The organism is Streptomyces sp. NPDC033270, assembly GCF_055576575.1.
Genome location: NZ_JBVIRA010000007.1, coordinates 125,866 through 182,299, shown reverse-complemented (window position 1 = coordinate 182,299; position 56,434 = coordinate 125,866). Strand labels below are relative to the sequence as shown.

The window sequence follows — 56,434 nt, the reverse complement described above, 5'->3', positions numbered from 1 at the left end:
GGCCGAAGAGCGGCCCGACCGTGCACACCGCGGCCGGCAGGGCCAGCGCCAGAACACGCGGGCCCCAGCGTCCGACCAGGTGCAGGCGGGGCCGCGCCGTCACGGCGGCCCGGCTGAGCAGCGCCATGGAGGCGAACACGAAGAAGTGGGCCAGTGCGCTGGTGAGGGTGTGGCCCGGGTGCACGGCCGCGCAGGCCGGCTCCACCGAGGGCGCGCAGCGCATCGGCAGCAGGACATCGGCGACGGAGGACATCCCGAATCCGAGGAGCGCCAGCCAGCCGCACCGCGCCCAGCCGTCGTGCGCAGCGCCGTACGCCAGCAGCGCGCCCACGACGACGAGTACGGCGCAGACGCTCTCGATGCCGGCGAAGAGCGGGCGGAAGGGCTGGTCGGCGGCGTACAGCTCGCTGACGTAGGAGTGGCGCGGGTCCAGCCCGGTCGCCAGCGCGAACTCCAGGAGCCAGCCGTTGTAGAGCACGGCGGACACGGCGAACGGCAGGGCGCTCAGGCGCGCCGTTCGCCGGGCCGGACGGGCCGGACGCGTGTCCTGTGCGGCTTCCGACGCGGTCACCGTTCGCAGTGGAGTCACCGCACCAGGTAATCACGGCAGCCGGCGGGTGGTCGGGAGCCCCGTCCGGAGTGGTGCGCGCGACCGCGCCCGGGGGTCGGAGGTTTGTTGCCGGGGGCGCCACAGAGAACCCACAAGATTGCCGCCTACCTTCCTGGTGCGGCTACCTTGCACGGCGTGCCGTCGGTGGAGGGGGCGGTGGACCAGAACGGCGTCGACCCAGAACGGCGTCAGCAGTGAACTGCACACGATGCGGTGGCCCGGTGATCCAGGGGCCGGACGGCCGATGGTGCTGCAACAACTGTGGAGCGAGCGGCTGAGCCAGCCACCCGATGAACGGCTCAGCCACCCGATGAACGGTCAGCCACCCGGTGAACGGCTCAGCCACCCGATGAAGCGGCTCAGCCGCCCGATGAGACGAGAGCGGAGCCTGGAATGTGCGCGGCCAAGCGCCTCGACCGAGTCCTGGTCGTCGACGACGACGCGATGATCCTGCGGTCCCTCGGGCGCGGCCTGCGGCTGAACGGTTTCGCCGTCGCGCTCGCCGAGGACGGACCGACCGCTCTCGCGGAGCTGACGGAGCGGCCCCCGGACGTGGTGGTCCTGGACGTGTCCCTGCCGGGGATCAGCGGCACCGACGTCTGCCGCACACTGCGGGCCGACGGGGACGAGGTGCCGGTGCTGATGCTCTCCGCCTTGGACGAGCTCGAGGACCGGGTCGCGGGCCTGCAGGCCGGGGCTGACGACTACCTCGTCAAGCCGTTCGCGCTCAAGGAGTTGGTGCTCCGGCTGCAGGCCCTGTTGCGCCGCCGCCCGCCCGTCGGCAGGGACGCGGTGCGGGTCGGTGACCTCATCCTCGACACGGCCGCGCGCGAGGTGACGTACGGGGGTGCAAAGGTGCGGCTCACCCGGCGGGAGTTCGAGCTGCTGGAGGTCCTGGCCCGCAACGCGGGCGTGGTGCTCACCCGCGACCAGCTTCTGGACCGGGTGTGGGGCTACGACTTCGACGTACGCACCGACGCCGTCGACACCTTCGTCAGCTATCTGCGCCGCAAGACGGAGGCCGGGGGCCGGCCGCGCCTGGTGCACACGGTCCGCGGGGTCGGCTTCGTACTGCGGGCGTCCGGATCGGCACCGGAGGCCGCGCGATGAGGCTCTCCACCCGGATTGCCCTGGCCATGGGCATCGCCATGCCCCTGCTGGTCCTGGGCTCGGGGGCGCTGCTGCTGCGCCTGGTCACCCATGACGTGCACGCCGAGCAGGACGCCCATCTGCGGGAGCGGGCCGCGGTGCTGCTGCCGATGGCCAGGGGGCTGCTGCGGACCGAGGCGGGCGGACGGCTGCGGCAGGCGGCGAACCAGGAGCGGCGACTGCTCGACGCGGGCCTCGACGTGGGGGTGCGGCTCCTCGCGGCCGCGGACGGATCGGCCGCGGATGGGTCGACAGCGGACGGATCGGCCGCGGACGGGCCGACGGCGTCCGGGAGCGGAGGAGGAAAGCGCGGCGGTACCGAAGGCGGCGGCGAAGGCGGCGGCACGAAGAGCACCGGCACGGACGCCACCACACGCGGACAGGACGCCACCACGCACGGGCCGGGGACGAGCCCACGCGGGCAGGGCACCACCACCCACGGGCCGGGGACGACCCCACGCGGACCGGACGCGGCCAACCACAGCCACAGGCAGGGCACAACCCCGCTCGTGCGGCCGTCGTACCGGGTGGTGGCCGAGGCCGGTCCCCGGCCGGACGCCGGCGCACCGCTGCCGGCCGCCGCGCCCGACCCGGTGACCGTACGGGCCCGCGGGCACGCCTGGCGCGCCCTGTCGGTGGAGGTGCGCGGCGCGAGCGCGCGGTCCGCCCCACACGGCGTGCTGTGGGTGTTCTCCCGCGGGTCGGCCGGGACCACCGAGGTCGACGCCGTGCAGCAGCGCATCCTGGTGGTGGCGTTGATCACCGCGCCGCTGACCGGGCTGCTCTCCTGGGCCATCGCCGAACGCGCCACCCGGCCGCTGCGCCGCCTCCAGCACCGGGCCGGTGGCCTGGACCTTGGCACCAGCGCGGCCCGCCTGGAGCACGCCCCGTCGCGGATCACCGAGGTGGACGACCTGGCCCGCACCCTGCGGACCGTCCTGGCCCGGTACGACGAGCAGGCGGCGCGGACCCAGGAGGCCCTGGCCACCGCGCGGGCCTTCTCCGCGACCGCCTCACACGAACTGCGCACCCCGCTGATGGGCATGCAGACCAATCTCGACGTCCTCACCGACCACCCGGATCTCGACCCGGCCGACCGGGCGGAGGTCCTGGACGACCTGCACGCCGGGCAGCGGCGGCTGATGAGCACACTGATCGCGCTCCGGGCACTCGCCCAGGGCGACCTGGTGGGGGCCGACGCCTTCGGTCCCGTGGACCTCTCTGAGCTGGTCGCCGTGGCGGTGCACGAGGTGCGGCGGCACCATCCCGGCGCCCGGCTGACGCTGCGCGCCGCCCCCGGGCTGAGGCTGAGCGCCTGGGAGCCGGGGTTGCGGATGGCGGTCGAGAACCTGCTGCGCAACGCGGTGGTCCACGGGAGCCGGCCGGGCGTGGCGGCACGGGTCGAGGTGGTGCTGCGGCCGGGCGGCACGCCGGTGGAACCGGTCGCCGTGCTCACCGTGGACGACGAGGGTCCGGGCATCGCGCCGGCGGAGCGCCGGCAGGTCTTCCAGCGGTTCCACCGGCGTACGGGCAGCCCCGGCTCGGGGCTGGGGCTGACCCTGGTGGCCCAGCAGGTCGCCCTGCACCGCGGCACCGTGGAGGTCATGGACCGGCGCGCGGGGGCCGGCGCCCGGTTCGAGGTGCGGCTGCCGCGGCCCGTCGACGTGGAGGCCGACACCCGCACCCTGCAACTGCCACCGCGCCGCACCTGGTTGAGCGAGATCCCGGCGGAGGGGTTCGCACCGGAGCCCACGTCAGGGTCCGTACGGGGATCCGCACCGGGGCCGGTAGGGCATTCGGCACTGGGGCCCGTAGGGGATTCCGCACCGGGACCCGTAGGAGGTTCCGCACCGGGGACCGTACGGGAATCCGCACCGGGGCCGTAGGGAATTCGGCGCCGGGCCCGTAGGGCATTCCGCACCGGACTCCGCGCTGCCGCCCAGGGGCTGAGCCGGTCACCACCCCTCTTGGGGCCGGGGCTCCTTGACCACCCGCGTCGTCATCCGGGTCGCGCCCGCGGAGCACGTCACCGCGCGGAACCGCCCGCCGACCTCGGCGACCCAGAACGCGTCGGCGAGCGTGAGCGCCTGGACGGTCCGGCCGCGCCGCCACCCGCGGAAGGACACCTCGACGACGTCGGCACCGGGCGGCAGCTGCCCCCACGCCAGGGACCAGCGCGTCGCCGCCCGGCCACTGTGCCGGCCGCCCCTGAGCGGGGAGAAGCACAGCTGGCTCACGACGGACACGTCGATCAGTCCGGCCGCGTTGTGCACCTCCAGCGCCGGGCGGCCCTCGGCGCCGCGCGCGAGGCGCAGCCGCCAGCCGCTCAGGGGCAACCGCAGGGCACGGGGCCCGAGGGCGGTGAGGGTGGCGGAGCCCCTAGGGGAGGGTTCGTCAGTCATGAGGAAACCACCGCGGTCCACTGTGTCTCCCGGGGTTCGACGGCTCGATGCGTACGCTGCCGCTGTCGCCGCTGCAGCCGCTGGCGCGGCGCGGGCGCTGACGCTCAACTGCCCCGGAGCGTAGGGACGCTCCTTGTGGATTCCTTGTGTCCGCCGAACGCCGAACGCCCTCCGGGCCCCTGGCGACGCACACCGCCCCGGGTCACAAGATCCCCACAAAGAAGGCCCCTACGGTCTGCGGCACGGCCGGCCGCTCCGCCTCCCCGCGACGTGAGGACGGATGCGGCCGGGGCCGACCACTCGTACAGACCCATTCGTTCCTGGAAGGGAGCACCACCATGCAGCGTCCCAAGAGCGCCGTGGCAGGAGTTCTGGCCGCATTCGCTCTCACCGGTTCCCTGCTGGCCACGGCCGGGCCGGCGAACGCGGCGGACGACGGCCCGGCCCCCGCGGCGACGGCCTCGCAGCCCGGCGGCAAAGGCGAGAGCAAGGGCGAGGGCAAGGGCATGTGTGCGCGGGTGCCCCGGCTGGAAAAGCGCATCACCAGGGCGCTCGACCGGCTCAACGGCGACGCGGACACCAGGGGTTCGATCGCGCGGATGGAGGTGCGGGTGAAGCGGGCCCACGCCAGGAACCACGACGAGGTGGCCACGTTCCTCCAGGACCGGCTCACCCACCGCAAGGAGCTGAAGCCGACCCTCACCCGCGAGCTCCGCGACCTCAAGGCCGTTGCGGCCTGGTGCGCGAAGAAGGGCGACGCCAAGGGCGGCAGCGGCTCGTGAGGCGGTCCTCCCGGCGGATCGCGCTGCTGCTGACGGCGGCGGTGGCGGTAGCGGCCCTGGCGGCCACCGGCTGTGCGCGGGACTCCGGCCGGGCGTCCTCGGGGGACTCCGCGGGAACGGCGGAGACGGCGGAGACGGCGGAGACGGCGGAGACGGCGGAGATGACCAAGAAGGTCCGGGACGCCGAGAAGGCGGCGGACGACGCCGACGCCGACGCGGCCGGGGACGTACGGTGAGGAGCCGGTGAACGCCGTCGGGGCGGCACCCCCTGGGAGGAGGGTGCCGCCCCGACGTATGTGCGGACGTGTGATCCGGGAGGGATCAGCGTTCCGATCCGGAGGATCAGAAGTCCATGTCACCGCCCGGCATGCCGCCCGGAGCGGCCGCGGCGGCCTTCTCCGGCTTGTCGGCGATGACGGCCTCGGTGGTGAGGAACAGCGCCGCGATGGAGGCGGCGTTCTGCAGCGCGGAGCGGGTGACCTTGGCCGGGTCGATGATGCCCTCGGCGACCAGGTCGACGTACTCGCCGGTCGCGGCGTTCAGGCCGTGACCCGGGGTCAGGTTGCGCACCTTCTCCACGACGACGCCACCCTCGAGGCCGGCGTTGACGGAGATCTGCTTCAGCGGGGCCTCCAGGGCCAGCTTCACAGCGGCGGCACCGGTGGCCTCGTCGCCTTCGAGCTCCAGCTTCTCGAAGACCTGGGAGGCCTGCAGCAGGGCGACGCCACCGCCGGCGACGATGCCCTCCTCGACGGCCGCCTTCGCGTTGCGAACGGCGTCCTCGATGCGGTGCTTGCGCTCCTTGAGCTCGACCTCGGTCGCGGCACCGGCCTTGATGACCGCAACACCGCCGGCGAGCTTCGCCAGGCGCTCCTGCAGCTTCTCGCGGTCGTAGTCGCTGTCCGAGTTCTCGATCTCGGCGCGGATCTGGTTGACGCGGCCCTGGACCTGGTCGCTGTCGCCGGCACCGTCGACGATGGTGGTCTCGTCCTTGGTGATGACGACCTTGCGGGCGCGGCCGAGCAGGTCGAGACCGGCGTTCTCCAGCTTGAGGCCGACCTCCTCGGAGATGACGGTGCCACCGGTGAGGATGGCGATGTCGCCGAGCATGGCCTTGCGGCGGTCACCGAAGCCCGGAGCCTTGACGGCGACGGACTTGAAGGTGCCACGGATCTTGTTGACGACCAGGGTCGACAGGGCCTCGCCCTCGACGTCCTCGGCGATGATCAGCAGCGGCTTGCCGGACTGCATGACCTTCTCCAGGAGCGGCAGCAGGTCCTTCACGTTGCCGATCTTGGAGTTGACGATCAGGATGTACGGGTCGTCGAGCGACGCCTCCATACGCTCCATGTCGGTGGCGAAGTACGCCGAGATGTAGCCCTTGTCGAAGCGCATACCCTCGGTGAGCTCCAGCTCCAGACCGAAGGTCTGGGACTCCTCGACGGTGATGACGCCTTCCTTGCCGACCTTGTCCATGGCCTCGGCGATCAGCTCGCCGATCTGGGTGTCGGCGGCGGAGATGGAGGCGGTGGAGGCGATCTGCTCCTTGGTCTCCACGTCCTTGGCCTGCTCCAGCAGGGCGGCGGAGACGGCCTCGACGGCCTTCTCGATGCCGCGCTTGAGGGCCATCGGGTTGGCGCCGGCGGCGACGTTGCGCAGGCCCTCGCGGACCAGTGCCTGGGCCAGGACGGTCGCGGTCGTCGTGCCGTCACCGGCGACGTCGTCCGTCTTCTTCGCGACCTCCTTGACCAGCTCGGCGCCGATCTTCTCGTACGGGTCCTCGAGCTCGATCTCCTTGGCGATGGAGACACCATCGTTGGTGATCGTGGGGGCGCCCCACTTCTTCTCGAGGACGACGTTGCGGCCCTTGGGGCCGAGGGTGACCTTGACGGCGTCGGCGAGCTGGTTCATCCCGCGCTCGAGACCGCGCCGTGCCTCCTCGTCGAACGCGATGATCTTGGCCATGTGAAGTGGTCCTCCCGGACGGGGTGGATTTCTCCGGATCGGCACCCGTGCCCGCGACGGACGGTCCGTGCGCCGTGTGGTTCCTTGCCCCACCCGGCGTCCGGACCTCACCGGCCCGATCCAAGTTCTGTCACTCTCACTCGGAGAGTGCTAACGCCAATGATTAGCACTCGGGCAGGGCGAGTGCAAGCCACCTGGAGGGGGTCACCCAGGGGCGGCGGGTGGGCGAGGGGCGAGCGAGGGGTGGGCGAGGGGTGGGCGACGGGCGGGTGCCGGCCGGTCGTCGGGGTGCCGCCGGGGTGCCCCGCGGCAGCGAGCGGCACAGGGCGGGCGCGGGCGAGACGGGGGGCGGGCGCGGGCGACGGGGGCTCAGGTCCCGCCGCGGGGAGGGCAGGCAGAAGGCCCGTACCCCGTGACGGGGTACGGGCCTTCTCTACGCTGCAGTCGGCCCGCGCCTCAGGCGCTCACCCTGACCATGTCCGCCTGCGGCCCCTTCTGGCCCTGCGAGATCTCGAACTCGACCCGCTGGCCCTCCTCAAGGGTGCGGTAGCCGTCCATCTGAATCGCGCTGTAGTGGACGAATACATCCGCACCACCGTCGACCGCGATGAAGCCGTACCCCTTCTCCGCGTTGAACCACTTGACGGTGCCCTGAGCCATGCCTAACTCCCCTATTACTGGCCCTTGCGCAGGACCGCACTCCGCGGACCCGGGTCAGACCTCACCCCGCGAAATGGCCCGTGGGGTGTGCGCCGGAACGCGTCGACCGCCGCTGAATGTATCTGCACCGATGCCCAGCGCAACAGGTCAATCGGACGAGAATTCTGGCGCCGGAGAATCGGCAATATGCGATGAAATCCCGTTTCTCCGGGGCAAGTCGGGCCGGGCATAGACGCACGTAAGCGACAAATGCCGCACACACTTTGCACACAACTCTCCGCGGTTTCCTATGCGTTCGGCATGTGCGCGGAGTTATCCGGAACGGGGATCACCGCAATGGTATCCCCTTTCACTAAACGGAATTGCCCCGTCCGATTTCAACGGACGGGGCAATTCCGGTCAAGCAGGTGAAGAGATGGCGCAAATTAGCGCTCACCCCTCGACCGATCGGGGCGAGAGACGACGGCCACCGGGCGCGTGCGGCCTCAGCAGCCGCCGGCGACCGCCGGGATGATGGAGACGCCCGCACCGTCCGGCGTCGGCGTCTCCAGGCCCTGCTCGAAGCGCACATCGTCGTCGTTGACGTAGACGTTCACGAAGCGACGCAGCTTGCCGGCGTCGTCCAGTACACGGGCCGCGATGCCCTCGTGGTTCTTCTCCAGGTCGGCGATCACCTCGGAGAGGGTCGCGCCCTCGGCGGTGACCTCGGCCTCACCACCGGTGTACGTACGGAGGATGGTGGGGATGCGGACCTTGACGCTCATGGGTTCTGCCTTCCGGACAGGGTTGGGGAGTGCGGGTTCGTAGAGCTCGGGACTCAGCCTGCCAGGCCGGCCTCTCGGAACGCGTCCAGGCTCGGGCGGATCGTGGCCGTGGGCCCGGACGTCGGCGCGACGGCGTCAAGCGTCTTGAGGCCGTCACCCGTGTTGAGCACGACGGTGGTCAGGGACGGGTCGAGCACACCGTCCTCGATCAGCTTCCTGGTGACGCCGACGGTCACCCCGCCCGCGGTCTCCGCGAAGATCCCCTCCGTCCGCGCCAGCAGCTTGATCGCGTCCACGACCTGCTCGTCGTCGACGTGCTCCACCGCACCGCCCGTATGGCGCGCGATGTCGAGCACATACGGCCCGTCGGCCGGATTGCCGATCGCCAGCGACTTGGCGATGGTGTTCGGCTTCTGCGGGCGCACGACGTCGTGCCCGGCCTTGAAGGCCGTCGACACCGGCGAGCAGCCCTCCGCCTGGGCACCGAAGATCCGGTACGGCCGGTCCTCGACCAGCCCGAGGGCGATCAGCTCCTTGAGCCCCTTGTCGATCTTCGTCAGCTGCGAGCCGGACGCGACGGGGATGACGATCTGGTCCGGGAGCCGCCAGCCCAGCTGCTCGCAGATCTCGTACGCCAGCGTCTTGGAGCCCTCGCCGTAATAGGGGCGGAGGTTGACGTTGACAAAGCCCCAGCCCTCGCCCAGCGGGTCGCCGATGAGCTCCGAGCAGAAGCGGTTGACGTCGTCGTAGTTGCCCTCGATGCCGACCAGGTCACCGCCGTAGACCGCGGCCATGACGACCTTGCCGGCCTCCAGGTCGTGCGGGATGAACACACAGGACTTGAAGCCCGCGCGGCGCGCCGCGGCGCCGACCGCGCCGGCGAGGTTGCCCGTGGAGGAGCAGGACAGCGTCGTGAAGCCGAAGGCGCGGGCGGCCTCGACGGCGATCGCGACGACCCGGTCCTTGAAGGAGTGCGTCGGGTTGCCGGAGTCGTCCTTGACGTAGAGCGCGCCGGTGACACCCAGCTCGGCGGCGAGCCGGTCGGCCTTGACGAGCTTGGTGCAGCCGGGGTTCAGATTCGGCTTGTCCGCCACATCGGTGGGGACGGGCAGCAGCGGAGCGTAGCGCCAGATGTTGTCCGGACCGGCCTCGATCTGCTTGCGCAGCGCCTCGGGGTCGCCGCTCGGCAGGTCGTAGGCGACTTCGAGCGGCCCGAAACAGGTCGCGCAGGCGAAGAGCGGGCTCAGGTCGAAGCGCTCACCGCACTCGCGGCAGGACAGGGCGACGGCGGGCCCCAGAGCGACGGTGGGGGCGATTTCGGTGACTTCGGTGCTGTACACAGCCATGGAGGCGAGGCCCTTTCTCCTCATCTTCCTCATGGCGCATCTCGCCATGAGACGGATTTGGCACCTTCCCTAGCCGGGAGCCTCGCGCGCGATGATCGCGGCGGAGACCGGCTGGAGGGTTGCCGGGGCTTCAACGGGCCGTATCCCTCTGCCCCTCTGGATGAGCGGTATGGCGCTGGGACGAAACCCAGGCGTTTGTGGCGCGGCGACCCCGACATGCGACGGTCATCCGCGTTGTTCAAGACTGTAACCGAAGGCACTGACCGTTGAGATAGTCGTCCGAACCGCGAGATGGATCACAGAATGGCCCACACTAGGGATCGCCTACCGGTCGCGGCACCGGCGGCCACCGAGGAGTCGTAGACGTGCTGGAAGAGGTGGAGCGCTGGCTGAGCAGCCGCTCCTGGTCCGCCGCGGACCGTCCGCTGGAGCAGTTGCTGGAGGCCAAGCGCCAGACGGGCCGTACGGTCAGCGTCGTGCTGCCCGCGCTCGACGAGGAGGCCACGGTCGGCGCGATCGTGGCCGCGATCCGCGCCGAGCTGATGTGCGACGCCGTCCCCCTGGTCGACGAGCTGGTGGTGCTGGACTCCGGATCCACCGACCGCACCGCCGAGGTCGCCGCCGCGGCCGGCGCCCGGGTCGTCCACCGCGACACCGTCCTGCCCCGGCTGCCCGCGCTGCCCGGCAAGGGCGAGGTCCTGTGGCGCTCCCTCCTGGTCACCACCGGCGACATCATCTGCTTCGTCGACGCCGACCTGCGGGAGTTCTCCGCCACCTTCGTCTCCGGGATCGTCGGCCCCCTGCTGACCGACCCCGACATCCACTTCGTCAAGGCGATGTACGACCGCCCCCTGGAGGCCGGGGGGCACCCGGGCGAGCAGGGCGGACGGGTCACCGAGCTGGTCGCCCGCCCGCTGCTGAACCTCCACTGGCCGCAGCTGGCCGGCTTCGTCCAGCCCCTGGGCGGCGAGTACGCGGCCCGGCGCTCCCTCCTGGAGCGCCTGCCCTTCCCGGTCGGCTACGGCGTCGAGCTCGGCCTGCTCGTCGACGCCCTGCACACCGTCGGCCTCGACGCCCTCGCCCAGGTGGACGTCGGCGTGCGCAAGCACCGCCACCAGGGCGGCCAGGCCCTCGGCCGGATGGCGGCCGCCATCTACCGCACCGCCCAGCTCCGCCTCGCCCGAGGCCACCTGGTGCGCCCCCGGCTCACCCAATTCGACCGCGGCGAGGAGGGCTTCGTGGCGCGCACCACGGACGTGGACACCGAGGAGCGGCCGCCCATGGCCGAAATCCCCGAGTACGCGGCGCGGCGGGCGGCCTGACCCGTGTCCGTACGTTTGCGCGGTTCTGCGGCGGGTTAATGTCGCGACATGGTCTCCGAGCGCAGTGCGGTCCGGGCAGGTGCCGAGGTTCTCGTCGCGTCCAATCGCGGGCCGGTGTCATACGCCGTGGGCGACGACGGGGCGCTGAGCGCCAAGCGGGGCGGGGGCGGGCTGGTGTCCGGGCTGTCGGCCATCGGCCCCGGCACCGACGCGGTGTGGGTGTGCGCGGCGCTCGGTGACGGGGACCGGGAGGCCGTACGCCGGACCGGGGGCGCCCTGGCCCCCGAGGACACCGGCGGACAGCGCGTCCGCATGCTGGACATCCCGTCCCAGGTGCACGCCGACGCCTACAACGGCATCGCGAACTCGGTGCTGTGGTTCGTCCACCACATGCTCTACCAGACGCCGCTGGAGCCGGCCTTCGACGCCGGGTTCCGGCAGCAGTGGGGCGCGTACGAGACGTACAACCGCGCCTTCGCCCGGGCCCTGGCCGACGAGGCCGCCGAGGGGGCGGCGGTGCTGGTGCAGGACTACCACCTGGCGCTGGTGCCGGGCATGCTGCGCGCACTGCGGCCCGACGTACGCATCGCGCACTTCTCCCACACGCCGTGGGCTCCGCCGGACTACTTCCGGATGCTGCCGGACGAGGTGGCGCGGCAGCTGCTGGAGGGCATGCTGGGCGCCGACCAGCTGGGGTTCCTCACCCACCGCTGGGCGGACGCGTTCACCGCGTGCTGCGCCGAGGTCACCGGCGGCACCGGCGGCACCCGGATCGGTGCGTACGGGCTCGGGGCGGACGCCGACTTCCTGCTGGAGCGGTCGCGGCGGGCGGATGTCGAGGAGCGGCTGGCCACCCTGCGCGAGCAGATCGGCACCGGTCCCGACGGGGCGGCGCGCAAGACCATCGTCCGGGTGGACCGCACCGAGCTGTCGAAGAACATCGTCCGCGGCCTGCTGGCCTACCGGCAACTGCTGGCGGAGGAGCCGTCGTGGCGCGAGCGCGTGGTGCATGTCGCCTTCGCCTACCCCTCGCGCCAGGATCTGGCCGTCTACCGGGAGTACACGGCGGCGGTCGGCCGGCTCTCCGAGGAGATCAACTCCGAGTACGGGACAGCTACTTGGCGTCCCGTCGTGCTGCATGTGAAGGACGACTTCGCGCGGTCGCTGGCCGCCTACCGGCTGGCGGACGTGGCACTGGTGAACCCGATCCGGGACGGGATGAACCTCGTCGCCAAGGAGATCCCGGTGGTCTCGGAGCAGGGCTGCGCACTGGTGCTGTCACGGGAGGCCGGGGCGCACGAGGAGCTGGGCGGCCACGCCCTGACCGTCAACCCGTACGACGTCAGCGGTACGGCGCGGGCGCTGCACGAGGCGCTGTCGATGGACGCCGGGGAACGCCGCGAGCGGACGGCGCGGCTGGCGGCGGCCGCCACCGCGCTGCCGCCGGCGCAGTGGTTCCTCAAACAGCTGCGCGCACTGGTCGGCTGAGCCGGGCGCCGGGGCGTGCGCTTGGCTGGGCGCCGGGGTGCGCGTGGCCGGGCGGCCGGGGGCGTGCGCCTGGCCGGGCGTCGGGCGTGACGGCGCCGACGGGCTCCCCTGCCGGGCGCCGGGGCACCTGCCGGGATGGTGACCGGCGTCACCCCTCTCCGCCTTGAGGCTCACATCAATGTGAACGTTCGAGGCTGCGTACCAGGAAGCACCGCACCAGTACGCACCCGACGCGAGGCGAGAACGATGAACCAGTTGAACCAGTTGAACCGGTCGACGAACCAGTCGATGAACCAGTCGATGAACCACCAGCTCCTGGATGACCGGGCCACGGACGACCGGCCCGTGGAGGGCGGAGTCGCGGGCCACCGGCCTGCGGACGGCCACCCCGCAGCCGACCGGCCCGTGGAGAACCGGCTCTACGACTACAGCCCGATCGTCGACCGGGCACCGATCCGGTGGCCGGGCGGCGCCCGGGTCGCCTTCTACGTGGGTCTGAACATCGAGCACTACCGGATCGACCGCCCGTCGACGAGCACCTTCCCCGACACCGCGGAGCTGACCCCGGATCCGCTGAACTACGGCTGGCGCGACTACGGGCCCCGGGTCGGCTTCTGGCGGCTGATCGAGAGCCTCGACCGCCATCGGGTACGCGCCAGCGTGCTGCTCAACTCCGATGCCGGTGAACGCTATCCGCAGATCATCGAAGCGGGGCGGGCCCGCGACTGGGTGTGGCTCGCCCACGGCAAGAACAACTCCACCTTCCAGGCCGACATGACGCCCGACGAGGAACGCGCCTACCTGACGGAGGTGATCGCCAGCATCGAGAGGACCACCGGCCGGCGGCCGCGCGGCTGGATGGGACCGGCGCTCACCGAGACCTTCCGGACCCCGGAACTGCTCGCCGAGCTCGGGCTGAACTACGTACTGGACTGGACCAACGACGACCAGCCGTACCGGCTGAACGTGCCGGGGATGCTGAGCGTCCCGTACTCCGTCGAACTCAACGACATCGGCCTGTTCGTCAGCAAGGGCCTGACGGGGCCGGACTTCGTGCAGATCGTCAAGGACCAGCTCGACCAGCTCCACGAGGACGCGGCGGACAGCGGCCGGGTGATGTCACTGGCCCTGCACCCGTTCGTCATCGGCCAGGCATTCCGCCACAAGTACCTGGACCAGGCCCTCGCCCACATCGTCAACCACCCCGGAGTGTGGCTGACCACCAGCGACGAGATCGCCGCACACTACGGACGGACGGCAGTGGGGGCGTCGTAGACGGGGGCGCCGTCAGGCCGAACGCCCCACCCATGCCGAAGGATCACCCAATGATCCCCCAGTCCGAAGGATCACCCAGGCCGCATGCTCAGACCGCGGCAAGGCGGTCCGCGAGGGCGTCGAGCAGTTCCACCACCCCGGCCGGTCCGTCGACCACCAGGTCGGCGCGGTCGGCGAGTTCGGTCACCTCGGTGCTGCCGCTGCAGACCAGGACGCCCGCCAGGCCCTCGGAGCGGAGCTTGTCGACGGCGGCGAAGGCCGCGAGGTCGCCGAGGTCGTCGCCGGCGTAGAGGACGGTCGACGCGCCGGTTTCGCGGACCCATTCAGCGAGGGCGACGCCCTTGTCCATGCCCGGGGGGCGCAGCTCCAGGACGAGGCGGCCCGGTTCGACGATCAGGCCGTGGCGTTCGGCGAGCGCGGCGAGCGGGGCCCGCAGCCGGTCGAAGGCGCCCTGGGGGTCGTCGGCGCGGCGGGTGTGGACGGCGATGGCCTGCCCGCCCTTGCGCTCGATGGCGGTCTCGACCCAGGTGCCGTGCCAGACGCCGGAGGCGTCCAGTACGCCGGGGAGTTCGGCCTGTATGGCGGCGACGCCGGGGTGCGGGGCGGGAGCGTGGACGGTGCCGGTGGCGGCTTCCCAGCGCTCGACGCCGTAGTGGCCCAGGACGGTGAGGTGGTCCAGTCCGGGGACGGAATCGAAGCCGCCGAGGCGCACCGCGACCGCGGCCGGGCGGCCGGTGATCACCGCGGCCGCGCGCAGCCGGGGCACGAGGCGGCCGAGGGCGGCGACGGCGCCGTGATGAGCGCGGGCCTTCTCCGGGTCGGGGACGATGTCGGCGAGGGTGCCGTCGAAGTCCAGGGCGATGACGGCGCGTTCGGGGTGGGCCAGCAGCGCGGCGAGGCCGTCGCGGCCGGCAGGCGTGTGCGGTGTCGGCACGGAGCCGGGCGCACGCTCGGGTTCGGGTGTCGGCTGGGAGTGCGGCGCGGCGTTCGGGGAGCTGCCCATGCGCCGACCCTACCGGCGTGGGACCGGCGCACGGCGGGTGTACGGGCGCATCACGCCGGCGGGTTGGGGCCGGACGGGCGTCGACGGGTTGGAGCCGGGCGGGCGTCGAACCGCCCTACCTCCGAACCGCCCTGCCGCCGAACCGCGCCGCCGCCCGAGTCACCGCGCTCGCCATGGCCGCGCCTCGCGCCGCCTGGCCGACGCCCCGCATCGCCTGGCCGCGCCCCGCGTCGTCAGCGGCGGGCGCGGCGGGCTTCGCGTACGCGGCGCAGACGGTTGATGGTGACAGGGTCGTGGGCCAGCGCGCGGGGGTCGTCCAGCAGGGCGTTGAGGAGTTGGTAGTAGCGGGTCGGGGATATTCCGAGCCGCTCACGGATGGCTCGTTCCTTGGGCCCGGGGCCCGGCCAGGAGCGGCGCTCCACGGCGAGCACGGCCTCGTCCCGGGCAGAGAGCCCCGGTGCGCCTTCGCCGCCCACGGGTTGCCCGGCATCCGCACGGTCCGCGGCGTCCGAAGCGCCCGCGGAGTCCGAGCCGGCGGAGTCCACCGCACCCGCGGAGTCCGAAACGCCCGCGGAGTCCGAAGCGCCGGCCGCGCCGCCGGTGTCCGCGCCGTCTGCTCCGCTCGCCCCGCCCATGTCCTCCGTACCGCTGTGTTCCGTACCGCTGCGCTCCGTACCGCTGGTCGTCGTATTGCTGTCCCCCGCACCGCTCGTCGTCACGTTTCCACGATAAGCGGATGGGCGGATGGTCGGACAAGGACCCGAGCCCCCGGCCTCCTGCTTCCGGCCTTCGCGACGCTTGTTTGACGCTTGTCTGCCTCGGCGGCCTCCACTTATTACGGCAACGATTACGGAGAGTAATCAGTTCCCTCGGAGTGTAACCGTGGTGCACCTCGGCGCTCTACGTCTGGGAGTGCCCGACGCCCGGGTGCTCGACGACCAGATGCATGTGCGCCTCGGAGTTCTGTGCCTGTGCCTTGTGTCTGCCCCGGCACCCCGGGGCCGCATGCGCCCCCGCCACCATCCTCGGTCAGCGTTCACTGCAGGGGCATTCCCCTTGGGCACTCCAGTTGGCCCGCCCATACGTGGCCCGCCCATGAGCGACCGCCGCCCGCCACGAACCGCCGCCCACGAACGGCCACCCACTCACGGCCACCCGCTCACGAACGGCCACCCACTCACGGGCACCCCCGCCGGCCGGCAGGGCCCCGCCCCGCCCCGCTCCCGCGTCAGCCCGCCGCGCTGTCCGCCGCGTCTGCGGCGTTCTGGATGTCGGTGAGGACGCCGGCGGGGTTGCCCTTCGGGCCGACTGCGGCGCCCATCTTCGCCTTGACGGTCTTGGAGACCAGCGGCCAGGAGGTCTTGTCCGCCGGGTAGAACTCGGCGGTGGCCAGCTGCTTGAGGAAGCTGTGCAGCTTGGCGTACTTGTCGTCGGCGAGCATCGCCTGGGAGGCGGAGGTGGTGACCGGCAGCAGGCCGTACTCGCCGGAGAACTTCACGACGTTGCTGTCGCTGTAGACGAAGTCGAGGAACTTGCCGGCCTCCGCGCGGTGGCCGTTCTGCTTGAAGGCCATCATCCAGTCGGCGACGCCCATGGTGGCCTTGGCCTTGCCGTCGACGCCGGGCAGTTCGACGGTGCCGTAGTCGATGCCCTTGGCCTCGGCCTGCTTCATCAGGGCGGGGTGGCCGTTGAGCATGCCGACCTCGCCGTCGGCGAAGCCCTGGAAGGCGTCCGCGCGGTTGAGCTGGGCGGGGTCGGTGCCGGTCAGGCCCTTGCCGACGAGGTCGTCCTTCAGCCAGTTGAAGGTCTTGATGTTCTCCGGCGAGTCGATGCGGTACTTGCCGATGCTGTCGGTGTAGCCGCCGCCCCCGCTGAGCATCCACATCAGCGTCTCGGCCTGGGTCTCCTCGGGGCCGAGCGGCAGCGCGTAGGGCATCTTCACGCCGCGCGCCTTCAGCAGCTGGGCGTCGCGGGCTATGTCGCTCCAGGACTGCGGCGGGTTGGCGATACCGGCCTTGGCGAAGAGCTTCTTGTTGTAGAAGAGCCGCCGGGTGCTGGCGCCGAAGGGCAGGCCGTACTGGACGCGCCGGTATTCGCCGGCCTCCGCGAGGGAGGGGGTGAAGTCGGCCTCGGTGGAGACGGAGAGCAGCTGGTCGGCGCGGTAGAGCTTGTCGGCGGCGGCGTAGTCGGCGTAGGCGCCGATCTGGGCGAGGTCCGGCGCGTGGCCGTCCTTGACCAGGTCCTCGACCTTCTTGTCGACGTCGGTCCAGCTGTAGACCTCGACGTCGACCTTGATGCCGGGATTCTTCTTCTCGAAGGCGCGGGTGAGCTCGTCCCAGTAGTGCTCGGAGCTGTTGTCCGCGCTGTCGCCGTAGTCCGCCGCGATCAGCTTGAGGGTGACGTCGCCGTCGCCCGAGCCGCTGCCGCAGCCGGTGAGAGTCAGCGCCATGGTGGTGGCGACCGTCGCCGCCGCCAAGCTCAAGTACCGCCGCTGCACCGCTGTTACCGCCCTTGTCCGTGCCCGAATGTGAGTGCTTGCCGGGTGTGGCAACGCCATCCGGGGGATCGCCCCGTACCGGCGTGAACAGCGAAATTCTCCCGCGTTCCCCTCAAGGTCTACACCACCGGTGGTCCGGCTCCGGTATCGGGTTCCCACAGTCTTTTCACCTGCCGGACTCCTGCGGTTCCCTTCGCGATCCCCCGGTGAGTGGACTAGACCTTTCAGGGCGGATCGCGCGAAACTGTTCCCGTGAGACACGTCATCGCCCTTGATGTGGGCGGCACCGGGATGAAGGCCGCCCTCGTGGGGGTGGGCACCGCACCGTCGAAGGAGGCGCCGCCCGCCCTGCTGTACGAGGCGCGGCGCCCCACCGGCCGCGAGCACGGCCCCGACGCGGTCGTCGAGGCCATCCTCGGCTTCGCCGCCGAGCTGCGCGACATCGGCGCGGCACGCTTCGGCACCACCGCCGCGGCCGCCGGCGTCGCCGTCCCCGGCATCGTCGACGAGCACTCCGGCACCGCCGTCTACGCCGCGAACCTCGGCTGGCGGGACGTACCGCTGCGGGCACGGCTGTCCGAGCAGCTCGGCGAGGTGCCGGTGGCCCTGGGCCACGATGTGCGCACCGGCGGGCTGGCCGAGGGCCGGATCGGCGCCGGTCGGGGCGCCGACCGCTTCCTGTTCGTCCCGCTGGGCACCGGTATCGCGGGCGCCATCGGCATCGACGGCCGGATCGAGGCCGGCGCGCACGGCAGCGCGGGCGAGATCGGCCACATCGTCGTACGGCCCGGGGGGCGGGTCTGCGGCTGCGGGCAGCGCGGCTGCCTGGAGACGCTGGCCTCGGCGGCCGCGGTGGGCCGGGACTGGGCGGCGGTCTGCGGTGATCCCCGGGCCAGTGCGGCGGACGCGGCCAAGGCCGTGGAGTCCGGTGACGCCCGCGCCCGTGCCGTGTGGCAGGACGCGGTGGACGCACTGGCCGACGGCCTGGTGACCGGGCTCACCCTGCTCGACCCGCGGACGGTGATCATCGGGGGTGGGCTCGCCGAGGCAGGCGACACGCTGTTCGTCCCTCTGCGGGAAGCGGTCCGCCGGCGCGTTACGTTCCAGCGTCTTCCCTCGATCGTTCCGGCGGCCCTGGGGGACGCCGCCGGGTGCCTGGGCGCGGGGCTCCTCGCCTGGGATCTTCTCTCCACGGAGGTAACCGCCTGATGGCACAGCAACAGTCCGCGCAGCCGGCTGCGGGCCCTTCCCGCACCACCCTGGCCGGCGCCCGGATCGCCCGGCCGTCCGGTGTGGTCGACAGCGGCCGGATCACCGTCGAGGGCGGCCGGATCACCGGTGTCCACAGCCGCGGCGGCGACCGGGACGCCGAGGCGGACGCAGGCTCGGCCGCGGGTGTCGTGGACCTTTCGGGGCATCTCGTCGTCCCCGGGTTCGTCGATATGCACGTCCACGGCGGAGGCGGCGGCTCCTTCTCGTCCGCCGACCCCGAGGAGTGCATGACGGTCGTCGAGACGCACCGCCGGCACGGCACGACCTCGATGCTGGCCTCCACCGTCACCGGTGAGCTGGGTGAACTCGCCCGGCAGGCCGGGGTGCTCGCCGAACTCGTCCAGCAGGGCGAGCTGGCCGGTATCCACTTCGAGGGCCCGTTCATCTCCCCGCACCGCTGCGGCGCGCACCAGCCGGACCTGTTGCGCGATCCGGATCCGGCCGATGTCCGACGGCTCCTCGACGCCGCGCGCGGCACCGCGGTGATGATGACCGTCGCGCCCGAGCTGCCCGGTGGCCTGGCGTCGGTGCGGTTGCTCGCCGACGCGGGGGTGATCGCCGCGATCGGCCACACCGACTCCTCCTACGACGCCACCCGGCAGGCCGTCGACGCGGGCGCCACCGTCGCCACCCACCTCTTCAACGCGATGCCGCCGCTCGGCCACCGGGCGCCGGGTCCGGTCGCCGCGCTCCTGGAGGACGAGCGGATCACCGTCGAGCTCATCAACGACGGCACCCATCTGCACCCCGCGATGCTCCAACTGGCCTTCCGCAGCGCGGGGGACGGGCGGGTCGCGTTCATCACGGACGCGATGGGCGCGGCGGGGATGAACGACGGGATGTATCCGCTCGGCCCGATGCGGGTGGAGGTCAAGGACGGTGTGGCGCGGATCAGCGAGGGTGCCACGGCCGGTTCGATCGCGGGTTCCACGCTCACGTTGGACCGGGCGTTCCGGCGGGCCGTGACCGTCGACGGTCTGACGGTCGACCAGGCCGTGCAGGCGCTGTCGGCGACTCCGGCCCGGCTGCTGGGCATCGGGGACCGGGCCGGTTCCCTGGAGGCCGGAAAGGACGCCGATCTGGTGGTGCTCGATGCGGCGTACGACGTGGTGGGTGTCATGCGCCGGGGCGAGTGGGTGGTGCGCCCGCGGGGGGTGTGACGCTCCGCGGTGGCACCAGGGTGGCTACGCAGGGTGCCGTCTGTTGCTGGTAGTCGGCGGCCGCAGGGTGGTTACCCGGGGTCTGGGCCAACCACCGTCGGCGATGGCATGATCGCTCGCGCACTTGTCCGCATGCCACCGCCGAGTGCGGTCGCCCGCTCACGGCCGCCCGGCCATGACTGCCCGGAGGGGGGACCATGATCCTCACGGTCACGCTGAACGCCGCCCTGGACATCACCTACCGCGTGCCCCGGCTCCGTCCGCACACCACCCATCGCGTCACCGAGGTGTCCGAGCGCCCCGGCGGCAAGGGCCTGAACGTCGCCCGTGTGCTGGCCGCGCTCGGCCACCGTACGGTCGCCACGGGCTTCGCGGGCGGCGGCACGGGGGAGGCGCTGCGGGCGCTGCTGGCGGACACGGCGGTCACCGACGCGCTGGTCCCGGTCGGCGGCGCCACCCGCCGCACGGTCGCCGTCGTCGACGCGGCCACCGGCGACACCACGCAGCTCAACGAGCCGGGCCCGACGGTCTCTCCGGCCGAGTGGGAGGCCTTCCTCGGGACGTATCGCGAACTGCTGGGCGAGGCGCGGGCGGTGGCGCTGTGCGGCAGTCTCCCGCCGGGCGTCCCGGTGGATGTCTACGCCCGTCTGACCCGTGCCGCGCGCACCGCGGGGGTGCCGGTGCTCCTCGACACCAGTGGCGAGCCGCTGCGGCGGGGTCTGGCGGCCCGTCCCGATCTGGCCAAGCCCAACGCCGACGAGTTGGCGGCGTTGACGGGCAGCACCGAGCCGCTGCGGGCGGCCCGTGACGCGCGGCGCCGCGGTGCGCATGCGGTGGCGGCGTCGCTGGGTGCGGACGGCATGCTGGCGGTCACCGCGGACGGTGTCTGGCAGGCGGCGCCGCCGCGGCGGTTCGCGGGCAATCCCACCGGTGCCGGCGATTCGGCGGTGGCCGGTCTGCTGTCCGGGCTGGTGGAGGAGTTGCCGTGGCCGGACCGTCTGACGCGGGCGGTGGCGCTGTCGGCCGCCACCGTACGGGCCCCGGCGGCGGGCGAGTTCGACGCCTCGACCTATGAGGAGCTGCTGGGGCGGGTGGTGGTGACGGATCGTCCGGCGGTGGCGTGAGGGGTGGCGGCGACCGGCCTCCCGTCTCGGCGCACAAGCCCGGCCGCGACGGCGTCATCCCCAGACGGCGGCGCTCTTGACCGGCCGCGGAGTCTTGGCCGAGTAGTGGCCGAAGGTCAGATTTCAGCCGAGGTGCGGAAGTATGGGTATCCGGCTACTAGTTGGCGTTCGCCAGCCACACCTGATCCAGGATGGCGTTGCACTGGTTGCCCTGTCCGCACGCGATCTCGACGGTGTTGGTGCCCTTGTTCAGGGTGATCGGGGCCCAAGTGGACTGCCAGCCCTTCTTCCAGTCGCCCTGCGGGGAGTGGATGAAGTTCTTCAGGCCAAGCGGCTGGCTGTTCGGCTTGCCGTTGACCGAGAGCGTGGCGTTGGCGTCCTCTCCTGGGATGCTGTAGCGCACGTACAGCCGAAAATCGCCGCTGTTCGGCAGGTCCACGGTCCACTTGACCTTCGCCCCGACCTGGTTGAAACCGCCGACGTACGAGCCGCTCGCCGAGCGGGCGCCCTCGATGTCCTTGGCGGTTGTCGCACCGCCGTCGAGCCGCAGGCTGGCCGCCTCTCCCTTGGGGAGTTCGCCGGGCTTGGGCTTGCTGGTGGGCCCGTTGGGCTTGACGGTGTCGCCGGCCGTGGGGCCCGGCTTGCCGGCGTTGTCGGACTTGTTGTCGTCGGCGTTGTTGGTGAGCATGGCGACGCCGATGCCTATGCACACCACCGCGACCACGGCGACGGCGCCGATCAGCAGGCCGTTGCGGCGGCGCGGTTCGTGGCCGCCGCCGTGGCCCGGGGCCGAGGCGGTGCGGGTGCGTTCGCCGCCGGGGAGGGTTTCGGGGGCGGCGTAGCTGGCGTTCTGCTGGCCGTAGGTGACCTGCTGCTGGGCCTGCTGGCCGTACTGGCGCTGGCCCACGGCGCGTACCTGGTTGTAGGAGGTGCGCGGGACTCCCGGCTGCCGGGCGGCCGCGGCGTCGCCCGCCGAGCCCGGTGCGCCGTCCTGGCCGCCTTCCGAGCGGTAGAGGTAGGCGAACGGGTCGTCGTTCTCCGGCGTGTCCGCGCCGTTGTTGCCGGCCGTCATTCCGTGTCACTCCCAAGCGATCTGTGCGCGTCGTGTACGCGTTGGTACGCGTGCGCAGAGGTCTCTGCGCGCTGTGTCTTCGGGGCCCCCGGCGGCGCCGCGCCGCATCGGCGCAGCCTACCCCGTGATGGCCGGGCCACACCGGCTCCGGAGGGCCACAAGATCGCTACAGATCGGTGAACAGATCGGTGAGCTGCTGGTGCGGTGGCCGGCGGGCGGTGAGTGTGAGATGCGCGGCATGCCGTGCGGTCGCGGCGCGGGCCGGTTCAGCCGGCGGCTCGCCGGTTGGCCTTGGAGCGGGAGCGTTTTTCGACGTACATCCGCTGGTCGGCGGACTCCAGTACTTCTTCGGCCGTCATTCCGCAGCCGGCCCAGCCGATGCCGAAGCTGGCGCCGACGCGGACGGCGCGGCCCTCCACGCGGATGGGCGGGATGATGGCGTTGCGCAGGCGGACGGCGAGGTCGGCGGCGTCGGCGGTGCCCAGGCCGTCGGCGAGCACCACGAACTCGTCGCCGCCGAGCCGGGCGACGGTGTCGCCGTCGCGGACGCCGCTGGTCAGCCGGCGGGCGACCTCGATCAGTACGGCGTCGCCGGTGTTGTGCCCGAAGCGGTCGTTGATCGATTTGAAGCCGTCGAGGTCGCAGAAGAGGACGGCGAGGCCCTTGGAGCCGTCGTCGGCCGGCCCCTCGGCGGGGGCGATGAGGTGGACGTGGTGGTCGAGGGGGACGGGGGCCTTGCCTTCGAAGCCGTCGATGCCGTCGAACGGCTCCTTGCCGTCGGCGCGGAAGCCGTGGGGGTCGCTGGGGTGGGCGCCGCCCGCGGAGGCGTAGGCGTCGGCCATCGAGCCCGGTGGGCGCGAGCACAGCCGGGCGCCGAGCCGGGCGCGCAGTTCGGCGCTGTTGGGCAGTCCGGTCAGGGAGTCGTGGCTGGCGCGGTGGGCGAGCTGCAGCTCGTGGCGTTTGCGTTCCTCGATGTCCTCGACGTGGGTGAGCAGGTAGCGGGGGCCGTCGGCGGTGTCGGCGACGACGGAGTTGCGCAGTGAGACCCAGACGTAGGTGCCGTCGCGGCGGGCGAGGCGCAGCTCGGCGCGGCCGCCTTCGGCGGAGGTTCGCAGCAGGGTGCCGATGTCCTCGGGGTGGACCAGGTCGGAGAAGGAGTAGCGGCGCAGGCCGGAGGCGGTGCGGCCGAGGAGCCGGCACAGGGCGTCGTTGGTGCGCAGCAGCCGTCCGTGCTGGTCGCCGCCCATTTCGGCGACGGCCATGCCGCTGGGTGCGTACTCGAAGGCCTGGCGGAAGCTTTCCTCGCTGGCGCGCAGGGCCTGCTGCTCGCGCTCCAGCCGGACCAGGGCGCGCTGCATGTTCGCCCGCAGCCGGGCGTTGCTGATCGCGATGGCGGACTGGAAGGCGTACATCTGCAGGGCTTCCTGGCCCCAGGGGCCGGGGCGGCGGCCGTTGCGCGGGCGGTCGACGGAGATCACTCCGAGCAGCTCGCCGCCGCCGTTGCCGGCGGTGTACATGGGCGCGAAGAGGCGGTCCATGGGGTGCCACTCGTCGGGGAAGCGGGGTGCGGGGCCGGCGGTGTGCCACTGGGGGACGTCGTCGTCGTCGAGCACCCAGCCCTCGGTGTACGGGATGAAGCACAGGTCGCCCCAGCGTTCGCCCATGGACAGCCGGCGGTCCCAGGAGGCCCGGGAGCCGACCCGCCCGGCCATCAGGGCTTCGGCGCCCGCGCTGCCGGCGACGGCGGCGACGACGAGGTCACCGTCGGGGCGGACGAGGTTGACCGCGGACAGCTCGTAGCCGAGGCCGGTGAGCGCGCCGTCGGCGACGGTCTGCAAGGTGTCCGCAAGGCTGCGTGCGGTGTTCAGCTCGGCGACCACTTGGTGCAGCTGCCGCAGGGTCGCAAGACGGACGTATGGCTCCGACTCGGTCTCCATCGCTCGCTCTCCCTGAGACCTCGACAGCAAACTCCACGATTCTTCGTCGTCCGATTCCACGCTCACTGAATCACAGTGAGCTGTTCACTCGGTACACAGGGTCAACAATTAGCGCCTGCTGTGACTCAAGTCACAGACCGTGAGCAAGCCTTGGCGATCTTCGGCGCCCCCATTATTCGAGTCCGCGTTCACTATTTCTACACTTTCTGAACGCAAATTCTGAGGTTCGCGGACTTTCCGGCACCCCCGCAGGGGGCGGCTCCGTCGTCGGACCTAGGACGCGAGTGGTCCCCGGGCCCGATGCGGCCCGGCGCGGGGGGACGTTAGCGTTCGTGGCGTGTTCACGAAAACTCCCGCCGATGCGGCGTCCGCCGGGCCCGCCACCCCAGCCACACCCGCCGTCGCCCTGACATCCGTGCCGGGCGGCGCACCGATCCCGCATTCTGTTGGGGTGAGTGACGACGAGTTCCGTGCCGCCCTGTCCCGCCTCGCCGCCGGCGTGGTGCTGATCACCGCCCACGACCCGGACGACGGGCCGCGCGGCGAGGACGTCGGCATGACCGCCACGGCGTTCCTGTCCGTCTCCCTCGACCCGCCCCTGGTGATGGTGAGCGTTCGCAACGACTCACGGATGGACGACCTGCTGGCGGTGCAGCCGCTGTGGGCCGTGTCGGTACTGTCCGGGCACCAGCGGCAGATTGCCGGACGATTCGCGATGAAGGGCCGCATCAGCGACCGACTGCTCTTCGAGGACATCGCACACGTAAGGGGCGAAGCGTCCGGCGCCCCGCTCATCGGGGGTGCCCTGGCGACGCTGGAGTGCCGCACCGAGCAGCGGGTGGTGGCCGGCGATCACACGCTGGTCATCGGGCGGGTGCTGGCGACGTCGGTCCCCAATGAGGACGACGGGCCGCTGACGTACTTCCGGGGGAAGTACCGGCAGTTGGGGTGAGCGGGGCGGCGGTGCCGGCGGTTGCGTGCCGGGCGGCGGCGGCCTTGCGCCGGGCGGTGGACTTGCGCCGGGGCCGGGTGCCGGCGGTTCGGCGCCGGGTGCCGGCGGCTCAGCCCCAGTCGCGGCCGGAGCGGCCGCGCTTGGTCTCGCCGCGCTGCTTCTTCTCCCGCAGCCGGCGCTCGTTGATGCCCCGTGGGATCCGCGACTTGCGGCGCGGCGCGGGAGGCGGCGCGGTGGCCTGCGCCAGCAGCGCGGCGAGCCGGACGGCCGCGGTCTCGCGGTTGCGCCATTGGGAGCGGTGCTCGGAGGCGCGTACGGACAGCACGCCGTCGATCAGCCGGCCGGCCAGCCGCTCCAGGGCACGCTCCTTCCACACCGGCGGCAGCGCCTGCGTCCTGACGAGGTCGAAGCGCAGCTCGACCTGGCTGTCGCTGGTGTTGACGTGCTGGCCGCCCGGACCCGAGGACCGCGAGAAACGCCATACGAGCTCGGCCTCTGGAAGGACGACCGAACCGCGGATGACATAGGGCCCGGACATGCGTCCTATGATCCCCCGGGCCAAGGGCTCCCGTCACCCTCTTTACAGGGCACCCGCGGGGGCATTCGGCATCGGGATTCGGCAAAGAGAGTAAAGACAGCTGGAACCTCGTGGTCCCCTCACGGCGTTGTGGTGAGTGACGGTAGCTTCGTGCGCAGTACGGAGCCCGACGAATCGACGCGTTGACAAGGAAAGGGACATCCCCATGGCTGTAAGCCTGTCCAAGGGCGGCAACGTCTCCCTCACCAAGGAGGCACCGGGCCTGACCGCCGTCACGGTCGGCCTCGGCTGGGACGTCCGCACCACCACCGGCACGGACTTCGACCTCGACGCCAGCGCGATCGCGGTCAACCCGAGCGGCAAGGTCTACTCGGACCAGCACTTCGTCTTCTTCAACAACAAGGCCACGCCGGACCAGTCGATCGTCCACACGGGCGACAACGTCACCGGCCAGGGCGAGGGCGACGACGAGCAGATCAACGTCAACCTGGCGGGCCTGCCGGCCGACATCGACAAGATCGTCTTCCCGGTCTCGATCTACGACGCCGAGAACCGCAGCCAGAACTTCGGCCAGGTGCGGAACGCCTTCATCCGCATCATCAACCAGGCCGGCGGCGCCGAGATCGCCCGCTACGACCTCAGCGAGGACGCGGCCACCGAGACCGCCATGGTCTTCGGTGAGCTGTACCGCAACGGCACGGAGTGGAAGTTCCGCGCCGTGGGCCAGGGTTACGCGTCGGGCCTCGTCGGCATCGCGCAGGACTTCGGCGTCAACGTCTGAGGCAGCCGAGCGAGCGGCCGCGGCGCGTGAGCGTCACGGGCGCGTAGGCGCACGAGGTTTGCAGGGCCGGTCCCCTTGGGGGCCGGCCCTTCGTGCGTCAGGGCCTGTCCGATGGGTCAGGGTCGGAAAGGCCGTGCCAGACACCGCGGACCCGGCCATGACCCATCGGACGGGCCCTAGTGACGGCCGGACCCGGGTGCGCCTCCGGGGGCCGGCGCGGGTCAGGCGACCGCGTCCTCGGGGGCCGCCTCGGGTGGCGTGGCCAGCACCGCCACCTCGTCCAGCGACAGTCCGAGCGTGCCGGCCAGCGCGGCGACGGTGAAGAACGCCGGCGTGGGCGCCCGGCCGGTCTCGATCTTCCGCAGCGTCTCGGCGGACAGCCCCGCCGCCGCCGCGACCTCGACCATGCTGCGCCCGCCGCGCGCCGTACGCAGCAGCGCGCCGAGCCGTTCACCACGTTCACGTTCCCAGGGGGTCAGTGGAGTTCGCACCATGCCCGTGATACTAATACCGGTAAAGAAATACCGGTAAAGAAATAACGCCTGCGGGGATGGCGGGCGCTGGGGAGGTCGTACGGATGGTGGAGATCAAGACGGATGCCGCACTCGACGCGATGCGGGTGGCCGGCCGGGTGGTCGCCGACGCGCTGGCCTCGGTGCGCGCGGCCGCCGCCCCGGGGGTGCGGCTGCTGGAGCTGGACGAGGTCGCCCGCACGGTCCTGCGCGAGGCCGGCGCCACCTCGCCGTTCCTCGGCTACCGCCCGTCCTTCGCCCCCACCCCGTTCCCGGCCGTGATCTGCGCCTCCGTCAACGACGCGATCGTGCACGGCATCCCCGACGCGTCGCGGCTGCGCGACGGCGACCTGGTGAGCATCGACTGCGGCGCCGTCGTGGACGGCTGGGCGGGCGACGCAGCCGTCAGTTTCACGGTCGGCACCGCGCGCCCCGAGGACCGGCGGCTGATGGACACCACCGAGCGGGCGCTGGCGGCGGGCATCGCGGCGGCCGTGGTCGGCGCCCGCATCGGCGATATCTCCCATGCGATCGGCAGCGTCGGGCGCGGCGCCGGCTACGGCATTCCCGAGGACTTCGGCGGTCACGGCATCGGCCGCAGGATGCATGAGGACCCGCCGGTCCCCAACGACGGCCGCCCGGGCCGGGGCCCCGTCCTGCGTCATGGCCTGGTCATCGCCATCGAGCCGATGTTCCTGTCCGGCGGCGGGGACGACTACCGCCCGGACGGCGACGGCTGGACGCTGCGCACCGTGGACGGCGGCCGCGCCGCCCACTTCGAGCACACGGTGGCGGTGACGGACGAGGGACCGCGGGTGCTGACGATGCCGTAGGGCGTGGTGCTGACCATGCCGCCGTAGGGGCGCGGCGCTGACCATCCGTAGGCGTGGCGCTGACCATGCCGTAGGGGCGTGGCGCGGCGCGGGAATACGGCAGGTGTCGGGCTGGGCTCCGTGCTCCGGTCCGGAGCGCCCGGCCCGTCGGGAATACCTCCCCGACCCGGCCCGTTGTGGCCCCGCAGGGGGCGCTCGCATCCCCTACGGGAAGCGTTCGACCCCGCCCTACGGGGCGCCTCCGGATGGCTGCCGCTGCCGCTACTTGCCGAGCGCGTCGGCGCCGGCCTTGGCGTACTGCTCGTCGAGAGCACCGCTCGGGGCGCCCGCGACGCCGATGCCCGCGATCGGGGCCCCCTCGGCCTGTACCGGCGTGCCGCCCGCCAGGAAGAGCGTGCCGGGGATGTCCTTGAGCGTGGGTGCCTGGTCGAGCCGCTTGACCAGCTCCGAGGTCGGGGCGTTCCAGGAGACCGCGGTGTACGCCTTGCGCCCGGCCGACTCGTACGACTGCGGCCCGGCGCCGTCGCCCCGCAGCTGGACGAGCGTGGTGCCGTTGCGGTCCACGACGGCGACCGAGACCGCATGGCCGCCCTTCTTCGCGGCGTCCACGGCGGCCCGGGCGGCCCGGGTGGCGGCGCCGAGCGTGAGGTGGGTGCTGGTGCGGGTGAGGCTCTCGTCGACGGTGGCGGCGGCAGTGGCGGTGGCGGTGCCGGCCTGCGCGGGGGCGGCGGTCGCGGAGACGGCGCCGAAGGTGGCCGCGCCGAGCAGGGCGAGCGCGACGGCACCGGCGGCGATACGGGCGCGCGGGGACAGCTTCTTGGCGGCCGGGGTCTTGGCGGCGGCCGGGGAGTCGGTCATCTGGGTGGTGGCGTGGTCAGTCATGTCCTCATCGTCGAGGGGACGCGGGGCGCGCGGATCGGTGGTCCGGCCGGGATCGCCGTGCATGATGGGGGATACGGGTGTCGGCCGATCGGTTGATGCGGGACCTCGCCGCGCGGGCTAGGACTACGGGGTCACCACGACGACGAGGTCACCATGACCACTGGGTCGGCATGACCACGAGGTCGCCACGACCACAGGGTCGGCATGACCACGAGGTCACCATGACCACAAGGTCACCCTGGCCACGAGGTCGCCACGGCCCCGACGAGGAGATCCACGTGCACCGCACCCCGCAGCCCCCGGCAGCGGACCCGCCGCGAGAGCCCCATCCGGACGCCCGCTGGCTGGGCCCGGTCATGCATATCGCGTTCTTCCTGCTGCTGGGCGCCTCGCTGGCCCGCTTCCTGACCCGGCACCCCGGTGAGCCCCGCACCCCCTGGATCATCGCCCTCAGCCTCGCCCTCGCCCTGCTGTACGTCCTCGGCCCGGCGCTCGGCTCCCGTACGCACGACGAGCGGCGGCCGAACGCCCGCCGGCTGCTGTGGCTGGGCGCGGTGGTGGCGACCTGGGTCGTCCTGGTCCTGCTCGCGCCGAGCTTCGCCTGGTGCGCGGTGCCGCTGTTCTACACCGGTCTGCAGACCCTGCCGGCCGGTGCGGCGTCGCTGCTGGTGGGCCTGCTCACCGCGTTCGTCGTCGCCGCCCAACTGCGGCTGTCCACCGGCTTCGACCCGAATCTGCTGCTGGCCCCGCCGGCCGTCGCCGCGCTCGCCACCGCCGTGTTCATCCATATGGAGCGGCAGGCCGAACGCCAGCGGGCGCTGATCGACGATCTGCTGCGCACCCGGCGCGAACTGGCCGCCACGGAGCGGCGCGAGGGCACCCTCGCCGAGCGGCAGCGGCTGTCGATGGAGATCCACGACACCCTCGCCCAGGGGCTGTCCAGCCAGCAGATGCTGCTGCAGGCCGCCGACCGCGTCTGGGACCTTGACGCCGCCACCGCCCGCGGCCATGTCCGTACGGCCACCGAGATCACGGCCCGCAACCTCGCCGAGGCCCGCCGCTTCGTACACGACCTCGCCCCCGCCGACCTGGCCGACGGCGCCACACTGCCCCAGGCGCTGCGCGAACTCGCCGCGCGGACGGACGAGTCGGGGCTGGGCGGCGAGTCGGGAGTGGGCCAGTCGGGGGTGGGCGGTGGGCCGGCCACCCGTGGACCGGCCGTACGGTTCCACCAGGACGGCACGCCCGCTCCGCTGCCCGACCGGGTGCAGTCCACGCTGCTGCGCATCGCCCAGGGCGCCCTGGCCAACGTCCGTGAGCACGCCGCCGCGACCACCGTCACCCTGACCCTCAGCTACCTCGGCGACCAGATCGTCCTCGACATCGCCGACGACGGCCGTGGCTTCACCCCGCCGCCGGCCCCGTACACCCCGGTCTCCCCCGCCGCCTTCGGGCGTGAACGGGGACACGGCCTGCCCGCCATGTACGCCCGGATGCGGCAGCTCGGCGGCACCCTCACCATTGAATCCGCACCGGGCGAGGGCACCGTCCTGTCCGCCGCCGTCCCCCTGGAGAACACCCCATGACCCCATCCGCCGGCGCACCCGAGCACACCCCCGTACGCGTCCTGCTCTGCGACGACCATGCCGTCGTGCGCGCCGGGCTGCTCGCCCTGCTCAGCAGCGCCCACGGCATCGAGGTCATCGGCGAGGCCGGCGACGGCGAGGAGGCGGTGGCGCTGGCCGCGGCGCTGCGCCCCGACGTGGTCCTGATGGACCTGCAGCTCGGCTCCGGTATCGACGGCATCGAGGCCACCCGCCGCATCGCCCGCGCCGGGACCGCACCCGGCTCAGCACCCGCAGCACCCGCAGCACCCGGCTCACCCTCCGTACCCGGCTCACCCGGCTCCTCCCCCGCCGGCCGCGGCGCCCCCCATGTCCTCGTGCTGACCACCTACGACACCGATGCCGACATCACCCGTGCCATCGAGGCCGGCGCCACCGGCTATCTGCTCAAGGCCGAGCGGCCGGAGGAGTTGTTCTCCGCGATCCGCGCCGCGGCCGCCGGCCGCAGCACGCTCTCGGCGCCGGTCGCCCATCGTGTCCTGGCCCAGATGCGCAGTCCGCGCCCCACCCTCACCGACCGGGAACTGGACATCCTCGGCCAGCTCGCGCGCGGGCTGAGCAACCGCGAGATCGCCCGCGCCCTCTTCATCAGCGAGGCCACGGTCAAGACGCACCTGGGGCGCATCTACGACAAGCTCGGTGTGGACACCCGCGCCGGCGCCGTCTCCGTCGCCAAGGAGCAGCGGCTGCTGCCCTGAGGCGCCGGCGGGCCCCTCCATGGCCTCACCCCCTCGGTTCCGGGCCGTCACCCCCTCGGTTCCGGGCCGTCACCCCCTTGGCTCCGGGCCGATGCGGGCGAGGGCCCGCCGCAGGGGCGTGACACCATCAAGACGTGATCGACCTCGGCTACTCCCTCTCCCGCCGCTTTCCGGACCCGCCGCAGACGGACTACCGGACCGCGGACGTGCACACGCTGCGCCACGACCTCTTCTGCGGCGACGTCTACATCGCCGACACGAAGACGGACCGCGAGCTGTCCACGGCCTGGGGCTGGGTGCCGGTCCTCGACTTCGCCTGGGCGCTCTGCGACATCGTCGAGCGGCTCGACACCGACCCCCGCGGCAACCGCTCGGCCCGCCCGATCCACGCGGAGCTGGACTTCACCGAATCCGCCGACCGGATGCTCTTCGAGCGCCGCTTCGGGTGGGTGGACATCGACGCGGACTGGATGCCGGCCGACGAGGCCCCGCTCACCTTCAACCACTCCGCGTTGCGCCGCGAGGCCCGCGACTTTCTGCACGACCTGATCGCCGACCTCACCGACATGCACGACGGTCTCGACGACAACCCCGCCATCTGGGACCTCCAGGCCCGCTTCCCCCGGGTCTGACCCCACCCCCGGCGGGCCCCTGCACCTCGGGCGGCGCATCCTGCTCGCGCGGGCCCGGCCTCACTCCACCCGTACGCCTATCTGCGCCGCGAACGCCGGCGCCAGATCCATCAGCTGGGTCGCGCTGATCACCGCGCCCGACAGCCGGTCGATGCCCCGCGCGATGTCCACCGCGGCCGCACCGCGCAGATCGACGTCCTTCATCCGCGCCTCGGAGAAGTCCACCCGCGCCAGGGTGCAGTCGTCGAACGTCACCCGCTCCAGCTCCGCCCCCGCGAAGTCCGCCTCGATCAGCACACAGCCCTCGAAGGCGACGTCCCGCAGCTTGGCGCGGCGCAGATTCGGGAAGTCGATCTTTCCGCCGCGCACCACGACCCGCTCCAGCACCGCACCGTGCAGCTGCACCCCGCCGAGCCGGGCGTCCGACACCTCCACATCGCGCAGCGAAGCCCCGGACAGGTCCGTCCCCACCCCGCGCACACCGCTCAGCACGCTGTCGATGAACCGCGCCCGGCTGAGCACCGTTTCGTCGAGTCCGCAGCGCCGCACCGCGCAGTCCATGAACCGCGCGCCGCGCGCCGACTGCCCGGCCCAGTCGGCTTCCGCGAACTCCAGCCCGTCGTAGTCCCCTTCGGCCGCCAGCTCCCCGCCGTCGTACGCCGCCAGCTCCGGCAACCGCACCTGAGGCCGCCGCACCGCCCGCACCGTCTCCTTACCGCGCCCCGCCACGCGATCACCTTCTTCCGTCCTCGCGCCGTCCGCGTTCCGTCCGCATGCCGCCCTCGCGCCGTCCGCGTTCCGCCTGCGTTCCGCGCCCGGTTCCATCCCGGCCCGTCCATCGTGGACCACCCCACTGACAGTCCGCCCTGACCTGCGAAAACAGCGAATCCCAGACCTCACGCGCGGCCCTCGGCTCAACGCATCGCGGCCAGTCGGACCGTCCCGCGGGGCGGGGGTTGACCTCAACCAGGCTTGAGGTAACAGAGTGTTGGCGTTCGCCCGCCGGGTAGGGCGAACCGTCCACGTCCCAACTGCCAAGGAGACAGCGCCATGCACGCCATACGGCTGCACGCCTTCGGCCCCGCCGAGAACCTCGCCCACGAGACCGTCGAGGACCCCGTGCCGGGCCCCGGTGAGGTCCGCGTCGCGGTGGCCGCAGCCGGCGTCCACCTCCTGGACACGGCTCTACGGGAGGGCCGGGAGGGCGGGCCCGTACCGCTGCCCCAGCTCCCGACCGTGCCCGGCCGGGAGGTCGCCGGCACGGTCGACGCGCTCGGCGAGGGCACCGACCCCGCCTGGCTCGGCCGGCGCGTCGTCGCCCATCTCGGCGCGGTCCCCGGCGGCTACGCCGAACTGGCCGTCGTGGCCGCCGACCGGCTGCACCCGATACCCGAGAACCTGACCGCGGCCCAGGCGGTCGCCATGATCGGCACCGGCCGCACCACCATGGGCATCCTGCTCTTCGCCGACCTGACCGCCGACGACATCGTCCTCGTCCCCGCGGCCGCCGGCGGTATCGGCTCACTGCTCGTCCAGTACGCCAGGAACGCCGGTGCGACGGTCATCGGGCTGGCCGGCGGCGCCATCAAGGCGGCGTGGGCCCGCGAACTCGGCGCCGACCTCGCCGTCGACTACACCGACGACGACTGGCCGTCGCTGGTCCGCGCCTTCCTCGACGAACGCGGCGCGCCCGGCGCCACCCTCGTCTTCGACTCGGTCGGCGGCGCCCCCGGACGCGCGGCCGTCGACCTCCTGGCCGAGGGCGGCCGCCATCTGGTCTTCGGCTGGTCCTCGGGCGGGCCCCTGTCCGGCGGCCCGCTGGAGTTCACGGACGGCGAGCTGGCGTCTCGGGGGATCACCTCCGAGCAGGTGCTCGGGCCGCCCATGCTGGCCCGGGCCGGCGGCGACAACCCGATCCGCACCCTGGAGACCGCCGCGCTCGCCGAGGCCGCGGCCGGTCGGCTCGTACCGGCGGTCCAGGCCTTCCCGCTGTCCGAGGCCGCGGCCGCACACCGTGCCCTGGAGACCCGCGGGACGATCGGGAAGGTGGTCCTGGTGCCGTAGTGGCGCGGCAGCCGACGCGGACCGGGCGGGCAGGCGGCGCCCGGGACCTCGGGCCCCGCGCCCTGGGGGCTTCAGCTCCGGTCCCCGGGGCCTCAGGCCCCGGGCTTCAGGCTTCAGGCCTCGAGCCTCGGGCTTCGGGTCTCAAACCCGGAGAGCCGGAACCCGGGGCCTCCTACTGCTAGTGCACCACCGCCATCTCCCGCGCCGTCTCGTTCAGCCGCCGACCGCCCGCGTCCGTGCACGTCACGATGTCCTCGATCCGCACCCCGAACCTCCCCGGCAGATAGATGCCCGGCTCGATCGAGAAGCACATCCCCGGTACGAGCGGCAGATGCTCGCCCTCCACCAGGTACGGCGGCTCATGCGTGGTCACCCCGATGCCGTGCCCGGTCCGGTGGATGAAGTACTCGCCGTACCCCGCCGCCTTGATCACCCTCCGGGCCACCCGGTCGATGTCCTGGCACGCGACGCCCGGCCGTACCGCCTCGAAGGCCGCCTGCTGCGCCTCGCGCACGATGTCGTGCACCTTGCGCTCCTCGGCGCCCGGCTCGCCTACGTGCACGGTCCGCGTCGTGTCCGAGCCGTATCCGTCCTTCAGCCCGCCGAAGTCGAGCACGACCATGTCGCCGTCCTCGATGACCCGCTCCCCCGCCTCATGGTGCGGATCGGCGCCGTTGGGGCCCGACCCGACGACCGTGAAGTCCACCTGGCTGTGCCCGTGCTCGATCAGCAGCCGCGAGAGGTCGGCGGCCACCTCCGACTCCCGACGCCCGGCGAAGCGCACCCTGAGGATCTCCTCGTACGTCGCGTCGGCGGCGGCCCCGGCCGCGGCCAGCCGCGCCACCTCGTGGGCATCCTTGACGGCACGCAGCATCGGCAGCACCTCCGTCAGCGCGGCGTACGCGCTCCCCGGAAGCGACCGCTGCAGCCCCAGCAGATGCAGCGCCCAGGTCGCGTCGGACACCCCGTAACGCCCCTGCGGCTCGATCCACTTGGCGATCTCCGCGTACGGATCCGAGCCGTCGCTCCACCCGGACACCTCCATCGCCCCGCCCCCGGTGGAACGGTCCGCGTCCGGCCGCTCCAACAGGGGCACCAGCAGCCGCGAGCGCTGCCCCGGCGCGATCACCAGGGCGGTCAGCCGCTCCGTGACCGCGGGCGGCCGGTAGCCGCACAGCCACGTCAGATCCGGCCCCGGCGTCACCACCAGCCCGGCCAGGCCCGCCTCGGCGGCGGCCTGGCCCGCCCGCTCCATACGCCGCTCGTAGTCCTCTTGGGTCATCGAAGTCACCATGCTCGTGAACTTACGCCGACGCCCGGCGGACGTCCCGTCAGAAAAGGTCGTCCCCGGGCCTCTTCACCCCTCCAGTGCCACCACAAACGCCTCTTCGGTCCCGTCCCGAGCCCACCCACCCCGGAGGCGCCCCACTCCCGGCCCCCTCCCGCCACCCGCTCCCGCCACCCGCTCCCGGCCTTCGCCGGTCATCCTTCAGGCGTCCTTCGTGCCGGGCGCGTGCGACCAGAGGGGGAGAAGGAGATCGGTCGGCGGGTCGACTACTCGCCGTGGTCACCCTGAGTACGGTTGCCCGGAGAGCAAGGAAGCCGCGCGCCACAGCGCAGTCAGCGCCACGCGGCACGGACCGCGCAGCACGGAGAAGCCAGCACGGACCGTGCAGCACGGACAGGGCAGCACGACAGGGCAGCACGACAGGGCACAGAAACAGGCCGAGGTCACCATGGCACCACCGCACCAGCCGTCTCGCCGCCGCCGGGGCGACGCGCTTTTCGTGATCATCTTCGTGGCGGTCGCGGCCCTCATCCTCGGCGGGATGCTGTGGGCCAAGAACAACGTGACCGAGATCAAGAAGTGGCGAGGCGGAAACGCCTGGTACCTCACGTACGAGGCCACGTCCTCCGGCGGCGACCCCCGGGCCGCCGCGGTGAGCTACCGACACAACCCGGACCAGCACAAGCCCGACCACAAGGACGTAACGCTGGGCCCCACCAAGCTGCCCTGGAGCACGGAGGCCCTCGTCAACACCGGCGAGGAAGCGCGCGTGGAGGTCACCCCGACCGGGAAGGGGACCGTCTCCTGCCGCATCCTGCTCGACGGCGTCCGAGTCGTCGCCACGGGCCGGTCCCCCGGCCCCGGCAAGCCCGCCGTCTGCCACGTGGTCACCAGCAGCACCCCGGAGAAGTGGCCCCGCTGACGAAGCGCCGTCAAGCCGGGGGGACCGGTGCCCTCGTTCCTCGCTCCCTCGCTCCCTCGCCCCCTTGCCTCCTCGCCCCTTGCCTCCTCGCTCCCTTGTGTCCCCGAGCCCTCGCGCCGTCAACTCCTCCCCACCGTGCGGCATCCGCCCGTGGGCCGTGCGCCACCGGCAGGCCATGCGCTGTTCACCCGCCCCTGGTGAGCTGCGAGCGTCCGGCGACAGCCGGTCGTAGACGAGGAGATTTCATGCGAAGACTGCGCCTGTCCCGCCGCCGCGCCATAACCGGCGCCGCGGTGCTGCTCGCCACCGGTGTGGCCATCCCCGCGGGAGCGGCCGCGTTCGGCCCCAAGGAGCAGGCGGCGCGCGCGATCCAGGGTGGCAAGGCGAAGAACGTCATCCTGCTGATCGGTGACGGGATGGGCGACTCGGAGATCACGCTGGCGCGGAACTACACCGTGGGCGCCGCGGGCCGGCTCCACATGGACAAGTTCCCGCTGACCGGCGCGTACACGACGTACGCGGTCGACAAGAACGGCAAGCCGGACTACGTCACCGACTCCGCGGCCAGCGGCAGCGGTTGGGCCACCGGGCACAAGACGGTCAACGGCCGTATCTCCAAGACGCCGGACACCGACAAGGCGCTGCCGACGATCCTGGAGCTGGCGCAGAAGAACGGTTACGCCACCGGGTCGGTCACCACCGCCGAACTGACCGACGCCACACCGGCCGTGCTCGCCTCCCACGTCAGCGACCGCAGCTGCCAGGGCCCGGCCGACATGGCCAAGTGCGCGGCCGACACGATCGCCGAGGGCGGCCCCGGCTCGATCGCCGAGCAGAGCGTCAACCACAAGGTGGACGTGCTGCTGGGCGGCGGGAAGCAGCGCTTCGACCAGAAGATCACCCAAGGCCCGTACAAGGGCCTGACGGTGGCGGACCAGGCGCGCAAGCTCGGCTACCAGATCGTCACCGACAAGCAGGGCCTCAAGGACGTCGAGGGCGGCAGGCCGGTCCTCGGGCTGTTCGCGCCGGGCACCGTCCCCGTCGAGTGGACCGGCAAGCCCGCGGCCGTCGGCGGCACGGACCCGCAGCGCTGCACCACCAGCAACGCGCAGCGCACCGCCGGGACCCCGGCCCTGGACGAGCAGGCCACCAAGGCGATCCAGCTGCTGGAGAACAAGCAGAAGTCGAAGCGCGGCCAGGGCCGGGACCAGGGCTTCTTCCTCCAGATCGAGGGCGCTTCGATCGACAAGCAGGACCACGCCGCCGACCCCTGCGGCCAGATCGGTGAGACCGCGGCCTTCGACCGGGCCGTGAAGGTGGCCCGCGACTACGCCGCCAAGCACCCCGACACGTTGGTGGTCACCACTGCCGACCACGGCCACTCCAGCCAGATCGTGCCGCTGGAGGCCAACCCGCCCGGCCTGTCCTCCACCCTCGTCACCGATGAGGGCGGCCGGCTGAAGGTCAACTACTCGACCAACACGCCGGGCCAGTCGCAGGAGCACACCGGCACCGAGGTGCGGATCGCCGCGCAGGGCCCGCAGGCGTACCGGGTCCTGGGCGTCACCGACCAGACCGGCCTCTTCACCACCCTCCGCAAGGCGCTGCGGCTGCGCTGACCGCTGTCGACGGATGTGGGGGGAGGGTCGGGACTCACCGACCCTCCCCTCCTCATGCCGTCATCGGGGCCGTTTGCGTCCAGGTGACCGGCAGTTCGTGGACACCGTAGATGTTCATGTCGGTCCGCAGGCGCACCTCTTCGGCGGGGACGGCGAGCTGGAGGGTGGGGAAGCGGCGCAGCAGTCCGGCGAAGCCGGCGCGCATCTCGATGCGGGCGAGCTGCTGGCCCAGGCACTGGTGGATGCCGTGGCCGAAGGACGTGTGGCCGCGGGCCTTGCGGTGGATGTCCAGGGTGTCGGGGTTTTCGAAGCGCCGTGGGTCGCGGTTGGCGGCCAGCAGTGAGACGACGACGGTCGATCCCTTGCCGATGGTTTCCCCGCCGAGTTCGAGGTCTTCGGTGGCGTAGCGGTAGAAGATGTCGGCGACGGACAGGTAGCGCATGAGTTCCTCGACGGCGTCGGGGAACAGGCCCGGGTCGGCGCGCAGTTCGGCGAGCTGCTCGGGGTGCTCCAGGAGCGCGAAGGTGCCCAGTGCCAGCATGTTGGCGGTGGTCTCGTGGCCGGCGAGCAGCAGCAGGAAGGCGATGCCGGTGAGTTCCTCGATGGTGAGGTCGTCGTGGCGGGCCAGGTCGGACAGGATGTCCTCGCCGGGGGTGGCGCGTTTGCGGGTGACCAGTTCGGCGAGGTAGCCGTTCATGGCGCCGTACGCGGCCATCTTCTCCTCGAACGCCTGGTCCTTGGCCATGAACTTGGCGGAGTGGGTCTGGAAGGTGTCGCGGTCTTCGTAGGGGACGCCGAGCAGTTCGCAGATCACCAGTGAGGGCACCGGCAGCGCGAACTCCTTGACCAGGTCGACCGGTGGGGCGAGGCGTGCCATCTCGTCCAGTTGCCGTTCGACGATGTCGCTGATGCGCTCTTCGAGCATCTTCATGCGTTTGACGGTGAAGGCGCCGGTGAGCTTGCGTCGCAGCCGGGTGTGGTCGGGCGGGTCCATGGCGACGAACAGGCCCGGGACCTGCGGGGACGGTTCGGTGATGACGGGCATGCCGGGGGTCTCGTACGGCAGGTGGAGGACGCCGAGGTCCTGGCGGGAGCTGAAGCGGGTGTCGGCCATGAGCTGGCGGACCGCGTCGTAGCCGGTGACGAGCCAGCCCTGGTGGCCGTCGGGGAAGGCCATGGGGCTGACCGGGCGGGTCTCGCGCAGCCGGGTGAGGTCACGGGGCGGGTCGAAGGGGCCCGCGTCGCGCTCCATGGGGAGGCCCTGCGGGACGGGAGCCATCTGGTTCTTCCGAGACATCGGGGTTCCTTTCGCGGCGGTTGTCGCGGCCACTCGGGGCGGTGGTTACGGCCCCTCGCGGCGGTTCGTGGCGGCCACTCGCGGCGGTAGTTGCGGCCACTCGCGGCGGTTGTTGCGGTCACGATCCCCGATGGACCTGACATACGGCTGACACGGCTCTGACACCGGCCAAGCCCCGGGCACGGCCGGGGAGATGGTGCCGCCCTGGGCCCTCCCCCGGCCCGTGGCAAAATCGTCCGGGTGCAGATCGGGATGCTCGGTTCGTTCGAGGTTCGCACGGATGACGGCGTCCTGGCCGACGTGCCGGGCGCCCGGTTGCGCGGACTGCTGACCGCCCTCGCGCTCGCACCGGGCCAGGTGGTCTCGAAGGCGGCGCTCGTCGACTGGATCTGGGGTGAGCGCCCGCCCGCCGACGCGGCGAACGCCTTGCAGCGCCTGGTCTCCCGGCTGCGGAAGGCGCTGCCGGAGGGGTCGGTCGAGGGGCAGCCCAACGGCTACCGGTTGGCGGTGGGACCCGACGCCGTCGACGCCGTGCGGTTCGAACGCCTCGTCGGCCGGGCCCGCGACGACGACGATCCGCGGCGGCTGCGCGAGGCGCTGGCGTTGTGGCGCGGTGCGGCCATGCAGGACGTCGGTGTGCAGGGCAGTGCGGCGTTCGACGCGGCGGTCACCCGGCTTGAGGCGCTGCGCCTGACTGCCATGGAGGATCGGTTCGATGCGGAGATCGGCCTCGGCCACGGCGTGAAGCTGGTGACGGAGCTGACCGACCTGGTGGCCGCGCATCCGGTGCGGGAACGGCTGGTCGCCGCGCTGATGCGTGCCCTCGTCGCGTCCGGTCGCGACAGCGAGGCGCTGCTGGTGTTTCAGCGTACGAGGGAGACCCTGGCCAACGCGCTGGGCGTCGACCCCTCGCCGGAGCTGTCGGCTCTGCATGTCGCGCTGCTACGAGGCGAGTTGGGACGGCCGGAGGAGGACCGCAGAACCAACTTGCGGGCCGAACTGACCAGCTTCGTCGGCAAGGACGCCGATGTCGCGGCGGTCCGCGCGCTGATGGCCGGGCACCGGCTCACCACCGTGATCGGGCCCGGCGGTTCGGGGAAGACCAGGCTGGCCACGGAGACCGCGCGCACGCTGCTCGACGACCTGCCGGACGGGGCCTGGGTGGTGGAGCTCGCCGCGCTCGGCGCGGACGGCGATGTGGCGCAGGCGGCGCTGGCCGGACTGGGCCTGCGCGACGCCCTGCTCGGCGGGGCACCCCACGCGGAGCTGGTGGACCGGCTCATCGCCGCGATCCGCGAGCGGGACGCCCTGCTGATCCTGGACAACTGCGAGCATGTGATCGAGTCCGCGGCGGTGTTCGCCCATCGGGTGCTCGGGGAGTGCCGGCGGCTGCGGATCCTCGCGACGAGCAGGGAGCCGCTGGGCATCACCGGTGAGGCGCTGTGGCCGGTCGCGCCGTTGGCCCTCCCCGCGCGGGACGCCGACCCCGGCCGGATCGCGTCCTCGCCGGCCGTCCGGCTGCTGCAGGACCGGGCCGGCGCGGTGCGCACGGACCTCGCGGCCGACGCCCGCACCTTGACGGCCATGGCGCGCGTCTGCCGGGCGCTGGACGGTATGCCCCTGGCGATCGAGCTCGCCGCGGCCAGATTGCGCACCATGTCCCTCGACCAGCTCGCCCATCGGCTCGACGACCGGTTCCGTCTGCTGACCGGCGGCAGCCGTACCGCGCTGCCGCGGCACCGGACGCTGCGTGCGGTGATCGACTGGAGCTGGGAACTGCTCACCGACGCCGAACGGACGGTGCTGCGCAGGCTCTCGGTGTTCTCCGGTGGTGCGAGCCTGGAAGCGGCCGAGCGGGTCTGCGCGGGCGATGCGGTCGAGGCGGGGCAGGTACTGGAGTTGCTGACCGCGCTGACCGAGAAGTCGCTGGTGCTCGCCGAGGGCGACCGGGCGCCCCGCTACCGGTCGCTCGGCACGATCAAGGAGTACGCCGGGCACCGGCTCGCGGAGGCGGGGGAGACGGATCTCGCGCGCCGTGCGCATCTGGCGTACTTCACCGAACTCGCCGAGACCGCGGAGCCGCATCTTCGCCGCGCCGAGCAGCTGGAATGGCTTGCCGCGCTCGAGGTGGAGCACGACAACATCGCCGCGGCGATGCGCGGTGCGCTGGCGGCCGGCGAGGCGCTGGGGGCGATGCGGCTCGCGGCGGCCGCCGGCTGGTACTGGTGGCTCGGCCGGCACAAGGCCGAGGGCCATGAGCTGATCATGGCGGCCATCGCCCTGCCCGGCGAGGTGGCCGACGAGATCCGGGCCGTGGTGTACGCGTTCGTCGTCATGTACGTGACCTCCGGGCTGGGTGACCAGTACCGGGCGGAGGAGTGGATCCGCAGGGCCTACGACCTCAGCCGGCGGGTGCGGGGCCGTCACCCGGCGCTGGGGTTCGTCGCCCCGCTGGAACGGATGCTGCGGGCGCCGGACGCGTCCCTGCCCGCGTTCGAGGCGCTGCTCACCGACGAGGATCCCTGGGTACGTGCCCTTGCCCGGCTGCACCTCGGCAAGATGCGGATCATGCTCGGTCACGGCGGCCGGGAGGCGGACGCGTATCTCCAGGCGGCGCTCGCCGAGTTCCGCGCGCTCGGCGAGCGGTGGGGGATGTCGTTCGCCCTGACCGAGCTGGCGAATCGCATCGCCATGCGCGGCGAGTTCGCCGGTGCGTGCGCGTACTACGACCAGGCGATCGCGGTCGTCACCGAGGTCGGTGCCGTCGAGGACGTGGCGCCGATGCGGTCGCGGCAGGCCCAGTTGTACTGGCTGCTGGGCGACGAGGAGTCCAGCGCGGCCGCGATGGCCGAGGCGCAGCGGTCCGCGGAACGGGCCGCCTGGCCGAATGCGCTGGCCGAACTGGCCCTGGCCAAGGCGGCGCTCGCGCGCTGGAGCGGCGACGCCGAGCAGGCGCACCGGCAACTCGACGCCGTGACGGCGATACTGGGCGACGACGCCGAGCGGGCCAACGTCCGCGCGGGGATCCAGGACCTGCTCGGCTACCTGGCCGAGGATCTCGACGAGGCCCGCGCACACCGCCTCGCGGCCTTCCATGCGGCGTCCGAGGCGGGGCACGCGCCCCTGATCGCGCAGGTGCTCGTCGGCATCGCGGACCTGGCGCTGCGTGGCGGACACCACGAGCAGGCCGCACGGCTACTGGCGGCGAGCGCCGGTGTACGCGGCCTGCCGGACCGTTCCCAACCGGATGTGGCCCGCATCGAGCGTGCCGCGCGACATGGCCTCGGCGACGCCCGGTTCACCGAGGCCACGCGGGAGGGCGCGCGCACGGGGTGGCGCGCGGTGGCGGCGGCCGCCCTCGCTCGGTGAAGGGGCGGGCCGGTGCCGCGCGACGTCACGTGGCATCACGTGGCATCACGTGGCATCACCTGACGCCACCCGGCGCCATTTCGCACCCCACAAGCGCATGAACACACATGGCGCCGCAATGGCTCAACTCCGGACGCCACCCGGGCTTGCACATGACACCACCATGGCGCCATAATGACGTCATGGACCTCACGCCGTATGTCGACACCCTGCGCCGCGAACTCGCGGTGGCCGCCGAAGCCGGCGGAGAAGAAGCCCGCGAGCTGGCCGAGCGGCTCACCGCTCCCCTGGAGTCGGCGACCCGCCTGACCATGCTCAATGTGCTCTCCGCCGCGATGGACGAGATCACCCGCGAACTCGCCCCCGGCTCGGTCGACGTACGGCTGCGCGGACTGGACCCCGACTTCGTGGTGACACCGCCCCCCGGCGGCGGCCCCGCGGAAGCGCCCACCGCCCCCGCCGAACCGCTCAAGGCCCCGGCACCCGCCGAAGGCGACGAGGGCGGCACCGCCCGCGTCAATCTGCGCCTGCCGGCCCACCTCAAGGCGCGCGCCGAGGAGGCCGCGAGCCGCGAGGGCCTGTCGGTCAACGCGTGGCTGGTGCGCGCCGTGTCCGCCGCGGTCACCGGCGGCACGCAGCCGCGCGGCACGGCGGGCAAGAGCCACACCGTCGGACAGAGCTTCACGGGCTGGGTGCACTAGCCGCGACCGGCCCCGCGCCCGCGCCACCTCACCCACACCACGTCCCACCAGCAGGGACGCCACCAGGACCCAAGAGGACGGTACAGCCATGCCTTCTTTCGACTCCCCCGAACCGATCGCCGTCACCGCCCACGTGGAGGCCGGCTCCATCCACTTCACCGCGAGCGACCGCCTCGACACCGTCGTGGAGGTGCGGCCCCGCAACCCGAAGCAGGACCGGGACGTACGGGCCGCCGAGCAGGCCGAAGTCACCTACGCAAGCGGCAACCTGACCGTCAGGACCCCCAAGCAGCGCAATTCGCTTCGCCGCCCCGGCACCGTCGATGTGACGGTCGAACTGCCCGCGGGCTCGCGCATCGACATGACCGGCGCCTGGGCCCAGGTGCTCGGCGAGGGCCGGCTCGGCGAGGTCCGTGTGAAGACCTCGTCCGGTGACACCCGCCTCGACACCACCGGACCGCTGCATCTGACCGCGGCGCACGGCTCGATCACCGTGGACCAGGTCGAGGGCACGGCCGAGATCACCACCAGCACCGGCAGCCTGCGCGTCGGCACCGTCAACGGCTCCGCCGTCCTGAAGAACTCGCACGGTACGACGACCGTCGGCGCCGTGACCGGCGAGCTGCGGGTGCGCGGCGGCCACGGGGACATCGACATCGCACGCGCCGAGAGCTCGGTCGCCGCGACCACCGCCCACGGCACCGTGCGCGCGGCCGATGTGGCCCGCGGAACCGTCCAGTTGGAGACCTCCTACGGCGCCATCGAGGTCGGCATCCGCGAGGGCAGCGCCGCCTGGCTCGACGTCAGCTCGGGCTCCGGACAGGTACGCAACGCACTCACCGCCTCCGAGGCCCCCGAGGAGGCCGGAGACAGCGTCGAGGTCCGCGCCCGCACCCGCCACGGCGACATCGACATCCTCCGCGCCAAGCCCTGATCACGGACCCTGCCGACTCCCCCTCACCCGCACTCTCACCCACCAACTACGCGGCCCGAAATCCACAGCCGGACGCCGCCCAGCTCCCCCTCCGCTCACACACCGCGCACGCAAACGTCCCCGGACGAGGAGCCCGAGGCCGGATAGGTCCCCTTCGCCAGCACTCCCGAAACGGGGCTCGGCGGACGCTCCACAATCCGGAGATGAGGTCCGACTCCTCGGCGACGGCGGATCATGGCCGCAGACCGGCAACGCCGTCGACGACATGCTCGCCGACCGCGACGCCCTCGCCGACGTCATGTCACCAGCGCCGGACCCGCGAGATTGGGGCGCCTCGCCGACGACGAGACGTTCGCGGTCGGGGCCCCGCCGCCCTCGCCGTGAGCAGGAGGGGGGCGACACCGACGAACGGTACGCGCGCGCGTCGGACGAGCTGAAAGCCTGGTGGCCGGGCATGACCGGCTTGCTCAGGCCGAGTTCATCGAGGAGGCGTCCGGACATCGACGTTGCGCATCGCGTGGATGCGCGGCTGCCGGAAGGCGCCCTGTGTCCGCTCGGCCGGAGTCGACCGACTAGGACATGTCCTCATGTCGGCGACGGTCGTGGAGCCGCAAGGTCGGCCTTCCAGTCAAGGGGGCATCTCAGCCGGGTTCAGGATCCGGGCGTTGCGACCTCCTCGGCCCTGCCGGATCCCGACGCCATCGTTCCGGCTTCACGGCCACGTCAGGGGACTCACGGTCGCATGCGACAACCCTCATGCCTTCGGCTCGAACAAGGCGGAAGGTTGTCCGAAATTGGGTCGTACCAGTGATTGATCCTTTGTACCGTCAGATCAACTACTGAACGGGGGGTTCTCCATGATTCGTCGTACCTCACTGGCAGCCGCCGCGTGTGCGGCCGTCGGTTTCTCGCTTCTCACTGTTCCGGCTCACGCGGCTGGAGCCGAGGCGACGCCCACCCACGCGTCGCAGAAAGTGGCGTCAGGGTCGGACCATGTCAAGTGCACCACCTTGAGCAAGGGCCAACTCTGCATCGTCATGGACAGCCGGCCCCAGTCCATCGATGTCATCTACACCAAAAAGGGTGGCTCGAATATCAAGGCGCAGCTCGGGTATCGCATGAACGGTTCATCGTCGTACGCCGGGCTGGAGACCATCAGCGACGGCGACCGGGCCACTAACACGTGGAAGATGAGCTGGCCCTGCAAGAGCGCCGTTGGCCTGATCAAGGTCCAGGGGCAAGGGACCTTCGAGACCCCGCCGGCGACGTTCCCGGGCTGCTGACGAGGCAGCACAGGACAACGAGGGGGAAGTGAGCTGAGGAGCACGGCGAAGGATCGTCCTCGTACTGGGCGTACTCGGGCGGCTCCGACGACTCAGCGAGACGCCGCAGCTGTCGTCGCTGCCCCGAGAAGATCGGCCGGACAGGGCTAGCGCACGCTGCCGACAACGCCACCCCCAAGGGGCCCGCCAGAAGCGGGCCCCTTTCGCATGCCCCGGGAGCCTTGACGATGGCTCCAGTTGGCGGGCCGATGCCGCGTAGGGACGCTGCGGGCCGCTGCCGTCCACCGTTGTCGATGTCAGCGGTGGATGTCACGAGTTGCTGCTACCGACCATTGCCGAACAGGGGCTGAAGCGAAGCAGCAAGTCCTGAAGTCACCGCCATCGGCGCCACCGAGCGCCGACAGCGCCGGATCCGGCTCGCGCCCTGGCGTTCCCCGCCGGCGGCCCCGCCGGGCTCCTCGTCTCCACCGGCCCCGGTCTCGGCGCCGTCCTCGAAGGCCACGCCGTCGACGGGCGTCCGGCCAGACCGCCCGCCGGTCGAGGAAGTACGGCCAGTGCCACAGGGGCGGCAGCGGTTCGCCCGCCTCCGCGACGGGGCCGGGCAGGTCGAGCACCGCCGACGGGGCCGCCACCGGCGCGGCGGGCAGCGGATCACGGGCCGTGAGGGGCGAGGGGGCCCAACCCTCGACGTACGCTCCGATGGGCGGCGGGGTGCCGCCGGTCACCGTCATCCCTCCTCGAGGAACGTCCGCACCAGCTTCCCCGCCTCGTCCCGGCACTCCTCGAAGTAGGCGTGCCGGGCGCCGGGGAAGAGGTGGGTGCGGGCACCGGGGATACGGGAGGCGAGCAGCGGGAGGTTGTCCGGCGGGGTCAGCCGGTCCTGGTCGCCGTGGAGGACCAGGGTGGGTGCCGCGACACGCGGCAGTTCGTCCCAGGCGTCGTGTTCGTTGCTGGCGACGAGATGGCCGCGGCGCGCGTGGGCCGGCATCCGCGGGTCGCCGAGGGTGCGGTAGGGGCCGGGGTGCGCGGCCCGCCAGGCGGGCGAGTACATCAGGTCGGCCAGCACCCGGCGTACCGCCTCCGCGTCCGGCTGCGCGAGGGACCGCCGTACCGACGCGTCGCGTTCCACGGCGTGCGGACCGCCCGGGGATGTGCAGCCCAGGACCAGCCGGCGGACCCGCTCCGGGTGGCGGATCGCGATCCACTGCGCGACCCGGCCGCCCATCGAGGTGCCGTACACGTCGGCGCGCGCGATCCCGAGCGCGTCCAGGACCGCGACGACGTCGTCGGCGAACTGCCGGGTGGAGTACGGGCCCTCGGGCTTGTCGCTGTCGCCGGTGCCGCGCAGGTCCAGGGTGACGGTGGAGCGCACGGCGTGGAAGTCCTCGCGCACACCGTCCCACCAGTGGTGGTCGTTCGCCTGCCCGGCGAGCAGCACCAGCGGGGGCCCCTCCCCGTGGCGCTGGTACGCCAGGGCGGTGCCGTCCTGCGCGCGGGCGAACGCCGGGGCCGGCCGGTCGTGCTCGGTCATGGACGTCCTCGGAACGGGCGCACGGGGCGCGCGGGCGGTGCGTGGTGTCATGAAGTCCCCCTGACGGTAGTCCGAGGAGGAGCACGGCATGAGCGTTCTCGACATCCTGTCCGACGAGGAACGGCTGGTCGTCGGCACCGTCCACGAGTTCGTCGACAAGGAGGTGCGGCCCGTCGCCCGGGAGTTCGAGCACTCCGACACGTACCCCGAGGCCCTGATCGAGGGCATGAAACGGCTCGGCGTCTTCGGCCTCGCCGTCCCCGAGCCATACGGCGGCACCCCCGTCTCCACTCCCTGCTACGTCCTCGTCACCGAGGAACTCGCCCGCGGCTGGATGAGCCTGGCCGGCGCCATGGGCGGCCACACCGTCGTCGCCAAACTGCTGCTGCACTACGGCACCGAGGAGCAGAAGCGCCGCTACCTCCCCCGGATGGCCACCGGCGAACTGCGGGCCACCATGGCCCTCACCGAACCCGGAGGCGGCTCCGACCTCCAGGCCATGCGCACCGTCGCCCGCCGCGACGCCGACGGATACGTCGTCGACGGCGCCAAGATGTGGATCACCAACGCGCGCCACTCGGACCTGATCGCCCTGCTGTGCAAGACCGACCCCGACGCCCGCCCCGCCCACCACGGCATGTCGATCCTGCTCGTCGAGCACGGCCCCGGCCTCACCGTCTCCCGCGACCTGCCCACGCTCGGCTACAAGGGCGTCGAGAGCTGCGAGCTCTCCTTCGACGGCCACCGCGCACCGGCCGGAGCCCTGCTCGGCGGCGCGGAGGGCCGGGGCTTCGGTCAGATGATGAAGGGTTTGGAGGCCGGACGGCTGCAGGTCGCCGCCCGCGCGCTCGGCGTCGGCCGGGCCGCCCTCGAGGACGCCCTCGCCTACGCCCAGGCCCGCGAGTCCTTCGGCAAGCCGATCTGGCAGCACCAGTCCATCGGCAACTACCTCGCCGACATGGCCACTTCGCTGACCGCCGCCCGACAGCTCACGCTGTACGCTGCCCGCGAAGCCGACGCGGGCCGCCGGATCGACATGGAGGCCGGCATGGCGAAGCTGTTCGCCTCCGAGACCGCGATGCGGATCGCCCTCGACGCCGTACGGATCCACGGCGGCTACGGCTACTCCACGGAGTTCGACGTCGAGCGCTACTTCCGCGACGCACCGCTGATGATCGTCGGCGAGGGGACCAACGAGATCCAGCGGAACGTGATCGCCGCGCAGCTCGTCAGGCGCGGGGGCCTCGACGCCTGAGGGCACCCGAGCACACCCGGCCACCACCACGGTGGCCACCCATCCAGCAGCCGGAGGGACAGCCAGTGGACACCAGCGAACAGCGCCGACACAACGAACGGGACGGCCACGCCGGAAAAGCCGAGGCGGCGGCCGGGGAAGGCCCCGGAGGAGGGTTACCGGCCTGGCTGGTGGCCCGCGGCCTGATACCCGAGACGGGCCCCAAACGCGTCCTCGCCGCCGCCACCTTCATCAACATGATCGGCAAGGGCCTCTTCATGGCCGGGGCCGCGCTCTTCTTCACCCGCTCCGTCGGCATCCCGGTCGCCCAGGTCGGACTCGCCCTGGGCGCCGCCGCCCTGATCGGCCTCGTCGCCGGCATCCCCGTGGGGCACCTGGCCGACCGGCGCGGCCCGCGCGAGGTCTACCGGATCGCGGTCGTCGTGCAGGCCCTCGCCGTGGCAGCGCTGGTGTTCGTGCACACCTTCCCGTGGCTGATCGCCGCCATGTGCGTGGCCGAGCTCGCCAACTCGGCCGGCACGGCCGCCCGCGGACCGCTGACCCGCGCCGTGGGCGCCCCGAACCCCACCCGCTACCGCTCCTACCTGCGGGCCCTCAACAACATCGCCGCCGGCTGCGGCGCCCTCGCGGCCGGCGTCGTCGTCCAGCTGGACACCCGGACCGCGTACGTGAGCCTCATCCTGGGCAACGCCGTCGCGTTCCTGGTCTGCGCGGCCATCGCCTCCCGCATCCCGCCCGTACCACCGGTCAACGTCCCCGAAGAGAGCGGGCGTTGGCTCGCCCTGAAGGACAAGCCGTACGTGGTGCTCACCGCCCTCGACGGCATCATGTCCATCCAGACCCAGGTGCTGATCTTCGCCCTGCCGCTGTGGATCATCGGGCACACCGAGGCGCCGCGGTGGTTCGTCGGCGCGAGCGTGGCGGTCAACACCGCCCTCGTGGTCTGCCTGCAGGTGCGGGCCAGCCGCGGCATCGACTCCAACCGGGCGGCCGGCCGGGTGGTGCGCCGCGCGGGGGTGGCGTTCCTCATCGCCACCGCCCTCATCGCGGCGGCGGGCGGCGCGCCCGGATGGGTCGCGGTGGTCGTCGTCGCGCTCGGCGTGGTCGTGCACACCGTCGGCGAACTCTGGCACACCGCTGCCTCGTTCGAGCTGTCCTTCGGCCTCGCGCCGGCGCACGCGCAGGGCCAGTACTCGGGTCTGTACGGCATCGGCCAGGGGCTGTCCAACGCGATCGGCCCGCCGCTGCTCGGTCTGGTCTGCATCGGCTGGGGCGAGCCGGGCTGGCTGGTCATGGGAGCCCTCTTCCTGGTCGTCGGCCAGCTCATGCCGCACGTCGTGAACTGGTCCGACCGCACCCGCGCGCACACCCCGGGCTGACCCGGCAGCACACTCCCGCGTGCTCGCGCAAGCCCGCGACGCCCAGGGACCGCTGGGACTTAGGTCCTATTCTGGCCGCGCCGGTCCCGTGCGAGGCTGAGGCAGCGCGAGCAACGCGGCGGGGGCCGTTCCCAGGGTTCGAGTTCGGGTTCGGGTTCGTCCTTCGGGCCGAAGACCCGTCGTCGCCGACCGGCCGCCCCGGCCGGGCATATCCATGCATCCCGTGATCGGTGAGGGGGACATCCCCATGTCGGGCACCATCCTGTTCTTGAACCGCTGGCCCCGGCCCGATGACGAGCGGCGCTGGGAGAACAGCCTCGCCGCTCCCGAGGACCTCTTCCTGCCGGAGACCGACCGCGTCACGTACGTCTGCGACGCGGGCGGTCGCAGCGCAGTGCCCTTTGACGCCGAACGCGTCCACCTCCTCGAGGACTTCGACGACCTGGACGGCGTCCTGCGGCTCCTGGACGCCGTCGTCCGCGACGAAGGCCCCTTCGACCATGTCATCGGCTTCTCCGAACTGCTCCTCGACCTCGCGGCGACCCTGCGCGAGCGCTACGGCATCCCGGGCGCGGGACCCGAGGAGACCGCCCGGTTCCGCGACAAGACCGTCATGAAGGAGACCCTCGCCCGGGCCGGCGTCCGCGTGCCGCGCTGGGCGCCCTGCCACACCGAGGACCAGGTCCTCGCGGTCGCCGACACGTTCGGCTACCCCGTGATCGTCAAGCCGGTACGCGGGGCCTCCAGCCAGGGCGTGCGCGAGATCGCCTCGGCCGAGGAGCTGCGGGCCCTGTGCGCCGAGCGGAGCCTGCACGACCTCGAGATCGAGGAGTTCGTGCAGGGCGGGATCCTGCACGTCGACGGCGTCCTGGACGCGTCCGGCAAGCCGCTGTTCCTGTGCACCTCGCGCTACGTCTCCACCTGCCTGGACTTCGAACTGCTGGGCGAACCGCTCGGCTCCGTCTTCCAGACGGACCCCGCGGTACGCGCCCGGTGCGAGGACTTCGCCCTGCGCTGCCTGACCGCGCTCGGCCTGCGCGGCTCGGCCTTCCACCTCGAACTCTTCGACACCGGCGAGGAGCTGGTGTTCCTCGAGGTCGGCGCCCGGGTGCCGGGCGCGGACGTTCCCTACGTCATCCACGACGTCCACGGCGTGAACCTGTTCCGGCTGTGGGTCGACGTGCTGCTCGGCCGCCCGGTCGACCCGCCGGTCTCCGACCCGGAGCAGAGCGGCGGCTGGCTGACGATCCCGGGCCCCAGGCCACTTCCCCGGAAGGTCACCGCCGCCACCCCCCTTCTCGGCGAAGTGCCCTATTTGTACCGGGAGTTGGTGCCGGAGGCGGGTGAGGTCCTGGTCTCCCGGCCGGGCTCGTACGCCACGCTCCAGGGCGGCCGCTTCCTCTTCCGGGGCGGCACGCAGGCGCAGATCGAGGAAGCCGTGCGCCAGGTGCGCGCCCGCTACCGACTGACGGCGGAGCCCGTCCCGTAGAGCGCACCGGACACCGTGCCGCAGACCGTCCGAACCATCTGGTACATCCGAAATCGAACCATCGAGTCCGTGGAGGAAGACGTGGGTCAGTTGAACCATGCGGAACTGGTCGACAAGAACTTCGTGGTGTTCGCCGAGGGGTGCTTCGGCCTCTTCACGAGCAAGATCGCCGCATCACTGATCCGCTACCGCGGGGACCGCTGCGTCGCCGTCGTCGACAGCCGCAAGGCCGGTCGGACCGTCCAGGACGTCCTCGGCTACGGCGGCTCGATCCCGATCGTCGGCCGGGTCGAGGACGCCCTGCACCTGCGCCCCGAGGTCATGGTCATCGGCAAGGGCCTGCACTCCGCCCAACTGCCCTCCGGCTGGAAGCCGCACCTCCTCGCGGCCGTCCAGAACGGCCTCCACCTGATCAACTCCATCCACTACCGCCTCACCAGCGACCCGGACATCGCCCGCGCCGTCCGCGAGAAGGGCATCACCGTCTGGGAGACCAAGGACGCCCCGACGGTGCCGCTCAACAAGGCCCGCGTCCTCGACCTGGACACCTGGATCATCCACACCTGCGGCAGCGACTCCAACATCGGCAAGAAGACCGCCGCGCTGCAGATCTGGAACGAGGCCAACGGCCGCGGCATCTCCACCGGGTTCGCCGCCACCGGCCAGAGCGGCATGATGATCTCCGGCCACGGCGTCGCCGTCGACGGTGTGCCCGGCGACTTCATGGGCGGCGCCGTCGAGCAGGTCGTCATGGAGGCCGCCGCCGGCAACGAATGGGTCGTCGTCGAAGGCCAGGGCTCCCTCAACCACATCGGGGCCAGCGGTGTCGCCCTCGCCATCCTGCACGGCGCCCTGCCGCACGCCCTGGTCTTCTGCCACCGCCTCGGCGCCGAGCGCACCAAGGTCTGGGAGACACCCATCATCCCCATCCCCGAGCTCATCCGCATGAACGAGGAGCTCACCGTCTTCGAACGGCCCGCCAAGGTCGCCGCCGTCAGCGTCAACAGCGCCGGCTTCACCGAGGAGGACTACCGCCGCGAGGCCGAGAAGCTCCAGGCCGAGACCGGACTGCCGGTCCTCGACCCGGTCCGCGAGGGCGGCGCCGCCCAGCTCGTCGACATCCTGCGCGCCCACCAGCGCGAGACCGCGGGCCGGCAGCCGGTCCGGCGGCGCTGAGTGCGGCCCCGGAAAACCGAGGAGGTGCACAGGTGAAGAGAGCGGTCCTGCTCCTCATGCACCAGGGAAAGTCGTTCACCGAGGAGGCCGCCGCGGCCACCGCCGGGCTGGGCCTGACCCTGGTCGCGCTCAGCTCCCGCCCGCAGACCCCAGAGGCCCTGGACGCGAGCCGCCGCCACCTGGCGGACTGCGTGGTCACCGAGGAACCCGAACTGCGTTTCGGCGACGTCGAGAAGGCCGTGCGCGAACTCGCCGACCGCGGCTACCGGGTCGAGGCCGCCCTCGCCACCTTCGAGGGCTACCGGCTCCTGATGGCCGAGCTCAACGAGCGGCTCGGCGCGCGCGACTCCGCCGAGCCCGCGTTGCGCCTCTGCCTCGACAAGTACGAGCTGCGCCGCTTCCTCTTCGCCGAAGGGCTCAGCGAGGTCCGGGTCCGTCGGCTCGCACCGGAAGTGACGCCCGAACTCGACCCCTCGGCACGCTGGTTCGTCAAGCCGGTGCGCGGCGCCTCGTCCTTCGCGGCCTTCGTCCTCGAGGACGTGCGCGACCTGGCGGACCTGCCGGCGATCCAGGAGCAGATGCGGGCCGACCGGCGCATGAAGGCGATCTTCATGGACCGGTACGACTTCCTCGTCGAGGAGTACGTCGAGGGCCCCGAGTTCAGCTTCGAGACCCTCGTCCTCGACGGGCGGGTCCACCACCTGTGCGTCCACGAGAAGGCCCGCGTGGAACGCCTGGAGCGGACCACCCTGGAGGGGATGTCGGTCAGCCCGCCCGCCACCATCGGACGCGAACTCGTCCTGGAGGGAGCGGACTTCGTCACCCGCTGCTTCGCCGCGCTGGAGGAGCACGGGCTGACCGGCGGCGCCTTCCACGTCGAGGTCAAGTACTGGGAGTCGAAGAAGCGCTGGGAGATCATCGAGATCAACCCCCGGATGGGCGGCAGTCTCATCGACGCCAGCGTCCAGGCCGTCACCGGGCACTCCCTGCTCGACCTGTGGACCGAGTCCCTGCTGCTGCCCGACGGCGAACGCGACGCGTTCCACGACCGGCTCACCCACGCCTCCCAGCTGGAGGCCCTGCGCACCGGCGCGCCGACCCGGGCGACCGTGTTCCTCAGCAAGTACGGCGAGAAGGGGCGGACCGTCGACGCGATCGGCTTCGACCCGCCCACCCGCCCGCCCCGGATCCTCCGCGTGCACGTGGCGGAGGGCACCCGGCTCGACGCCTCCGACCGGGCGATCTGCCTGATGGACGCCCTGTGGGACGTGGCGGCCGACGACCTCGACGCCGAGACCGCCTTCCTCGACCGACACGCGACGGAGCATTTCCATGTCCGCTACCGCTGACCCCGACGACCCGATCCTCGACCTGCACGTGGGCGGCAAGCTGGAGGTCCGGGCCACCGTCCCGCTGCGCGACCGCGAGGACCTCGCGCGGGTCTACACCCCCGGCTTCACCCGGGTCGCCGAGCGGATCGCCCGCGACCCGGCCGCCGCCGACCGCTGGTCCATCCGCGGCAACACCATCGCCATCGTCACCGACGGCTCCGCCGTCTCCGGCCTGGGCGACCTCGGCCCGCTGGCGGCCCTGCCGGTCATGGAGGGCAAGGCGCTGCTCTTCAAGGAGTTCGCCGGCATCGACGCCTTCCCCCTGTGCCTGGGCACCCAGGACGTCGACGCGATCGTCGACACCGTCGCCCACCTCGAACCGACCTTCGGCGGCATCATGCTGGAGGACATCGCCGCCCCGCGGTGCTTCGAGATCGAGGACCGGCTGCGCGAGCGGCTCTCCATCCCCGTGCTCCACGACGACCAGCACGCCACCGCCGTCGCCGCGACCGCGGCGTTGATCAACGCGGCCAAGGCGGTCGGCAAAGAGCTCGGCGAGCTCAAGGTGGTCGTCGCCGGCGCCGGAGCCGCCGGCACCTCGACGGCCCGACTGTTCATGAACATCGGGGTACGGCGGATCGTCCCCTGTGACCGGCAGGGCGCCCTGCACCGGGGCCGCACCGACCTGACGGACGCCAAACGGTGGTTCGCCGACCACACCAACCCGGACCAGGAGACGGGCCCGCTGCGCTCCGTCCTGGCCGGCGCGGACGTCTTCGTCGGCTTCGCCGGCCGCGGCGTCCTCGATCCCGAGGACCTGCGGACCATGGCCGACCGGCCGGTCGTCTTCGCCCTGTCCAACCCGCACCCCGAGTTCCTGCCCCACGAGGTGCAGGACGTCGTCGCGATCCTCGCGACCGGGCGCAGCGACCTCCCGAACCAGATCGACTGCGGACTGTGCTACCCCGGCATCTTCCGGGGCGCCTTCGACGCGGGCGTACCGAGCATCACCGAGGAGATGAAGGTGGCCGCGGCCCGCGCGATCGCCGGCCTCGTCGACGACGAGGCCCTCGGACGCGGCCAGATCGTGCCCGACATCTTCGACGGCGTCGCCCCGCACGTGGCGAAGGCGGTGGCCGAGGCCGCCGTCGTGCCCGGCAGCACCACCCTCCCGTGAACGTCCCTCCCGAGCACCATCCTCCCGTGAATCCTCCCGTGAAGGAGAACGTGATGAACCGCGTGCAGAACACCGGGATCACCCACCCGAAGCCGTTCTACAACGAGGAGCAGAGCCGGCTGAAGAAGGCCGAGCTCGACCGCTACATGGACAAGAAGATGGCGGAGTGGAAGGCCACCGTCCCCTTCGCGTCCCACATGACCGACCCCGAGCTCCACCAGGCGTACTACCGCCGCACCCTCATCGAGCACGTGTGGCGGATCCGCCTCTCCCGGGTCAGCCAGTCCAAGGCCATCTACAAGATCGCCCAGATCTCGCCCAAGGCGGCCCACGACTACGCGCACTACCAGGCCGACGAGATGCTCCACGACAAGCTGTACGTCAGCGACGCCGCGGCCGCCGGCATCACCGAGGAGGAGATCCTCGGCACCGAGCCGTACCTCTCCACCCGCCTGTTCGAGGGCTTCTTCTACTACGCCCTGGAGCACGAGTCGGCCCTCGCCCCGGTCGTGTCCAACTACCTGGTCGAGTACACCCAGGCCAAGCTCCAGCCGGCCATCGTCAAGAACCTCCAGGAGCGGCTCGGCAAGGAGAACGTCAAGGGCCAGGCCGCCCACCTCCACGTCGACACCACCGACGACCACTCCCAGGAGATGTGGAACATCCTCCACCAGCTGATCTTCAGCGAGGAGGACTTCCAGAAGGTGTTCAAGTACATCGACGACGTCCAGGAGATCCTCGCCATGTTCTTCCGCGAGATCTACGAGGACACCGTCGCCAAGCACGCGGCGACCGCCGCGTGATCCGCACCTCCCGGGCCACGCCGACGACAGGACCAGCACGCGGAGACCTCATGCGCCTACGGGTTGAACCGATCGACAGCTTCACGGGGACGTTCCGCGTCCCCGCCTCGAAGCCGGAGACACAGCGGGCGATCCTGGCGAGCACCCTGGCCGAGGGGCGCTCGCGGATCACCAACGACCTCCGCTGCGAGGAGACCGAGACCATGAAGCGCGCCTGCCGCGCGCTGGGCGCCGAGATCATCGAGCACGAGGGACACCTCGACATCACCGGCACCGGAGGGCAGTTCAAGGACGACGGCCGGACGGTGATCCGCTCCGACGGCTCCGGGCTCGTCTTCCGTACGATGACGGCGCTTGCCTCCGTCCTGCCGTCACCGGTCGTCGTGACCGGCGACGAGACCCTGTGCAAGCGGGTCATGTCCCCGCTCCTGGACGCCCTGCGCGACCTCGGCGCGGACATCGAGTCCGTCTGCCGCGAGGGCAACGCACCCGTCGTCAACTGGGGCGGGCGCCTCCCCGGCGGCGTCTGCCGGCTGCCCGGCGACGTCAGCTCGCAGTTCATCACCGCCATCCTGTTCGCCGCCCCGTTCGCCGAACGCCCGGTGGAGGTCGAGATGGCCGGCCGGGTCCACTCGAAGTCGTACATCGAGCAGACCCTGCACACCCTGCGACAGGCGGGCATCGAGGTCACCGTCTCCGACGACCACCGGCGCTACCGCGTGGAGCCCTCGCTCTACCGGTCCCGGGACGTCGCCGTCCACGAGGACTACACCTCCGCCTCGTACCTGCTCGCCGCCGCCGCGCTCTACCCGGGCCGTACCGTCTTCACCGGCGTCCACGGCACCAGCACCCAGGGCGAGTCGGCGATCGTGCCGATCCTGGAGCGGCTCGGCGTGCGCACCACGCTCGACCGCGGGGCCGACTCCCTGACCGTCGACACCCCGCCGGACAGCCTGCGCGGCGACTTCCACATCGACGCCACCGACTGCCCCAACATCGTGCCCACCCTCGCCGCCCTCGGCGCCTACGTCGACGGCACCCTCCGGGTCACCGGAGCGCGGGTGACGCACTTCCACAAGGCCTCCCGCATCGAGGCCATGGTCGGCGAACTGTCCAAGGCGGGCGTAGACATCCGGCCGCGGTACGAGCGCGGGGTCTGCGACGGCTTCGAGGTGCGCGGCAGGTCCACGTACCCGGGCGGCGTGGACTTCTCCCACTGGGGCGACCACCGCATCTTCATGTCGCTGTTCGTGGCCGGTCTGCGCATGGAGTCCGCCAACCTCTACTCCGGCTCCGAGGAGGTACGGCTCTCCTTCCCCGCGTTCTTCGAGGAGTTCGCCAAGGCGGGCATCGTCACCTCCGCCGTCGACGGGCCGGACGCCGCCCCCGCCCCGCCCGGCCCGCACCGGGCCCCGGCCGCGGTGCCGGTCGGCGGCGCCTGAGCCGTCGTGGGGGGGGGGGGGGGGGGGGGGGGGGGGGGGGGGGGGGGGGGGGAACAGGGCGACAAAACACACCACAACACACAAAAATAAAAA

At 72.1% G+C, this 56,434-nt stretch carries 49 protein-coding genes and 1 riboswitch (1 of these 50 cut by a window edge); of the genes, 31 read left to right on the top strand and 18 right to left on the bottom strand.

Going from position 1 to position 56,434, the window contains the following annotated elements; genetic code table 11:
* Positions 1-571 carry the 5' portion of a DUF998 domain-containing protein gene (locus tag ACZ5XZ_RS13545; RefSeq protein WP_468977339.1) on the bottom strand. The gene continues 140 nt to the left of window position 1, outside the view, so only the first 571 of its 711 coding nucleotides appear in the window; the start codon lies at positions 569-571; its stop codon lies beyond the left edge, outside the window.
* A 432-nt stretch (positions 572-1,003) separates the two neighbouring features.
* Here ACZ5XZ_RS13545 and ACZ5XZ_RS13540 point away from each other — a divergent pair, with 432 nt between their 5' ends.
* Positions 1,004-1,720, top strand: a complete 717-nt coding sequence (locus tag ACZ5XZ_RS13540) for a response regulator transcription factor (RefSeq protein WP_468977337.1) — start codon at positions 1,004-1,006, stop codon at positions 1,718-1,720.
* Positions 1,717-3,645, top strand: coding sequence for a sensor histidine kinase (locus ACZ5XZ_RS13535; RefSeq protein ID WP_468977335.1), 1,929 nt, complete (start codon positions 1,717-1,719; stop codon positions 3,643-3,645). The genes ACZ5XZ_RS13540 and ACZ5XZ_RS13535 overlap by 4 nt, the downstream gene beginning before the upstream one ends.
* Before the next feature lie 69 nt (positions 3,646-3,714).
* On the opposite strand, the gene ACZ5XZ_RS13530 is transcribed toward ACZ5XZ_RS13535, so the two are convergent.
* Positions 3,715-4,161, bottom strand: coding sequence for a hypothetical protein (locus ACZ5XZ_RS13530; protein ID WP_468977333.1), 447 nt, complete (start codon positions 4,159-4,161; stop codon positions 3,715-3,717).
* Between the two features lie 338 nt (positions 4,162-4,499).
* Between ACZ5XZ_RS13530 and ACZ5XZ_RS13525 the strand changes: the two genes are divergently transcribed.
* Together ACZ5XZ_RS13525 and ACZ5XZ_RS13520 are read left to right on the top strand one after the other, a co-directional pair.
* Entirely contained in the window at positions 4,500-4,943 is a 444-nt protein-coding gene (locus ACZ5XZ_RS13525; RefSeq protein WP_468977331.1) for a hypothetical protein, read from the top strand.
* Positions 4,940-5,179 (top strand): hypothetical protein, encoded by a 240-nt coding sequence (locus ACZ5XZ_RS13520; protein WP_468977329.1) that lies wholly within the window; start codon positions 4,940-4,942, stop codon positions 5,177-5,179. Before ACZ5XZ_RS13525 ends, ACZ5XZ_RS13520 begins: the two co-directional genes overlap by 4 nt.
* Positions 5,180-5,285: 106 nt before the next feature.
* Here the strand turns inward: ACZ5XZ_RS13520 and groL are convergent, their stop codons facing one another.
* The 4 genes from groL to thrC all read right to left on the bottom strand — a co-directional run bounded on the left by groL (position 5,286) and on the right by thrC (position 9,678).
* The gene (gene groL / locus ACZ5XZ_RS13515; RefSeq protein WP_468977327.1) at positions 5,286-6,908 is read right to left on the bottom strand and encodes a chaperonin GroEL; all 1,623 of its coding nucleotides are present in this window, start codon (positions 6,906-6,908) and stop codon (positions 5,286-5,288) included.
* 456 nt (positions 6,909-7,364) lie between these two features.
* Positions 7,365-7,568: a cold-shock protein gene (locus tag ACZ5XZ_RS13510; RefSeq protein ID WP_010035953.1), complete on the bottom strand. Its 204-nt coding sequence runs from the start codon at positions 7,566-7,568 to the stop codon at positions 7,365-7,367.
* 485 nt (positions 7,569-8,053) lie between these two features.
* Positions 8,054-8,332, bottom strand: coding sequence for a MoaD/ThiS family protein (locus ACZ5XZ_RS13505; protein WP_468977324.1), 279 nt, complete (start codon positions 8,330-8,332; stop codon positions 8,054-8,056).
* 53 nt (positions 8,333-8,385) lie between these two features.
* Positions 8,386-9,678 (bottom strand): threonine synthase, encoded by a 1,293-nt coding sequence (gene thrC / locus ACZ5XZ_RS13500; RefSeq protein ID WP_468977323.1) that lies wholly within the window; start codon positions 9,676-9,678, stop codon positions 8,386-8,388.
* A 17-nt stretch (positions 9,679-9,695) separates the two neighbouring features.
* Positions 9,696-9,845, bottom strand: a riboswitch (SAM riboswitch).
* 198 nt (positions 9,846-10,043) lie between these two features.
* Between thrC and ACZ5XZ_RS13495 the strand changes: the two genes are divergently transcribed.
* The 3 genes from ACZ5XZ_RS13495 to ACZ5XZ_RS13485 all read left to right on the top strand — a co-directional run bounded on the left by ACZ5XZ_RS13495 (position 10,044) and on the right by ACZ5XZ_RS13485 (position 13,763).
* Positions 10,044-11,000 (top strand): glucosyl-3-phosphoglycerate synthase, encoded by a 957-nt coding sequence (locus tag ACZ5XZ_RS13495; protein WP_468977321.1) that lies wholly within the window; start codon positions 10,044-10,046, stop codon positions 10,998-11,000.
* Between the two features lie 48 nt (positions 11,001-11,048).
* Positions 11,049-12,488: an alpha,alpha-trehalose-phosphate synthase (UDP-forming) gene (locus ACZ5XZ_RS13490; RefSeq protein ID WP_468977318.1), complete on the top strand. Its 1,440-nt coding sequence runs from the start codon at positions 11,049-11,051 to the stop codon at positions 12,486-12,488.
* Between the two features lie 246 nt (positions 12,489-12,734).
* Entirely contained in the window at positions 12,735-13,763 is a 1,029-nt protein-coding gene (locus ACZ5XZ_RS13485; protein WP_468977316.1) for a polysaccharide deacetylase family protein, read from the top strand.
* A gap of 88 nt (positions 13,764-13,851) precedes the next feature.
* On the opposite strand, the gene otsB is transcribed toward ACZ5XZ_RS13485, so the two are convergent.
* From otsB to ACZ5XZ_RS13470, 3 genes are all read right to left on the bottom strand, one after another.
* The gene (otsB, locus tag ACZ5XZ_RS13480) at positions 13,852-14,766 is read right to left on the bottom strand and encodes a trehalose-phosphatase (protein WP_468977314.1); all 915 of its coding nucleotides are present in this window, start codon (positions 14,764-14,766) and stop codon (positions 13,852-13,854) included.
* A gap of 233 nt (positions 14,767-14,999) precedes the next feature.
* Positions 15,000-15,242, bottom strand: coding sequence for a DUF3263 domain-containing protein (locus ACZ5XZ_RS13475; RefSeq protein ID WP_468977487.1), 243 nt, complete (start codon positions 15,240-15,242; stop codon positions 15,000-15,002).
* A 752-nt stretch (positions 15,243-15,994) separates the two neighbouring features.
* A complete protein-coding gene (locus ACZ5XZ_RS13470) occupies positions 15,995-17,263 on the bottom strand; it encodes an extracellular solute-binding protein (protein WP_468977313.1) in 1,269 nt (422 codons plus the stop codon).
* A 252-nt stretch (positions 17,264-17,515) separates the two neighbouring features.
* Between ACZ5XZ_RS13470 and ACZ5XZ_RS13465 the strand changes: the two genes are divergently transcribed.
* The 3 genes from ACZ5XZ_RS13465 (at position 17,516) to ACZ5XZ_RS13455 (ending at position 20,819) form a co-directional block, all read left to right on the top strand.
* A complete protein-coding gene (locus tag ACZ5XZ_RS13465) occupies positions 17,516-18,472 on the top strand; it encodes an ROK family protein (RefSeq protein ID WP_468977312.1) in 957 nt (318 codons plus the stop codon).
* Positions 18,472-19,695, top strand: coding sequence for an N-acetylglucosamine-6-phosphate deacetylase (nagA, locus tag ACZ5XZ_RS13460; RefSeq protein WP_468977311.1), 1,224 nt, complete (start codon positions 18,472-18,474; stop codon positions 19,693-19,695). Before ACZ5XZ_RS13465 ends, nagA begins: the two co-directional genes overlap by 1 nt.
* Positions 19,696-19,892: 197 nt before the next feature.
* On the top strand, positions 19,893-20,819 hold the full coding sequence (locus tag ACZ5XZ_RS13455; protein ID WP_468977309.1) for a 1-phosphofructokinase family hexose kinase: 927 nt from the start codon (positions 19,893-19,895) through the stop codon (positions 20,817-20,819).
* A 157-nt stretch (positions 20,820-20,976) separates the two neighbouring features.
* Here ACZ5XZ_RS13455 and ACZ5XZ_RS13450 read toward each other — a convergent pair whose 3' ends face one another.
* Together ACZ5XZ_RS13450 and cdgB are read right to left on the bottom strand one after the other, a co-directional pair.
* Complete coding sequence (locus ACZ5XZ_RS13450; RefSeq protein ID WP_468977308.1) at positions 20,977-21,891, bottom strand: CBM35 domain-containing protein; 915 nt, start codon at positions 21,889-21,891, stop codon at positions 20,977-20,979.
* A gap of 266 nt (positions 21,892-22,157) precedes the next feature.
* Positions 22,158-23,828 carry a diguanylate cyclase CdgB gene (gene cdgB / locus ACZ5XZ_RS13445; protein WP_468977306.1) on the bottom strand — a complete coding sequence of 557 codons (1,671 nt, stop codon included), beginning with the start codon at positions 23,826-23,828 and terminating at the stop codon, positions 22,158-22,160.
* Positions 23,829-24,165: 337 nt separating this feature from the next.
* Here cdgB and ACZ5XZ_RS13440 point away from each other — a divergent pair, with 337 nt between their 5' ends.
* Positions 24,166-24,780 (top strand): flavin reductase family protein, encoded by a 615-nt coding sequence (locus tag ACZ5XZ_RS13440; protein WP_468977305.1) that lies wholly within the window; start codon positions 24,166-24,168, stop codon positions 24,778-24,780.
* 109 nt (positions 24,781-24,889) lie between these two features.
* Here the strand turns inward: ACZ5XZ_RS13440 and arfB are convergent, their stop codons facing one another.
* Positions 24,890-25,318 carry an alternative ribosome rescue aminoacyl-tRNA hydrolase ArfB gene (gene arfB / locus ACZ5XZ_RS13435; protein WP_468977304.1) on the bottom strand — a complete coding sequence of 143 codons (429 nt, stop codon included), beginning with the start codon at positions 25,316-25,318 and terminating at the stop codon, positions 24,890-24,892.
* Positions 25,319-25,523: 205 nt separating this feature from the next.
* On the opposite strand from arfB, the gene ACZ5XZ_RS13430 reads away from it, so the two are divergent.
* Positions 25,524-26,099 (top strand): TerD family protein, encoded by a 576-nt coding sequence (locus tag ACZ5XZ_RS13430; RefSeq protein WP_468977301.1) that lies wholly within the window; start codon positions 25,524-25,526, stop codon positions 26,097-26,099.
* A 221-nt stretch (positions 26,100-26,320) separates the two neighbouring features.
* On the opposite strand, the gene ACZ5XZ_RS13425 is transcribed toward ACZ5XZ_RS13430, so the two are convergent.
* Positions 26,321-26,593: a helix-turn-helix domain-containing protein gene (locus ACZ5XZ_RS13425; RefSeq protein WP_468977298.1), complete on the bottom strand. Its 273-nt coding sequence runs from the start codon at positions 26,591-26,593 to the stop codon at positions 26,321-26,323.
* Between the two features lie 83 nt (positions 26,594-26,676).
* On the opposite strand from ACZ5XZ_RS13425, the gene map reads away from it, so the two are divergent.
* Positions 26,677-27,444 (top strand): type I methionyl aminopeptidase, encoded by a 768-nt coding sequence (gene map, locus ACZ5XZ_RS13420; protein WP_468977485.1) that lies wholly within the window; start codon positions 26,677-26,679, stop codon positions 27,442-27,444.
* A 261-nt stretch (positions 27,445-27,705) separates the two neighbouring features.
* Here the strand turns inward: map and ACZ5XZ_RS13415 are convergent, their stop codons facing one another.
* Positions 27,706-28,302 (bottom strand): GlcG/HbpS family heme-binding protein, encoded by a 597-nt coding sequence (locus ACZ5XZ_RS13415; protein ID WP_468977483.1) that lies wholly within the window; start codon positions 28,300-28,302, stop codon positions 27,706-27,708.
* A gap of 380 nt (positions 28,303-28,682) precedes the next feature.
* Here ACZ5XZ_RS13415 and ACZ5XZ_RS13410 point away from each other — a divergent pair, with 380 nt between their 5' ends.
* From ACZ5XZ_RS13410 to ACZ5XZ_RS13400, 3 genes are all read left to right on the top strand, one after another.
* Entirely contained in the window at positions 28,683-29,912 is a 1,230-nt protein-coding gene (locus tag ACZ5XZ_RS13410) for a sensor histidine kinase (protein ID WP_468977481.1), read from the top strand.
* Entirely contained in the window at positions 29,909-30,649 is a 741-nt protein-coding gene (locus tag ACZ5XZ_RS13405; RefSeq protein ID WP_468977296.1) for a response regulator, read from the top strand. The genes ACZ5XZ_RS13410 and ACZ5XZ_RS13405 overlap by 4 nt, the downstream gene beginning before the upstream one ends.
* A gap of 134 nt (positions 30,650-30,783) precedes the next feature.
* Positions 30,784-31,281, top strand: coding sequence for a hypothetical protein (locus tag ACZ5XZ_RS13400; protein ID WP_468977294.1), 498 nt, complete (start codon positions 30,784-30,786; stop codon positions 31,279-31,281).
* A gap of 60 nt (positions 31,282-31,341) precedes the next feature.
* Here ACZ5XZ_RS13400 and ACZ5XZ_RS13395 read toward each other — a convergent pair whose 3' ends face one another.
* Entirely contained in the window at positions 31,342-31,986 is a 645-nt protein-coding gene (locus tag ACZ5XZ_RS13395; RefSeq protein WP_468977479.1) for a pentapeptide repeat-containing protein, read from the bottom strand.
* Between the two features lie 345 nt (positions 31,987-32,331).
* On the opposite strand from ACZ5XZ_RS13395, the gene ACZ5XZ_RS13390 reads away from it, so the two are divergent.
* Positions 32,332-33,345, top strand: a complete 1,014-nt coding sequence (locus ACZ5XZ_RS13390) for a zinc-binding dehydrogenase (RefSeq protein ID WP_468977293.1) — start codon at positions 32,332-32,334, stop codon at positions 33,343-33,345.
* Positions 33,346-33,523: 178 nt separating this feature from the next.
* On the opposite strand, the gene ACZ5XZ_RS13385 is transcribed toward ACZ5XZ_RS13390, so the two are convergent.
* Positions 33,524-34,627, bottom strand: a complete 1,104-nt coding sequence (locus ACZ5XZ_RS13385) for a M24 family metallopeptidase (protein WP_468977290.1) — start codon at positions 34,625-34,627, stop codon at positions 33,524-33,526.
* Positions 34,628-35,132: 505 nt separating this feature from the next.
* Here ACZ5XZ_RS13385 and ACZ5XZ_RS13380 point away from each other — a divergent pair.
* Entirely contained in the window at positions 35,133-35,555 is a 423-nt protein-coding gene (locus ACZ5XZ_RS13380; protein ID WP_468977288.1) for a hypothetical protein, read from the top strand.
* A 245-nt stretch (positions 35,556-35,800) separates the two neighbouring features.
* Positions 35,801-37,174: an alkaline phosphatase gene (locus ACZ5XZ_RS13375; RefSeq protein WP_468977285.1), complete on the top strand. Its 1,374-nt coding sequence runs from the start codon at positions 35,801-35,803 to the stop codon at positions 37,172-37,174.
* Between the two features lie 52 nt (positions 37,175-37,226).
* On the opposite strand, the gene ACZ5XZ_RS13370 is transcribed toward ACZ5XZ_RS13375, so the two are convergent.
* On the bottom strand, positions 37,227-38,471 hold the full coding sequence (locus tag ACZ5XZ_RS13370; RefSeq protein WP_468977284.1) for a cytochrome P450: 1,245 nt from the start codon (positions 38,469-38,471) through the stop codon (positions 37,227-37,229).
* A gap of 240 nt (positions 38,472-38,711) precedes the next feature.
* Here ACZ5XZ_RS13370 and ACZ5XZ_RS13365 point away from each other — a divergent pair, with 240 nt between their 5' ends.
* The 4 genes from ACZ5XZ_RS13365 to ACZ5XZ_RS13350 all read left to right on the top strand — a co-directional run bounded on the left by ACZ5XZ_RS13365 (position 38,712) and on the right by ACZ5XZ_RS13350 (position 44,758).
* A complete protein-coding gene (locus tag ACZ5XZ_RS13365) occupies positions 38,712-41,840 on the top strand; it encodes an AfsR/SARP family transcriptional regulator (protein WP_468977282.1) in 3,129 nt (1,042 codons plus the stop codon).
* Between the two features lie 182 nt (positions 41,841-42,022).
* On the top strand, positions 42,023-42,541 hold the full coding sequence (locus ACZ5XZ_RS13360) for a toxin-antitoxin system HicB family antitoxin (protein ID WP_468977280.1): 519 nt from the start codon (positions 42,023-42,025) through the stop codon (positions 42,539-42,541).
* 88 nt (positions 42,542-42,629) lie between these two features.
* Entirely contained in the window at positions 42,630-43,475 is an 846-nt protein-coding gene (locus ACZ5XZ_RS13355; RefSeq protein ID WP_468977277.1) for a DUF4097 family beta strand repeat-containing protein, read from the top strand.
* A gap of 857 nt (positions 43,476-44,332) precedes the next feature.
* Entirely contained in the window at positions 44,333-44,758 is a 426-nt protein-coding gene (locus ACZ5XZ_RS13350; RefSeq protein WP_468977276.1) for a hypothetical protein, read from the top strand.
* Positions 44,759-45,485: 727 nt separating this feature from the next.
* Here ACZ5XZ_RS13350 and ACZ5XZ_RS13345 read toward each other — a convergent pair.
* Positions 45,486-46,289: an alpha/beta fold hydrolase gene (locus ACZ5XZ_RS13345; protein ID WP_399144436.1), complete on the bottom strand. Its 804-nt coding sequence runs from the start codon at positions 46,287-46,289 to the stop codon at positions 45,486-45,488.
* An 88-nt stretch (positions 46,290-46,377) separates the two neighbouring features.
* Between ACZ5XZ_RS13345 and ACZ5XZ_RS13340 the strand changes: the two genes are divergently transcribed.
* From ACZ5XZ_RS13340 to aroA, 8 genes are all read left to right on the top strand, one after another.
* Positions 46,378-47,544, top strand: coding sequence for an acyl-CoA dehydrogenase family protein (locus tag ACZ5XZ_RS13340; protein ID WP_468977273.1), 1,167 nt, complete (start codon positions 46,378-46,380; stop codon positions 47,542-47,544).
* A 65-nt stretch (positions 47,545-47,609) separates the two neighbouring features.
* The gene (locus ACZ5XZ_RS13335) at positions 47,610-48,923 is read left to right on the top strand and encodes an MFS transporter (RefSeq protein WP_468977271.1); all 1,314 of its coding nucleotides are present in this window, start codon (positions 47,610-47,612) and stop codon (positions 48,921-48,923) included.
* A 247-nt stretch (positions 48,924-49,170) separates the two neighbouring features.
* On the top strand, positions 49,171-50,412 hold the full coding sequence (locus ACZ5XZ_RS13330) for an ATP-grasp domain-containing protein (protein WP_468977268.1): 1,242 nt from the start codon (positions 49,171-49,173) through the stop codon (positions 50,410-50,412).
* 69 nt (positions 50,413-50,481) lie between these two features.
* Positions 50,482-51,588, top strand: coding sequence for a DUF1611 domain-containing protein (locus ACZ5XZ_RS13325; protein ID WP_468977265.1), 1,107 nt, complete (start codon positions 50,482-50,484; stop codon positions 51,586-51,588).
* 32 nt (positions 51,589-51,620) lie between these two features.
* The gene (locus tag ACZ5XZ_RS13320; RefSeq protein WP_468977263.1) at positions 51,621-52,937 is read left to right on the top strand and encodes an ATP-grasp domain-containing protein; all 1,317 of its coding nucleotides are present in this window, start codon (positions 51,621-51,623) and stop codon (positions 52,935-52,937) included.
* Complete coding sequence (locus tag ACZ5XZ_RS13315; protein WP_468977261.1) at positions 52,921-54,096, top strand: NAD(P)-dependent malic enzyme; 1,176 nt, start codon at positions 52,921-52,923, stop codon at positions 54,094-54,096. The genes ACZ5XZ_RS13320 and ACZ5XZ_RS13315 overlap by 17 nt, the downstream gene beginning before the upstream one ends.
* A gap of 53 nt (positions 54,097-54,149) precedes the next feature.
* On the top strand, positions 54,150-54,899 hold the full coding sequence (locus tag ACZ5XZ_RS13310) for an iron-containing redox enzyme family protein (RefSeq protein WP_468977259.1): 750 nt from the start codon (positions 54,150-54,152) through the stop codon (positions 54,897-54,899).
* A 50-nt stretch (positions 54,900-54,949) separates the two neighbouring features.
* Positions 54,950-56,341: a 3-phosphoshikimate 1-carboxyvinyltransferase gene (gene aroA / locus ACZ5XZ_RS13305; protein WP_468977256.1), complete on the top strand. Its 1,392-nt coding sequence runs from the start codon at positions 54,950-54,952 to the stop codon at positions 56,339-56,341.
* Positions 56,342-56,434: the final 93 nt, after the last annotated feature.

What these genes read in the sequence shown, in the direction of transcription:
- ACZ5XZ_RS13540 (WP_468977337.1), top strand. Translation starts at nt 1,004, where the DNA reads ATGTGCGCGGCCAAGCGCCTCGACCGAGTCCTGGTCGTCGACGACGAC.
- ACZ5XZ_RS13535 (WP_468977335.1), top strand. Translation starts at nt 1,717, where the DNA reads ATGAGGCTCTCCACCCGGATTGCCCTGGCCATGGGCATCGCCATGCCC.
- ACZ5XZ_RS13530 (WP_468977333.1), bottom strand. Translation starts at nt 4,161, where the DNA reads ATGACTGACGAACCCTCCCCTAGGGGCTCCGCCACCCTCACCGCCCTC.
- ACZ5XZ_RS13525 (WP_468977331.1), top strand. Translation starts at nt 4,500, where the DNA reads ATGCAGCGTCCCAAGAGCGCCGTGGCAGGAGTTCTGGCCGCATTCGCT.
- groL (WP_468977327.1), bottom strand. Translation starts at nt 6,908, where the DNA reads ATGGCCAAGATCATCGCGTTCGACGAGGAGGCACGGCGCGGTCTCGAG.
- ACZ5XZ_RS13510 (WP_010035953.1), bottom strand. Translation starts at nt 7,568, where the DNA reads ATGGCTCAGGGCACCGTCAAGTGGTTCAACGCGGAGAAGGGGTACGGC.
- ACZ5XZ_RS13505 (WP_468977324.1), bottom strand. Translation starts at nt 8,332, where the DNA reads ATGAGCGTCAAGGTCCGCATCCCCACCATCCTCCGTACGTACACCGGT.
- thrC (WP_468977323.1), bottom strand. Translation starts at nt 9,678, where the DNA reads ATGGCTGTGTACAGCACCGAAGTCACCGAAATCGCCCCCACCGTCGCT.
- ACZ5XZ_RS13490 (WP_468977318.1), top strand. Translation starts at nt 11,049, where the DNA reads ATGGTCTCCGAGCGCAGTGCGGTCCGGGCAGGTGCCGAGGTTCTCGTC.
- ACZ5XZ_RS13485 (WP_468977316.1), top strand. Translation starts at nt 12,735, where the DNA reads ATGAACCAGTTGAACCAGTTGAACCGGTCGACGAACCAGTCGATGAAC.
- otsB (WP_468977314.1), bottom strand. Translation starts at nt 14,766, where the DNA reads ATGGGCAGCTCCCCGAACGCCGCGCCGCACTCCCAGCCGACACCCGAA.
- nagA (WP_468977311.1), top strand. Translation starts at nt 18,472, where the DNA reads ATGGCACAGCAACAGTCCGCGCAGCCGGCTGCGGGCCCTTCCCGCACC.
- ACZ5XZ_RS13455 (WP_468977309.1), top strand. Translation starts at nt 19,893, where the DNA reads ATGATCCTCACGGTCACGCTGAACGCCGCCCTGGACATCACCTACCGC.
- ACZ5XZ_RS13450 (WP_468977308.1), bottom strand. Translation starts at nt 21,891, where the DNA reads ATGACGGCCGGCAACAACGGCGCGGACACGCCGGAGAACGACGACCCG.
- cdgB (WP_468977306.1), bottom strand. Translation starts at nt 23,828, where the DNA reads ATGGAGACCGAGTCGGAGCCATACGTCCGTCTTGCGACCCTGCGGCAG.
- arfB (WP_468977304.1), bottom strand. Translation starts at nt 25,318, where the DNA reads ATGTCCGGGCCCTATGTCATCCGCGGTTCGGTCGTCCTTCCAGAGGCC.
- ACZ5XZ_RS13430 (WP_468977301.1), top strand. Translation starts at nt 25,524, where the DNA reads ATGGCTGTAAGCCTGTCCAAGGGCGGCAACGTCTCCCTCACCAAGGAG.
- ACZ5XZ_RS13425 (WP_468977298.1), bottom strand. Translation starts at nt 26,593, where the DNA reads ATGGTGCGAACTCCACTGACCCCCTGGGAACGTGAACGTGGTGAACGG.
- map (WP_468977485.1), top strand. Translation starts at nt 26,677, where the DNA reads ATGGTGGAGATCAAGACGGATGCCGCACTCGACGCGATGCGGGTGGCC.
- ACZ5XZ_RS13415 (WP_468977483.1), bottom strand. Translation starts at nt 28,302, where the DNA reads ATGACCGACTCCCCGGCCGCCGCCAAGACCCCGGCCGCCAAGAAGCTG.
- ACZ5XZ_RS13410 (WP_468977481.1), top strand. Translation starts at nt 28,683, where the DNA reads ATGCATATCGCGTTCTTCCTGCTGCTGGGCGCCTCGCTGGCCCGCTTC.
- ACZ5XZ_RS13405 (WP_468977296.1), top strand. Translation starts at nt 29,909, where the DNA reads ATGACCCCATCCGCCGGCGCACCCGAGCACACCCCCGTACGCGTCCTG.
- ACZ5XZ_RS13390 (WP_468977293.1), top strand. Translation starts at nt 32,332, where the DNA reads ATGCACGCCATACGGCTGCACGCCTTCGGCCCCGCCGAGAACCTCGCC.
- ACZ5XZ_RS13385 (WP_468977290.1), bottom strand. Translation starts at nt 34,627, where the DNA reads ATGACCCAAGAGGACTACGAGCGGCGTATGGAGCGGGCGGGCCAGGCC.
- ACZ5XZ_RS13375 (WP_468977285.1), top strand. Translation starts at nt 35,801, where the DNA reads ATGCGAAGACTGCGCCTGTCCCGCCGCCGCGCCATAACCGGCGCCGCG.
- ACZ5XZ_RS13370 (WP_468977284.1), bottom strand. Translation starts at nt 38,471, where the DNA reads ATGTCTCGGAAGAACCAGATGGCTCCCGTCCCGCAGGGCCTCCCCATG.
- ACZ5XZ_RS13360 (WP_468977280.1), top strand. Translation starts at nt 42,023, where the DNA reads ATGGACCTCACGCCGTATGTCGACACCCTGCGCCGCGAACTCGCGGTG.
- ACZ5XZ_RS13355 (WP_468977277.1), top strand. Translation starts at nt 42,630, where the DNA reads ATGCCTTCTTTCGACTCCCCCGAACCGATCGCCGTCACCGCCCACGTG.
- ACZ5XZ_RS13350 (WP_468977276.1), top strand. Translation starts at nt 44,333, where the DNA reads ATGATTCGTCGTACCTCACTGGCAGCCGCCGCGTGTGCGGCCGTCGGT.
- ACZ5XZ_RS13345 (WP_399144436.1), bottom strand. Translation starts at nt 46,289, where the DNA reads ATGACCGAGCACGACCGGCCGGCCCCGGCGTTCGCCCGCGCGCAGGAC.
- ACZ5XZ_RS13340 (WP_468977273.1), top strand. Translation starts at nt 46,378, where the DNA reads ATGAGCGTTCTCGACATCCTGTCCGACGAGGAACGGCTGGTCGTCGGC.
- ACZ5XZ_RS13330 (WP_468977268.1), top strand. Translation starts at nt 49,171, where the DNA reads ATGTCGGGCACCATCCTGTTCTTGAACCGCTGGCCCCGGCCCGATGAC.
- ACZ5XZ_RS13315 (WP_468977261.1), top strand. Translation starts at nt 52,921, where the DNA reads ATGTCCGCTACCGCTGACCCCGACGACCCGATCCTCGACCTGCACGTG.
- ACZ5XZ_RS13310 (WP_468977259.1), top strand. Translation starts at nt 54,150, where the DNA reads ATGAACCGCGTGCAGAACACCGGGATCACCCACCCGAAGCCGTTCTAC.
- aroA (WP_468977256.1), top strand. Translation starts at nt 54,950, where the DNA reads ATGCGCCTACGGGTTGAACCGATCGACAGCTTCACGGGGACGTTCCGC.